Consider the following 41,350-nt stretch of genomic DNA (forward strand, 5'->3'; position numbering starts at 1 on the left):
CCCTCACCCCGGCCCTCTCCCCAGAGGGGCGAGGGGGCGGTGGGGCACCGCCAGCTCAAGACCCGACATAAAGTGCGAAGGGCTCCTTCCGGAGCCCTTCTTACATTTCATCGTCGCAGCCAGTGCCCTACTTCGCGATAATCATCGCCTCGAGCTTGGTCACATCCGTCGGCAGCTCCGTATCCCCTGCCGCGAGGCCGTTGACCGAGAGGATGTAGGCGACGAGGTCGGCGTAGGTTTCGTCGCCCAGTTCGCCCGGCCGCGAGGGCGGCATGCGGTCGTGGACGTGGGTGTAGAGCGCGGCGACGGTCTGGCCCACCCATTTGCCTTCGAAATAGGGGCCGGCCAGCGGCGGGCCGTAATTGGCGCTCACCAGGTCGGGGCCGTGGCAGGAGACGCAGTTGGCATCGTAAGCGGTCTTGCCGCGCGCCGCCTGCGCGGCGGTGAAGGTCGCCGGTTCGCCGGCCGCAGCAGTGGTGGCCGCCTCGGCAGCCGGAGCCGCCTCGGTAGTGGTCGCTGCCGCCGCGCCGTCACCCTCGCCGGTATAGGTGTAGACGAGGATGGCGCCGGGGTTCTTGAGCGTGGTGCCGGCGCCGCCGTCCATGGTGCCGACGAGGCCGCTGACGTCGGTGGCTACGTACATGGTCTTCATGTCGGGGCTCAGCGCCATGTCGCGCAGCCGGTTCTCGGATTGGAAATAGCGCTCGATCGGGCCGGCGGCGGTCTTGCCGTCGGGCCCAAGCGGCACGCGATAGATCGAGCCACGCTTCAGCGTGGTGACCAGCAGCGAGTTCTCCCAGCCCGGGATGCCTTCGCCGGCCTCCGGGAAGTAGGCCTGCATAGAGGACGTGGCGACGGTCGGCCAGCAGATGAAGTCGAGGCCGCCGCAGGCCGGGTCGGTGAAATTCCAGTCGCTGGGGACGGTGAAGAGCGTCGCCAGCGGGTCGTGCTGCTGGTCCGGCCAATCGGTTTCGTTCTCGACCGGCACCGAGGGGTCGATGGTGATGTCGGAGAAGGTCAGCTGCGCACAGGGCGTGGTGGCCAGATCCCAGCGGGCCATCTGGTAGGCCTTGTCGTCCTTGAAGCCGACGACATGCGGCCAGCCATAATTGTCGCCGCCGACCAGAACGTTGACCTCGTCGTCGGTCTTCGGCCCCTGCTCGGAGGCATAGAGCGTGCCGTCCGGGCCGAAGTCGATGCCCTGCATGTTGCGGTGGCCGTAGGTGAAGACGTGGCTTCTGATGCCGCTGATCTCCGGGTTGTCCTCGGGGATCGAGCCGTCGAGGTTCAGCCTGAGCGATTTGCCCTGATAGGCGATCCAGTTGTTGGCGGCGAGCTCATCGGCGGTCGGCAGGCGCTGCGCCTCGATCGGAATGCACCAATTGCCGAGCTGGCCCTTACCGCCATCGCCGATGGTGTAATAGAGCTTGCCGTCGGGGCCGAATTTCAGCCGGCCGGAATTGTGGTCGTTCTGGCCGGGCATGCCGGAGATGATCACCTGCGGATCGCTGAGCGTGCCGGTCGCTTTGTCGTAGGTCAGCCGGACGATCTTGGCGAACAGGAAGGCGTAAGGACTGAACTTGTCCTTGACCCATTCATGCTGCGGCAGGGATTTGTCGACATAGGTGTAGGCGGCGTAGACATAGTCGTTGCCGGTGCCCTGCAACAGGCCAGGATCGAGCGCCAGGCCGAGCAGGCCGTCCTGGCCGCCGGGAGCAGAGACCTCGCCAATGTCGATCGCCACCTGCTTGGTGCCGTCGGCCGGGTTGACGCGGGTGATCTTGCCGCCGACGCGCTCGGTAACCCACAGCCAGTCATCCGGACCCCAGGTGATCTCCCAAGGGCCCTCGAAGCCATTGGCGAGTTCCCTCATCTCGAACTGCTTGGTGCCTGTCACGGCCGTATCCGGCGCACCCTGGGCCAGGGCAGGGGCCGCGGCGCCCGCGATCAATGCGGCAAGGGCGAACGTTGCGATAAGCTTCATTGGCGTTGCTCCAGGGATGGACCGGCCGTCCAACCCGCGGCGGAGCGGGTTGGTTCCGGGTTTGGCAGTCTTAGCGAAAGCACCGTGTGGCGGGCGTTACCCGCCACGCGCATCACGGCTGGTCGTGCTTCCAGCCGAGGATGCGCTCGGCCTTTGACGAGTTGAAGAAGGCTTTGCGACCGCTGAGGTCGCCCTTGATCGGAATGCCGGGGAAGTATTTCGCGGCGGCCTCGAGGCTGGGCATGTCGAGGGTGGTGTCGGGGGCGACGATGTAGAACGCCTCGTGCCCCCTGAACTTGCCTTCGAGGCTCAACAGGCAGGCCCGCGCCGCGGCGTCGAAGCGCGTATAGGCGAAGAGGTGCTTTTTGGGCGAGGCCGAGTTGGGGGTGAAGTTGCGGGCCGCCAGCTCGCGCTCCGGCACCACCCAGTGGAAGCGCATCGAGGCGATGGAGATATCCTCCCAGCGGCGGGCGAAGGCGTCGGCCTGGGCTTCGCAGATCCATTTCGAGAGGCTGTAGGGCTCCTCGGAATAGTTGGCGTGCTCCTCGTCGATCGGCAGGTAGTCGTAATGCGGGTCGCGGCTGTAGGAGTGGCCGATGGCATTGACGCTCGAGGCCTGGCAGATGCGCATGATGCCGTTCTCGACGGCCGCCTGCAGCGCGTTGTAGCTGCCCACCACATTGTTGTTGTGCACGACATGATCGGGGTGCCGGCCCGGGGAGGGGATGGCGGCCATGTGGATCACCGCGTCGCAGCCGGCAAAGGCTGAAACGAGCTTCTCATACTCATCCATGTCGGCCTGGATGAAATGCAGGTCTTTGGTTTCTTCGGTCTCGGGCGCCGCGACGCGGTCGATGCAGACCAGGTCGTGGCCTTGCTTGCGCGCTTCGGTGATGATGGCGCGGCCGACGCCGCCGGACGAACCGGTGAGTGCGATCTTCATTTCGTTTTGTCTCAGCTCGAATAGACGGCTTCGTGGAGGCCGCGGATATAGCCGATGGCGTAGAGCCGGCCGAAGGCGGAATAGCCGGCGTTCTCGTTGCTGTCGCCCTCCACCGTCGGGACATGGTCGGGGCGCAGCACGCCGTCGAAATCGATGTCCTTGTAGGCGCGCATGGTGGCGAGCATGTCGGTCTTGCCGGCGTCGTGCCAGGTTTCGTGGAAATTGGTCGGCACGCCCTCGACATCGCGGAAGTGGACGAAGCTGATCTTCTTCTTGCCGAAGCCGCGGATCACCTTGGGCAGGTCGTCGGTCATCAGGGTGAAGTTGCCCTGGCAGAGCGTGATGGTGTTGTAGTCCGACGGCAGCATGTCGACGAGCCGCTGGAAGTTCGGCACCGTGCGCATGATGCGGGAGACGCCCTTGATCGGGGTGATCGGCGGATCATCGGGGTGCATCGAGAGTTTGACGCCGGCCTTCTCGGCCACCGGCAGCACGCGGCGGAGGAAATATTCCAGCGTCTCCCAGAGCTTTTCCTCCGAGATCGGCGGGTTCGAGGTGATGCTGTCGGGCACGTCGTTGACGTTGAAGGCGGTGACTACCGAGCCGCCGCGGCTGGGCAGCGCCATGTTGGTGCGCACCCAGTTGAAATCGGTCATCCACTCGTAGCACCAGACCGGGATGCCGAGCTTGCCCATATTGGTGATCAGCTCGCAGACCACATCGATCTCGGCGTCGCGGCCCTCTAGGCCACGCTTGGCGAGGTTCAGCGGCGGCCGGCTCTCGATGACGCGGATCTCGTAGCCACCCTTCTCGTACTCGTCCTTCATCCGCTGCAGCGCCGAGAGCGAGGACACCCGCTCATTCGCCTGCAAGCTGTCGAAGGGCAGGCCGGCCACGGCGAGATCGACGCCGCACTGCTTGGCGAGCTTCCAGACGGGGGAGTATTTCGGAGGGATGACCTCAGCGATTTCGAGCATGTCGACACGATCTCAAAAGTTGGTGCGGCAAATATCGGGCCGCGGTGGATGTAACTATGCCGGCCGCTGCGAACGGCCGGCGCTGTGGCTTTACAGCCCCCGCCTTGGCGGGGACGGGCCTTTGAAGGCGCTCCGGGGCGCCGATGCCTAGGCGTGGAACTCGGCTTGCGACTCCTTGGAGCGGACCGAGTGCTGGCCCCATTTCTGATCGAGGTTGGGCCACGGGATCGAGTCGACCAGGAGCCGGGTGTAGGCGTGTTGCGGGTTGCGGATCACTGTCTCGACGTCGCCCTTTTCCACCACGTCGCCGCGATAGAGCACCGTGATGGTGTCGGCAACGTGGTAGGCGGTGGTCAGGTCGTGGGTGATGTAGATGATGGTCACGCCATGGTCGCGGTGCAGGTTCTTCAGCGACTCGAGGATGTTGGCGCGCAACGAGGCGTCCACCATCGATACCGGCTCGTCGGCGATCAGCAGCTTGGGCTTGAGCAGCAGCGCACGGGCGACGTTGATGCGCTGGCGCTGGCCACCCGAGAGCTGATGCGGGAAGCGGCCGAGCACGTCCTCGGGGCGGAGGCCCACGGCGGTCAGCGCCTCGTCCATTTTGTTGCGCGCGTCCTTGCCGGATTTGGCCAGCTTGAACTGCTTGATCGGCACGGTCAGCAGGTGGTCGACGGTGTAGAACGGGTTGAACACCGCGAACGGATCCTGGAACACCGCCTGCACTTCACGGCGATAGGCCATGCGCTCGGCGCCACGGAGCGTCGTGATGTTCTTGCCGCGATAGAGGATCTCGCCTGTCGTGGGGGTGATGAAGCCCAGCACCAGCATGGCGAGGGTGGTCTTGCCCGAGCCGGACTCGCCGGCGACGGTCAGAATGGAGGGATCGTTTTCCGGCAGGATCAGGTTGAACTCTTTGAGCGCAACCTTGGCGTGCGCGGACAACAGCCCGCGCTGGTAGACCTTGGTGACGTTGCGGATTTCCAAGAGGTTGGACACGGGCTCAGCTCTCCTGGTCGTAGATATGGCAGGCAACGAGACGCCCGCCCGGAAGCACATTCACTTTGGGCTTTTCGGAGCGCGAGCGATCCGATGCCAGCGGGCAGCGCGGATGGAAGGCGCAGCCGGACGGCAAGCGGAGCAGCGAGGGGGCGAGCCCCGGGATGCCCTTGAACTGACCGCGGTTTTCGAGGGTGGGCAGGCTGGAAATCAGCGCCTGCGAGTAGGGGTGCTTGGGATCGGTGAACATCTCGCGCACCGTCGCCACCTCGACCAGCCGGCCGGCATACATCACCGCTACCCGGTCCATGGTCTGGGCCATCAGGCCCATATCATGGCCGATCAGGATGACGGCCGAGTTCAGCTCGTCCTGCACCTTGTCGATGGTTTCCATCACCTGGCGCTGGGTGACCACGTCGAGCGCACTGGTCGGCTCGTCCGCGATGATCACCTCGGGGCGCAGCAGGATGCCGATGGCGATACAGACGCGCTGCTTCATGCCGCCCGAGAGCTCGTGGGCGTACATGTGGAAGACGCCGGGATCGAGATCCACCGACTTCAGCGCCCAGACGCAGCGATCGTTGATCGCCTGGCGGCTCTCGCCCGACAGATGCGACTTGATGGCGTCGACCATCTGCTCGCCGATCCGGGTGACCGGGTTGAGCGAGTTCATGGCGCCCTGCGGGATATAGGCGATCTTGCTCAGCCGCGCCTTGCGCATGCCTTCGTCGTTGAGCGATTGCAGGTCGGTGCCGCCGACCCACACATGGCCGCCTTCGATCCGTCCGGGGGGCTTGATCATGCGCATCATGGCAAGGGCCAGGGTGGATTTGCCCGAGCCGGACTCGCCCACCATGCCCATCTTCATGCCGGCTTCGAGGGTGAAGCTGACGTTGTCGAGGGCGCGGGCGCGACCGAGGTCGGTGTAGTAGGTGACCACCAGGTCCTCAACCCGCAGGATGGGGCCCGCCGCCGCGGCCGCGTTGCGGCTCGAGGCGTTTTCCGTGGTTGCAAGGTTCATCGTCATTACTCCGTCTTGCGCACGCGCGGATTGGCCAGTTCGTCGAGGCCCATATTGATGAGGGCGAGCGAGGCGAGGATCAGGATCATCCCGATGGACGGGGCGATCGGCCACCACCACCAGCCGTTAAAGAAGGCGCCCTGCAACTGCGCCGCCCAGATGATGTTGCCGAGCAGCGGCTCGCGCAGCGGCCCGAGCCCGAGCACGGCGAGGTAGAACGAGGCGAACACCGCCGAGAACACCTGGCCGACGAAGGCCGCAGCGATGAACGGCAAGAGGTTGGGCAGGATCTCCTTGAAGATGATGGCGATATCGCCGACGCCAGAGAGCTTCGCCACCGAAACGAACTGTCGCTCCTTCATGGTCAGCACCTGGGCGCGGATCACCAGCGTTGGCCCCATCCAGGCCAGCATCACCACGATCAGCGCCATGGTGAAGATGGTGACGTCGCGCTTGTCGAGCGAACCGGCGACGACCACCTGGATCAGCAGCACCGGGATCGGCGTGAGGATTTGGCAGACGGTGCGGATGGTCGAGTCGATCCAACCGCCGAAATAGGCCGAGGTGAAGCCGAGCACGACGCCGATCAAAGTGCCCAGCCCGCCGGCGATGACGCCGATGACAGCGGTCTGCCACATGCCGACGACCATCGCCGCCAACAGGTTACGGCCGAAGAAGTCGGTACCGAAGGGGTATTTCAGGCTGGGCGGTTGCTTCGTCGCCACCGAAAGCGGATAGGCCTGCTTGGGGTTGATGGTGATCAGGCCGATGACGGTGAACAGCACCAGCGCAATCAGAATGACCACGCCGACGGCGAGACCCCGGTTGCGGTTGAGGTAGCGCAGGAACAGCGTGAGGCCGCTCGGCTGCTCCATCGAGGTGTCTGCGGTCGCCGGTGAGGTTGCGGTAACGGTCGTCAATTTTCCGGTTCCTACTGGTTGCGGACGCGGGGGTCGAGCAGCGGATAGATGAACTCGAGCACGGCCATCAGCACGGCGATGGCGATGGTGATGAACAGCACGATCCCGTAGATGACAGGGAAGTCATTGGACCGGATGGCGTTGTTGAGCACTTGCCCCAACCCCGGAAGGCCGAAGAGCTGCTCGACCACCAGCGCCGAGGTGACCAGGGTGCCCAACGCCAGCGCGAGACCGGTAACCTGCGGCAGCAGGGTGTTCCTGAGGTAGTAGTCGCGGAAGATGCGCCCACCGGTCAGGCCCTTGTGCTCGGCGAAGTTGACATAGTCCTCGCCCTGGATGGTGACGCCCATGCCGCGCATCGACAGCACCCAGCCGCCGACCGAGCCGAGGATCAGCGCCAGCGCGGGAAGCATCTGGTGGCGCAGCACGTCGAGGGCAAACTCCCAGGACCAGTTGGGGACGATGCCGATCGAATAGGGGCCGCCGAGCGGCAGGAGCTTCAGACGGAAGCCGATGAAGAACAGCAGCAGCACGCCCATGATGACGGGCGGCACGCCGGTCAGCAGCACGAAGGGGGTGGCAATACCGCGCAGCCAGCGCGGCGACTTGGGCCAGGCCGAGATGGCGCCCAGGAGGTTGCCGATGATGAAGCTGAGAATGGTGGTGAACAACAACAGGAAGAAGGTCCAGGGCAGGGCCTGGCTGATGATGTCGGTGACAGTCGCGGGATAGCGGTTCAGCGAATAGCCGAAATCCATCCGCACGATGTTGCCGAGATAGGTCCAGTACTGCTCGAGCAGCGGCTTATCGAGGCCGAACTGCTGGTTCATGTTGGCGATGAGTTTTTCGATATCGCCCGGAGCAAAACCGCCGGAGCGCGCCAGTTCGGCGAAGCGTTCGCGCAGCGCGTTGCGGGGGCTGAGGCGGGGGACGAAGAATACAATCGTGGATGCGGCCCAGATGACCAGAACCAGGAAGGACAGGCGCTTGGCAATCAGCTTGAAGTTCACTCGGGTCATCTCCGGCACGGTGAGTAGTGGAGGGATGCGCGCGGACGCGCACCCCGATAGCGGAACTTCAGCTTACTGCGCGCCGGACGGCTGCAGCGAGGTGATGACCAGGAGGCCAGTGTGGGCCCAGAACGCGCCGTTGGTGCCCATTGCGGGGTTCGCGGCGGTCGGCCAGTTCTTCCAGTAGTGCTGGTTGTAGGCGATGCGGTGCAGCCACTGGATGATCGGGATATCGATCTGGTCACGCCAGTAGATACCCAGAGCCTTGGCGGCGCCTTCCTGGAACTTCGGATCGTCCGACGAGAGCGGGGCGATCGAGTCGAGGATTTCGTCGTACTCGGGGTTCTTGTAGCGCGAGAACCGGTTGTTGCCGGCCGAGGTGCCGATGGCTTCGCTGTACTTGCCGTGGAAGAGGTTGAGAGCTTCGAACGGGTCGTAGAGCGAGGCGCCGTGGCCGAACATGTAGAGGCCGGCCTTGCCGTCCGCCATGTTCTGGTACGCATCGGGACCAAAGTTGATCGCGGCGTCGAAGCCGCCCTGGCGGAGCATTTCAACCAGGATCGGCACGATGTCGGAGTGGATGCCTTCGAAGCCCTGGATGGTGGCGTCGATGGTCTTGCCGTCCTTCTCCCACAGGCCGTCGCCGTTCAGCGTGAAGCCGGCCTCGCCCATCAGCTTGGCGCTCTCTTCAGTGTCGAACTTGCGCGGCTGGTATTGCTCCTCGAGCGCCTTGACGGCGGGCGAGTCGGCAAAGGCCTGCAGGTTCGGGTAGAGCGGGAACGGATAGATCGTCGCGATCGGAGCGCCTTCATACAGGATGTCGTTGATGACATCGCGGTTGATGACGAGGCTCATCGCGCGACGGACCTTGGGGTCGCTGTAGGGCTCGAGCTGGGTGTTCATCCACAGCGAGTTCGGCCACCAGTCGAGGTAACCAAACGGCGATTCCGAACCGGTATGCGTGGTGATTTCCGGGTTCTGGGCAAGGATGTTGCCGATAACCGAGGAACGCATGTCGAGGGCGGAGTCGAACTCGTTGTTCACGACGCGCTGGGCGACGGTGTCCATCGAGACGCCGGTGATGTTGGCGATGATGACGCGCTTGACCGCCGGCTCGGCGATACGGCCGGCCTTAACGGCCCACCAGTCGGGACGGTAGTCGAAGATCTTCTGGTTGCCGTTCCACGCCTTCAGGTCATAGGGACCGGAGTGCGGGATATCGATCGAGCCGGGTTCCATGTTCACGTCAGGCTTGGACGACAGGTAGTCGGCCGGGACGATCGGGATACCGGTATCGAACTTCTCGGTCAGCACTTCGAACTTGAAGCGCGGCGCCGGGGCCTTGAAGTTCACCTTCACGGTCAGGTCGTCGACGATATCGGTCGAGGCGACGAACTGGGTGAAGTGCGCGTTGTAGGGCAGCTTGGAATTGTTCAGCTGGCCATCGAAGGTGAACTTGACGTCCTTGGAGGTGACGGGAGTACCGTCGGACCACTTGGCGTCCTTGTTCAGCTTGATCTCAAGCGCAGTGAAGGTGTCGTCGGTGTATTCCATGCTGTCGGCCAGCCAAGGAACATACTCGCCCTTGAAGATGGCGAAGTACATCAACGGCTCCCACATGAAGGCGTTGCCTTCCTGGTGGGTGTAGCCGGGCAGGGCCCACGGGTTGGTGACGCCGATCGGCGAAGACAGCGCAACACCCCAGCCGAGAACGACGGTCTGGTTGCGCGGCACTTCGGGAAGCGGAGTCGCCGGAGCGATTTCCTTTGGTGCTGTGGCAGCAAGCGGGCTTTGCGCCAGCGCTGCCAGCGGCGATGCCATGACGCCAAGCGCCAGCAGTGCCGCTGTGATTGTTCTACGTTTGACCATGTGACAGAGTCTCCCTTGACTGTCGACGAAAGCTGAAGGTCGCCTTGAGGCGACAAATGTTTGAATTGTGGGTCCCATCGACCCGGTTAAGCCCCCACACCTCCCCAAGATAATCTTGTTATCCTGCGATCGCTCTCTGGGTGGTGAGGTTCGCCGGCCGGCGGATGGCGGGCACCAGCGGTGCCATCGATCCACGTTGCTGTGCGACAGGGCCCGAATGTTCGCCGATCTCCTTTCTCGGAAGATCGCGGGCCATACGAGCCTTCGCCATGGACGCCGAGCCGCGATGTCGCGGTTTTCGGCGCGTAGTCGCTCGTCGGCTGCCCGAGGTCAGGAAGCCGTTCCGCCACTCATCGCGTTACGCTGGTACTGCCCATCGGACAGTCAGATCTTGCCCTGCGGCATTGGCTTGGCGTCTCCCCCACCAGAGCCGGCAACTCCCTCCAGAGCGCCCGGCTATTTCTCCCAATATTCTCAAGCGTTAGACGCGCATGGGGGTTGAGTCAACAGCTGGAATGGTAGTTCAGACAGCCCCTGGCGCGGGAAATTCGCTCGACATCTCGAAGCGCTTTGAATGTGCGGGGTTTTTTGGATCGGCGCAAGCTGTGTATCAATCCGCAAAAATAATGTGCGATCGGCAACAACAGCGTGCATCGAGGTGGGAATCTCGTCGTTTGCTGATGGTGGGGGGTCAAACGATCGGCAAAACCGGTCAGGTGAAGCTGACGATGAGCCGCTGTTCGGTGCGTCCGGTGACCTGGCAAGGCCACTCGGCGCCGTCGGAGCGGATCTGCAGGTCGAACGTGTCGGGGATATCGAGGGTCGAGCTCAGCGCCAGTTCGGCGCCGTTCTCCCAGAGCGAGCGCACCGTGCAGTCGGTCACGGCGTGGCGGTTCATGAAGATGATGCGGCCGGCCTTCAGCACCCGGCGGCGCTCGGTCTGCATCACGGTGTTCGAGGGCTGCCACAAGGCACTGCGGTTGCGTCCGGCGCGCTTGGCGGCATAGAGCGCCTCGTCGGCCTTCTGCAGCAGGCTGTCGATATCGTCGCCGACCGGATCGAGGGTGGCGACGCCAAGGCTGACGCCCACGGCAATCGGCGGATGGCTGCCGGGGATCTTCAGCGTGCGGATGGCGGTGCGCAGCTTCTCGGCCGCCTCGTGGGCGCGGTGCTGGTCGGTGTGCGGCAGCAGCACGGCGAATTCTTCGCCGCCGAGCCGACCGAACAGGTCGGTACGGCGCAGCTGGCCGGTGACCAGTTGCGATACGGCCGACAGCACCTGGTCGCCGGCGGCGTGGCCATAGGTGTCGTTGACCGACTTGAAGTGGTCGAGATCGAAGGCGATGCAGCTCAGCGCGCTGCGATGCCGGCGGGCGAGGGCAACGAACTTGCCGGCTTCGTCCTTGAAGGCGCGGCGGCTCGAGACCCCGGTCAGCGCGTCGGTAGAAGCAAGACGCCGCAGCTCCAGCTCGTTCATGGCGACGTGCGCCAGTTCGGTCAGGATGGCCCTCTCGCGCGGTCCGAAATGGCGGGCGGCGGAATCGATGGCGCAGACCGAACCGATATGGAAGCCGTCGCTGGTGGTCAGCGGCGCCCCGGCATAAAAGCGCACATGCGGGTCGCCGGTGACATAAGGGTTGTCGCGGAAGCGGTCGTCGAGCCGCGCATCCGGCACGACGATCGGGGTGGGGTCGGCCAACAGGTAGCGGCAGAAGGCGCTCTGCAGCGGCACCTCATCGGTCGAGAAACCGTCGACCGCCTTGTACCACTGCCGGTGCGCATCCATCAGCGAGACGATGCCGACCTCGACGCCGAGGGTGAGCTTGATCAGCCGCGCGATGCGGTCGAAGGCTTCCTCGCGACCGGTATCGAGCACGTCGTAGCGATCGAGGGCCGCGAGCCGCTGGCGGTCCGCGGCGGGTTCGTATTCGTCGTTGAGAAGCGCCTGACCCATAGCGAACCCGTTGCCAGTGACATCGTTATCGAAGGGAGGCGGTTAAGCGTTTCCTAACCCTGGCCATGCGGCGTGATCACATTCTCAAACGAAGAGGGCGCCGGCTATACCGACGCCCCCGTTATGCGTACGTGCGGCGAAGGTCAGCCCTTGATGCCGGCCGACAGCATGATCGCTTCGGTGACCTTGCGCTGGAAGATCAGGTAGACGATGGCCACCGGCAGGCCGGCGAGGATGGCGCTGCCGAGGTCGCGCGCATATTTGACGCCGAAGGCATCGGTGACCTGGGTGATGCCAACCGTGACGTTCATCATCTTCTCGTCGGTGACGGCGAGGAAGGGCCAGAGGAACTGGTTCCAGGCGCCGATGAAGGTGATGATGGCCAGCGCAGTGGTGATGCCCCAGTTCATCGGCAGATAGAGCTTGAAGAACATCTGGAATTCGTTGGCGTTGTCGATCTTGGCCGCCTCGCGCAGCTCCTTGGGCACCGAGTCGAAGAACTGCTTGTAGATGATGACGGTCACCGGCCCATAGACCAGCTGCGGCAGGATCACCCCGAGCCAGGTGTTGAACAACTTGAACTGGCTGATCAGAACGAAGTGGTTCACGATCAGCGCCGGGATCGGGATCATGAAGCTGGCGAGAATGATCCACCAGAGGATGCGGCGGCCGGGGAATTTCAGCTGGCTGATGGCGTAGCCGGCGAGCGCCGACATCATCACCACCAGCACCGTCACCGACACCGCAGTCACCAGCGAGTTGATGTACCAGGTGCCGATCTTGGTGTTGAACAGCACGTGCGTATAGGCGTCGAGGGTGAAGCGCCTGGGCCACAGGTCAATGCCCGGCTGCACGATGTCGTTTTCGACCTTCAGCGTCGTGACCACCGCCCAGTAGAGCGGGAAGGCCCAGAAGATAGCGCCCAGCACGGTGATGACAGTGGCGATCAGCCCGACGATGTCGAGCGTCCTGATGATCCGCCGTTTGCGCGGGCTCATGCCCACGACTTCGCCGGCAGCCGGGGTGGTGGCGACGGAGCTCATTTTTCACCTCGGGCGCGGAGCATCTGGAACTGCAGCACGGAGAACACCACGATGATGAGGAACAGCACGACCGCGACGGTGGCGCCGTAGCCGCCATTGTTCTTCTGGAAGGCGCTGCGATAGATCAGCTGCACCAGCCCCATGGTGGCGTCCGAGCGGCCGCCATTGCCGAACAGGTAGACCTGATCGAAGATCTTGAACTGGGCGATCAGCTGGATGGTCAGCACCAGCACGGTCACCGGCCAGATCAGCGGCCAGGTGATGCGGGTGAACTGGCGCCACTTCGAGGTGCCGTCGAGCGCCGCCGCCTCGTAGATCTCGGGCGAGATGTTCCTGAGACCGGCGATGAACAACAGGATGTTGAAGCCGATGGTCCACCACACGGTGATGAAGGCGACCGTCGGCATGAACAGCGGCAGGGTGCGGAACACCGGCACGTTGTCGCCGGCCACCAGCGCGATCAGCGGCTGCAGCACGCCGAACTGGCTATCGAACATCCAGCCCCAGACGCGGAACACCACCGAGACCGGCAGGATGTAGGGAATGAAGAAGCAGGCAAGGATCAGCGACTGCATCCAGCCCTTGAGCCGGTTGACGCCGATGGCGATGGCGAGCGCCGTTAGGGTGGCCGGCACCACGGTGAGCACCACGAAATAGACGGTGTTCCAGAACGCCACGCCGAACAGCTTGTCCTTGAACAGCTTGGCGTAATTATCCAGGCCGATGAAGGTGCCCGGGCCGATCAGCGGCGCCTTGTGGAAGCTGAGCCAGATCATCTGCAGCGTCGGGTAGATGAACAGCACGGCATAGACGACGACAAAGGGCAGAACGAAGATCAGCGCCGCCAGCACCTCGTTGCGGTTGAAGCGTTTCTTGCGCGCCGGTAGCGGCACGTCGGTGGCGGTATCAGTGGCTGACATCGGTTCTGGCCTCCCCAGTCAAAACAAGATCCGGCCGGCGCCCGGGTGGGCGCCGGCCGGTTGGATTACTCCACCTGACCCTGCAGATCGTCGCGCATCTGTTCCATGGCGGACTGCGGATCGATTTCGCCGTTGACGGCGGGCATCAGGTAGTTGCCGGCAGCGTCGTAGACCGGGGAGGCAACGCCGGCGAGCACCGACGAGGGGTCGAACACCGCGGTATCGGCGAGGATCGAGTAGGTGGCGTTCGGCTGCTTGGTCTTGAACTCTTCGCTGTCGCGGACCGGCGAGTAGGCCGGGATGTGGCCGGCATCGGCCCAGGCGAGGGAGTTCTTGTTCATCCAGGCGATGACCTGGAGCACGGCGGCGCGCTTTTCGGGCGAGACTTCATTGCCGACGCGGTTCGGGATGGCAAAGGAGTGGGAGTCGGCCCAGGTTGCCGGGTGGTCGAAGAAGGTCGGCAGGGCAATGGCGCCCCATTCGAAGCCGAGTTCACCCTTGGCGGCGAGGTCGGTCATGGTCGGGACTTCCCACACGCCATTGATGTGCAGCGGCGCCTTGCCGCCGGTGAACAGCGCGATCGAGGCCGGGTACTCGGTGGCGGCCGGGGCCAGCCCATCCTTCACCCAGTCGGCAACCACGGTGGTCGCCTTGACGGCCTTGTCGAGGTTGTCGCCCGACAGGAAGTTGCCGTCGGCATCGAGGAACTGACCGTCCTGCTGGCCGAGCAGCGAGTAGAAAATGCGCCACTGGCTGTCGCCGGCGGCGGAGTGGATCGAGATGCCGTACTCGGAACCACCATCCTTCAGCTTCTGCAGTGCGGCCTTGAAGTTGTCGACGCCGTCGAGGCCGGTGGGCAGGCCGTTGTCGCCGATCAGACCGGCAGCGGCCAGCTTGTCCTTGTTGTAGTAGAGGACGACCGAGTGAATATCGAACGGCACGGCATACTGCTTGCCGTCGACCTGGGCGGCTTTCCAGTTGGACTCGGCGAAGTCAGCGCCCGAGAGACCGGCGGCGGTCAGCTCGTCGGTGGTGATCTCGCTGAGGGCGCCCGAGGAGACGCCGAGCGGCAGGCGCGACAGATGATAAGTCATCACGTCGGGGCCTTCGCCGATGGCGGCCGAGGTCTGGACCTTGGTGTAGAACGGGGTGCCCCACTCGAGCGTGGTAGCCTGGATTTCGATCTTGCCGGCGTTCTCGGCGTTGAACTTTTCGATCAGCGCCTTCATGCGGACGCCGTCGCCGCCGCCGAGGAAGTCCCACCAAGTCACGACTTCCTGGGCCTGCGCCACGGCCGGCATCAGCAGGGCCGTCGACAGCAGCGCCATCTTCAGAAACGATTTCATCATTGCATTTCCTCCCATCGGGTTAGCTCCATGCGCAGGCGTTGCGGATCGGTGCGGACCGTCCCTGTCCCGGGCCCTGCGCATTGAGCAGTGGGGTGGCCGTTCGGGACATTATTGCTGACCTATCTAGTGATATGGATCAGAAATTCGGATGCATAAGGGCGTATCTTCCCTATTGATGGATACGAGTTTCAGCCGGCGCTGTAGGCGACGTCCCTCACGTCAAACAGATGCGAAGAGGCGCCGTCGAAATCGAGCTTCACCTGGTCGCCGACATTGATGCGCGACTGGCCTTCGTCCTCGGCGATCACCACCGAATTGTCTGACAGACGCACATAGGCGAGGGTGCGCTCGCCCAGCCGCTCGACCACATCAGCCTTGCCGCTGACCGCGCCATTGGCCGACACCTTCACCGATTCCGGCCGGATGCCGAAGGTCACCTGGCCGTCACTGGGCAGGCGGGATGAGGCGATGCCGGTGAGGATTTCCGAGTTGTCGGGCAGCCGGACCACAGCCTTGCCGTCACGATCGGAGAGCTGCTGCACGGCCAAGAAGTTCATCGAGGGCGAACCGACGAAAGCGGCGACGAAGCGCGAGGCCGGCCGGGAGTAGATCTCCATCGGCGTGCCGATCTGCTCGATCTTGCGATTGTTCATCACCACGATCCGGTCGGCCAGCGTCATGGCCTCGATCTGGTCGTGCGTCACGAAGATCATGGTGGTCTTGAGGCGTTGATGCAGTTGAGCAAATTCGATGCGGGTGCGGGCGCGCAGGCCCGCGTCGAGGTTCGACAGCGGCTCGTCGAACAGGAACGCCTTGGGGTCGCGGACGATGGCGCGGCCGATGGCGACGCGCTGGCGCTGGCCGCCCGAGAGCTGCCCGGGCTTCCTATCGATCAGGTGTTCGAGCTCGAGGGTTTTGGCCGCGGCGGCGACGCGTTTCGCAATCTCCTGCTTGGGGGTGCGGATGTTCTGCAGCCCGAACGACATGTTCTCGCGCACCGTCATGTGCGGGTAGAGCGCGTAGTTCTGGAACACCATGGCGACGCCGCGCTCGGCGGGCGGCAGCTCGTCGACGCGCCTGTCGCCGATGTGGATTTCGCCGCCGTCGATGTCCTCGAGGCCCGCGATCATCCGCAGCAGCGTGGACTTGCCGCAACCCGATGGGCCGAGAAAGACCATGAACTCGCCGGAGCCGATGGTCATCGAAACGTTCTCGATGACCCGGACCTGACCGAAGTGCTTGCTGACGTTTACGAGCCTGATATCGGCCAAATCGCGTTCCTCCCGGGTCGTCCCCGGCCCGCGCGTCCCTTGGGGATCTCGCGGGCCGGTGCTGATGCTATTGCGGCTGACAATATTGTCAATCCTGTATCAAAAGAAAGCGGAAAATTCATCTTAAGTTTCAGATGGTTAGAGGAAACCGTCATCCGGTGATGACGCGTTTCCTGTGTTTCCTACCCGAAAAGCTGATTCAGTTTCCTTCAGTCTGTCTCCAGATTTGCCGTGGTGGTGACAAGGCCGTCGAACAGTGCCGCCGCGACCGGATCAACGCCCGGCGCGTCATTGGTCAGGCGGAAGGTGGTGACCACCAGGCCGCCTTTGCCGACGGTGCGGCGGGCGATAGTGGCGGCTGGCTTGTTGATCCAGCCGATGACCACACCGGCATCGATCAGCCCCTCATATTCCCAGGAGCGGAAGCCGGTCAGCACGTGGTGCGGCACGACGCGATCGAACGAGATATCAAGCAGCGGGCCGCCGGGCAGGGTGGCGAATGCCCCTGTCCGCTTGATCCAGGAGAAGTTGGCGATCCAGTCGCCGCGCCACAGCGTGCCATCACGCAGCACCAGCCCGATATTGGGGAGCTGGGTTTCCGAGCCGAGATGACGGGCCCGCTCCTTGCCTGCCGGCATGGTCGGCGGCTCGGCGCGGGGTGGGTCGGTGCGGAGGTTTCGGTGCGTCTCGACCGAACCGTCGGCCAGCACCAGGTAGCGGGCGCCGTGGCGCATCGCTTCGATGTCGGCGGCGCCGAGCGCATGGGTGAGCACCAGGTCGGCGGCAGCGGTATCGGTGGTCACCGTATAGCCGAGACCCTTGGCGAAGGCTGCGAGTTCGGGACTGGCGGCGGCGATCCTTGCCGGGCCGGCCGTGCGCTTCGAATAGACCGAGACCTGCATCTCGTTTTTGGCCAGCAGCTTGCCGCCGGCTTCGAGCTTCAGCGCAATGCTGGCGACGCGCGTGTCGCCGCCCAGCGTGATCGTGGTGGCGCCGAGGTCGGCGACCGCCAGACCTTCCGTCGCCGGCACGTCGAGCTTGCCGCTCGTGCCCTCGACCGACCAGGTGAGCGTCGCGCCAGCCGGAACCGCCTTGCCGCCGGTCGCTACCTTGAGGTTCAGCGCGAAGCTATCGCCCGAAGTGATGGCGTGATGGGCCAGCTGCGGCACGATCACCGTGTCGTTGTTGATCTCGGCGAAGCGATCGTGGAAGGCGCGCGGGTTGCGGTTGATGTCGAGCAGGCCATTGGCTTCCCAGTGCACGTCCGTCATCTCGGTGATGACGTAGCCCTGGATCGGTGCGTGGGCGCGCATCGACTCGATCTCGTATTTGAGATTGGCGAACTGGTACCACTGCACGTTGGTGATGAAGTCGCCGAAGCTCTCGAACACCTTGTCGAGGTGGTAGGTGGCGAAGCGGTTCTGGATACCGTGCGGATAGGCCGCGCCGTCGCCCCAGTTGCCGCCGGTCTCGGCCCACCAGGGCTCGGCGCCGGCAGGGGTCTTCACCTGGTCGGGATGGGGCAGGCCCCAGACGCCGAACTCGGACACCACCAGCGGCTCGTCGCCGCGACGCTCGCCATCGCCAAAGGGCGTCCAGGTCCAGTCGGCGGCCCCGGCGAACTCCTCGGTGAGCTTTTCCCACTCGGCGCGGCGTTCCGGCACTGAGCGGTAATAGTGGTAGTCGTTGATGTCGGTCTTGACGTGGAAGTTCGGGATACAGGCCGAGTTGTCGACGACAAGCCGGCGCGGGTCCTTCTGCTTCAGCCAGTCATAGGTGTCCTTGAGCCACTGGCGGTGATCGGCGTTCTCGATCAGCCGGGTGCCCCAATCCTCGTTGATGATGGTCCAGGCGATGATCGAGGGGTGGTTGCCATCCCTGGCGATGATGCCGGCCATGGTGTCGCGCATGCGTTGCGCGGCGGCGGCAGTGAAGTACTGGACATTGGGGATTTCGGTCCAGATCAGCACACCCAGCCGGTCGGCGACTTCGTAATAGCGCGGATCCGGCACCTTGATGTGGACGCGCAGCAGGTTGAGGCCAAGATGCTTGGCCTTCTGCAACTGGTCCTCGAGGAATTCCAGCGAGGGCGGGGTGCAGATGCCATCCGGGTAGTAATCCTGGTCGAGCGCGCCACGCAGGTAGAGAGGCTGGCCGTTGAGGAAGAACTTGCCGTCGCGGGTCTCGATCTTCCTGAACCCAAAGCTATGCGTGGTGGTGTCGACCACTTCGCCGCCGGCCATCAGTTCGAGCTTCAGGGAATGCAGGTTCGGCGTCTCGGTCGACCACAGGGCCGGGGCGTTGAGCTTCAAAGTGAGCGAAGCGCCGGTGGTCTCGGAGGAAACCCCACCCACCGTGGCGCGCACCGTGGCGCCGGCGCCGGCGGCCGAGCGGGTCAGCGTCAGCGCAATTTCGCCGCTGTCCGGGTTGGCGTCGATCGCCACATGGGCGACGTGCCGCTTATCGCGCGAGAGCAGCTTCACCGACTGCCAGATGCCGCCGAGCGGGCCATACCAGCTCTGCTTGCCGTGCGGGATTTCACCGAACGGATAGTCCGGATAGGCCTCGGCGTCGCCGCTGGGCAGGGTCACGTGCACTTCCAGCGCGCTCTCGGCCGGGGTGCCCGCGGGGATGACGAACTCGAAGGGCAGGTAGCCGCCTTCATGGGTGCCGAGCACGCGGCCATTGAGGCGGACTTCGGAGAAATAGTTCACCGCGCCGAAGCGGATGGCGATCTCGCGGCCCTGCCAGGCGGCCGGGATCGACAGCTGGCGGGCGTAGATGGCCTTGCCGGTGGCGTGACGGAGATCGGCGAATTCGGCCTGCCAGGGGCCGGGAACGGTAGCATTGCGCCAGTCGCCATGGCCATCGAGCCGGAAGCGCCAAGCGCCGTCGAGCGAGATCTCCTCGCGTGCGTTTGCGCCAGCCTTGGTGGCCGTAGTCTCGCCGATCATATAGTCCTCCCACCACGCTAATAATTATTAGCAGTTTCGCTATGGCTACCGGCTTTCTAGCGGTCTGGCAAGCGTTGCGGTTGCTAATGAGTTTAGCAAGCGAAGTTGCGCACACGGCTCGAAGCCTGATAATGCTGCGCTTTGAAGACGTTAAACGAACGCTTCGCAAAGACGTTAAGCGAACGCTTTAGACGTGTTGGGGGAAGTGGTGGCAAAGCGGCCGACCATGATCGAGATCGGTGAGCGTGCGGGGGTCTCGCAGGCCACGGTGTCGCTCGTCTTGAACCGGGTGCCGAATGCGCGTGTGGCTGAAGCGACGCGGGCCAGGGTGATCGAGGCGGCTGAGGCGCTGGGCTATCGCAAGGGGCCACAGCACCACGTGCCCGAGAACAAGACCCTGGTGATCGGCCTGCTCATCGACGAAGTCACCACCACGCCGTTCGCCACGCCGTTCATCGAGGGAGCGCGCGAGGAGGCGGCACTGCAGGATGTGGTGGTCGCGACCTTCTCGACCCGCTCCGATCCCAAGCTCGAGAGCCTGGCGCTCGACATGCTGCTCAGCAACCAGATCATCGGCGTGCTCTATGCCAGCCTCGTCACCCGGCCGGTCGAAGTGCCGGAGCGGCTGCGCGACGTGCCGACCGTGCTGCTCAACTGCTACGACAAGCAGCGCTACTACCCCTCGGTGGTGCCGGCCGACGTCACCGGCGGCTATGCCGCGACAGAGGCGCTGTTGAAGGCTGGGCACCGCCGCATCGCGCATCTCGCTGGCGAAAGCTGGATCCAGGCGGCCGACGACCGCGAGCGCGGCTATCGCCAGGCGCTCGCCTCATGGGACGTGCCGGTCGACGAGAACCTGATCATGCGCGGCGGCTGGACCATCCATGGCGGGCGCGACCTGACGGCGCGGCTGCTCGATATGCCCAACCCGCCCACCGGCATCTTCGCCTTCAACGACCGCATGGCGGTCGGCGCCTACGGGGCGTTGCAGGCGCGCGGGCTGCGGGTGCCGGACGATATGTCGGTGGTCGGCTTCGATGACGAAGACACCAGCATGTACATGAATCCGCCGCTCTCGACGGTGGTGCTGCCGCACGAGGAGATGGCGCGCTGGGCGGTCGGCACGCTGCTCGACGAACAACTCCCCGCCGCCTCGCCGCGGCGGATCAAGATCGAGTGTCCGCTGATCAGCCGCGGCTCTATCGGGCCGGTGCCGGTGCGGGCTGCGGCCGAGTAGCTTTCCGCAGCCGCTGCCAAGAGTACCAGCCCGCCGACAGCAGCACCAGCACGCCAACCGTCACCAGCGCCGCGGTCAGCGAGCTGCGCACGGGCTTCCCCATGAAATAGCGGGTGGCGAAGAAGCCGATATTGGAGAGCACCAGGAAGCTCAGCACGTGCCGCCCGGGCGTCAGCAGCACATTGGGTATGCTGACCCGCGCCGCGATGAAGCGGCAGAGCCAGAGATAGGCGATCAGGATCGCGGCCGGGCCGACGATCCACAGGATGGTCGGGGGGAAGCGGTTGGGAAACTGTCCGGTCTGGATCGTCACCCAGTAAAGGTAGCCGGTGATCGCCAGCGCTGGCACGAAGTGCCAGGCGCGCACCGGATGGCTGCCGTACCAGATGCCGAGGAGGAACCAGGGCAGGTAGGGGAGGAGCGGGAAATTGGCGAAGCCGGTATGGCTGACCAGGGTCGGCAGCAGCGGGACGATGGCGCCGGTGGTGTAGAAGGTCGTAGCGAGGCAGGCGAGCGTCGCGACGACCAGCAGCCACGGGTTGCGGCCGATGGCGAGCAACGCCGGGCGCGCCACCAGCGTCAGCAGCGACAGCATGAAGAAGGTGGCAAGGAACTCGCTCCAGCCGAACAGCCGCTGCATGGTGACGACGTCGAAGATCAGCTGCGGATCGAGCTTCTTGCGATCGACCAGCAAAGCGAAGGCGAAGGACGAGGCATAGACGGCCAGCAACAGCAGCAGCGAGGGCCGCAGCTGCCGCCAGAGGCTGCGCTTTCGCCCCTCCGGCTTGGGCAGGCCGAGACCGATGCCGAAGGCGAACAGGAAGCCCGGGAAGCTGACGAGGTTGGCATACTCGGCGAAGATCGCCGCCTCGGGCCTGGCCCGGAAGGTGATGAGCTGGACGACATGGGCGCCGACCATGCCGATGACCAAGAGGGTCTTGAGCAGGTCGAGGTCAGTGGCGCGGTTGGGGGTTTTCACGATCGATTCGGTTCCTTGGCAGGCATCAGCCGGTGGGCTTCAGGAGGGGCGCCCGATAGCCTGCCGGCGTTAGCGGTCCTATTACTCCGGCAATGCATCGAGCTCGGGCCAGCCATCAGCGGTCCATCGGAGGGGCGAGAACTGGAGTTTCGACACGCCGAGGTCGTCACCGTCGTAATAGTGGTAGGCGAGCATCTCGCCCTTTGAGGTGACGATGGCTTCCTGCCCGCCGGGACCGATGAAGCGGCCGGTCTTGCCCAGAAGCAGGGTGCCGCCGCCCGCGAGCATCGGCTTGCCGTCGCGATCGAGATAGGGACCGGTCACTGCGTCGGCGCGGCCGACGCGCATGTTGTAGGTGCTGTCGAGCTGCTTGCAGCACTGGTCGAACGACACGAACAGGTAGAACCGCCCCTCGTGCTCGAGAATGCTGGCCGCTTCGATGCCGGCGCCCTGGCGTGAGGCGAGGTCATGGGTCGGGGTATCCGGCGTGAGCAGCTTGCCAGAGGCCGGATCGAGCTCCCGCATTTTGATGCCGTCCCAGAACGAGCCGTAGGCAAGGAAGGCGCGGCCGTCGCTGAGGTCGATGCGCCAGGGGTCGATGGCGTTCCAGTTGTCCTTGCCGTTGGATTTGAGCACCAGGCCCTGATCCTCCCAGCCCTCGCCGGGTTTCTCGGGGTCGAGCGCGGCATTGGTCATCAGCCCGATGGCGCTGGTGTTGATGCCGAACGAGGACACCGAATAGTAGAGGTTCCAGGTCTCGCCGTGCCTGCTGACCGATGGCGCCCAGATGTTGAGCGACTGGTAGCCGAGTTCCTTCCGCTCCCATTTGGGGACGCCCTTGCCGATCGATCCGGCGTCGGTCCAGGCAATGCCATCCGGCGAGGTCTTGGCGCGAATGGCGCCGCGATAGAGCCCGCCCTCCTGTCCGGTCTGGAAGGCGACGAATTTGCCGTCGACCTCGATCACCGTGGGGTCATGGATCCTGATGTCGCCGGTCAGCGTCGGCTGCACATCGGCGGCCAGCGCCGGCGACACGAGGCCGCAGAGCAGCGTGGCCACCGCAAGGGATCGAAACATGGCACTCCTCCGACGCGATGAAAGGGGCGAAGGCATCCCAGAGATTGGCGGCGGGTGTCAACCGATCACGCGATCGGGAACACGTGGGTAACGCGATCTTAATTTCGTTCAGGAGAATAGACGAGAAACCGTCGGCCAATTGTGCCGGCAGATCGGCCCAGCGTTCTATCCGGGCCGCCCCTCTTGTGCAGAGGCGCCTTCATGTACCGCGTAAACAAGCCCATCGAATTCTCTGTTTCCCGTCGTAGTTTCGGTATCGGCGCTGCTGCGCTGATCGCTTCGTCGGCGTTCACGCCGGCCTTTGCCAGCGTCGGTGGCTTCGTCGACCAGACCTGGCAGCGGGCCAAGGCGCGCGGCGTGTCGAAGCGGGTGTTCGACATCGCGATGGGCGATTTCAAGCCGATCGGCTCGGTGCTCGAGCTCAGCAAGAAGCAGCCGGAATTCGTCTCCACCGCCGCCGACTATGTGGTGAAGCGGGTCAGCGACGCGCGCATCAGTACCGGTCACGAGATGCGCGGCGAATGGGCCAAGACGCTGAAGGCAGTGAGCGAGCGCTACGGCGTGCAGGGCGAGATCATCCTCGCCATCTGGGGCATCGAGACCAATTTCGGCGGGTTCCTGGGCGGCACCAACACGGTGCACGCGCTGGCGACGCTGGCCTATGGCGGCTATCGCACCGATTTCTTCGGCTCCGAGCTCATCACTTCGCTCGAGATCCTCGAGGGCGGGCATGTGCGCGCCAAGGACATGGTCGGCTCGTGGGCCGGCGCCATGGGCCTGCCGCAGTTCATGCCGTCGAGCTTCATGAAATACGCCGTCGACTTCAAGGGCGATGGCCACAAGGACATCTGGGGCTCGGTGCCCGATGCACAGGCCTCGATCGCCAACTACCTTAAGTCGTTCGGCTGGCGAGCAGGGGAAACCTGGGGTTACGAGGTAAAGCTCGCGCGCGACTTCAACTACCAGAACGTCTGGCAAGGCCTCACCGCGACCCTGGGCGACTGGCGCGGCGTCGGCGTTGTCCGCGCCAACGGCAAGCCGTTCCCGCGCGACAGCGATACCGCCCGGCTCTACATGCCGATGGGCGGCAACGGCCCGGTGTTCGCCGTGCTGCCGAATTTCGGGGTGATCAAGCGCTACAACAACTCCGACAGCTATGCGCTGGCCGTCGGCCACCTCGCGGACCGGATCCTCGGCGGCAAGGGTTTTTCGGTGGCCTGGCCGAAGGACACTGCGCTCAACGCCGATGGCCGGAAGCAGGTGCAGGCGAAGCTCTTGAAGAAGGGCTACGAGATCGGCAAGCCCGATGGCGAGATCGGGCCGAAGACGCGAGCCGCGGTGATCGACTGGCAGACACGCGCCGGGCTGCTGCCGGATGGGCATGTGTCGGGGAATCTGCTGAACGCGCTGAGCTGAGGCGGTTTTCGACTAGATGGCCGGTGCGGGCTGACCCCCACCCCTGTCCCCTCCCCGCAAGGGGGAGGGAGACCAAAACACTGATATCGAAGTTATCGTCTCCCTCCCCCTGTTTCAGGGGAGGGGCAGGGGTGGGGGTCAGCCCGCGCCGGCCTTTCAGTAAACCCCTCAAATCACCTCAAGATAATCCCGCCCCGGCAGCGCTTCGAACGGCGCCGTCGGCAGGGTCTGGTACCAGAACGCCACCGAGGCGATGTCGTCCTGCAGCGGCAGGTAGCGGCGGGTGTTGCGGTTCTCGGTGCGCCAGCCGAGCGCCTGGATGGTGACCTTCAGGTCGCTTTCGAAGCGGATGGGGTCGCTCAGGTGCCAGCGATACATGCCGAAGCGGGTCTGGCTGCGATAGGTGCCGTCGGGACGCAGCACCTGCGGCAGGCCGGCATAGGGGGTGGAGAACTCGCGATAGCGGCTGTCCATGGTGGCATCGACCACGCCGCCGTCGAAATTATAGGCGCCGCAGAAATAGTCCTCGGTGCCGGTGCCGCAGATGGTGGGGAACGCCTTGTCCCCATCCATGAAGAACTTGATCTCGCCTTCACCCCACCAGCCGGAATTGTTCACCCCCCAGGCCATGTAGGTGCCGACATAGTGGCCGCGCCCCTTGATGCCATCGAGGATGGTGTAATCGGTGCCGTAGGGCAGGGGGTTGGTGCGACGGAACTTGGCGTGGAAATAGGCCGCGTCTTCCGGCACCTCGGTCAGGGTGTAGTTGATCTGGTAGTAGATGATGCCGAAATCGTCGGGGTCGGTATTCTCGATCTCGATGCGCGCGGCCTTGCGGAACGGCATCTCCCAGTAGCAGTTGAAGGCGCGGCCGGGGTTGACGCAGACGGCGAGCGAGTTGATCTGGGCGAACTGGCCCCAGCCCATGCAGAAGAAATCGCCGAGCGGCGCCTCGACCGAGGGGTTCTCCTGATCGTCCCACCACATGCGGATGATGAGGCTCCGCCAGCGCAGGTTCGCCGTGGTCAGCCAGATCTGCTGGATGGCGCCCATGCCCTCGATATCGGCAAGGACGCGGGTTTCGCCCGGTTCGATCCGGATCGAGGGCGATACCTTCCAGCCCTGGCCATTGCCTTCGGGGCCGAGCCCCTTGGCGTGCACGGCGCCGGTGCCTTCGGTGGCCATGCCGCCCTTACCCTTCTCGCCGGTGAAATTCTCGGGCGAGATCGAGCGGGTCCTGGCCGGCGACAGCCGGTAGAGGTTCGAGAGGTTGACGCCAAGTCCGTTGAACGGCGTAGTCATTTTCATTGTCCCTGGAATGGATAGCGGAAATGCGGGATGCGCTCGGCAACCGGCGGTAGCGGATCGAACGGCTTGTGCGGCTCGGCCTGATACCAGAACGCCACCGACGAGATGTCGTCCGACCGGCCATTGGCGTGGCCGTGCTCGATGCTGACCTTGATGCGCTCCTTGAAGATCAAGGGGTCCTCGATGTGCCAGCGATAGAGCGTCACCGGCTCGGTCCAGTTCGGGCCGCCGGCGGCGATGATGCCGTGATAGGGCGCCGAGTACTCCTCGGTGGGGCACCAGGCGGTGTTGAAATAATCCTCGGTGCCGGTGCCATGCAGGGTCGGCGGCCACTGGTCGTTGGCGCCGGGGGCGCTTTCGGGACGCGGCTCGATCAGCGCGGCTTTCGGGCCGATGCGCGGATCGGGCTTGCGCACCGTGTCGGGCACCGAGAGGCCGGGGGCGCCGTCGATCCAGATCATGTCGTCGCCTTCGCCGTACCAATCCCAGGACCGCGACAGGCGCTGCGACTGCACCGAGAACAGCACGCCGACATAGTGGCCGTGGCCTTCGGCATCGAGGATCACGTAGTTGCGCTTGCCGTCGACATTCTCGCCGCCGAACAGATGCTGCTCGTTGGTCTTATTGGCCTCGCTGACTCCCGCCGGCCGATCCTGCCGATACTGGGCGTGGAAGCGCCCCATGCCGTCCTCGAGCCGATCATGCAGCTCGAGGTCGACATAGTAGTAGAACAGCAGGTCGACCTCGGACTCGTTGGTGATGGTCAACCGCATCGAGCTGCCGAACGGCATCGGGAAGTAGCTGTTGAAAGCCTTGCCGTCTTGCGGGCTCGCCTGCACCGGCAGCGAGGCGAAGTTCCGGGTTTTGGCATGGCCCATGCCGAAGAAATCGCCGATCGGGCTCTCGACGCTCGGTTCGGTCTCGCCGTCCCAATAGGCGCGCAGCACGATCTTTCTGAGGTAATGGTCGGCCGACGAGGCTAGGGTGGCCCAGATATGGGTGATGATGCCGGCGCCCTGGTGCTCGGCGATCACGACGGTCTTCCCCGGTTCGATATGCAGCCGGTCGTCGTTGCCGCCGGTGCGGTCATAGCTCGAAAAGCGCCGGCTCTGCGCCTCGCGCAGTTTTGCTAGTCCCCGTAGCGGCGAGAGGCCCGCATTGGTCATAGAAATCTCCTTGGGGGCTCGGGTCTATTTCAGGCCGCTGGTTTTTTGCATGGTCGGCCTACTTCAGGCCGCTGGTCTTGATGGAGTCCATGATCTGCTTCTGGAAGATCACGAACAGCACCAGCATCGGCACCGCGACGATGGTCGAGGCGGCCATGGTGTAGTTCCAGCTGGCGGCGTACTGGCTCTTGAAGTTGGCGATGGCCACCTGCACGACCCACAGGTTCTGGTCAGAGGCGACGGTGAGCGGCCAGAGGAACGAGTTCCAGTTGGCGAGGAAGAACAGGATCGCCAGCGCCGCGATGATCGGCCGGCTCAACGGCAGGATCACGCTGGTGTAGATGCGCCAGTAGCCGGCGCCGTCGATCACCGCGGCTTCTTCCAGCTCCTTGGGCAGCGACAGGTAGTATTGGCGGAGCAGGAAAATGCCGAAGGCGTTGAAGATCGCCGGGACGATCAGCCCGGCATAGGAGTTCAGCATGCCCATCGAGCGCACCAGGATGAACAGTGGCACGATGATCACCGGCAGCGACACGAGGAAAGTCGAGAACATGGCGAGGAACACTGCCTCGCGACCCGGGAACTTCAGCCGCGCCAAGGCGTAACCGGCCATGGTGTGGAAGAACAAAGCCACCACCGTCACCACGGCGGAGATGATGAAGGTGTTGATCAGGTAGCGCCAGAACGGCACCTCGGTCAGCACGTAGATGAAGTTGTCGAGCACGGGTTTCGATGGAATCAGGTTCGACTTGAACACCTCGGTCGGGCCCTTGAAGGCGATCGACAGCATGTAGAGCAGCGGGAAGATCGCCATCACGGCGAGCACTATTGTCACCAGCATCCAGACCAGTCGGACGACATTGGCCTGCGAACGGGAAAGGGTTGCGCTACTCATAATCGAACCGTCCGCCGCGGGTGAGGAAGAAGAAGAACACCGTGACCACCATCAGCAGCACCACGAGGAGCGTCGCCAGCGCCGCGGCATAGCCGAAGGCGGAGTACTGGAAAGCCTGCTGGTAGATGTAGCTGATCAGCAGCGCCGTCGAATTGGCCGGTCCGCCCTTGGTCATCACGTAGATCAGGTCGAAGGCCTGCGCGCCGGTGATGGCGGCGACGGCCGAGACCAGCAGTACGAAGAAGCTGGTGGGGCGCAGCAAGGGCAGGGTGATGAACCAGAAGCTCTGCGTGGCGCTCGCGCCATCGATGCGCGCCGCCTCGTAATACTCCTTGGGGATGTCCTGCAGGCCGCCCAAAAAGATCAGCATGTAAAAGCCCATCAGGAACCACACCGCGGCGAGCGTCACGGTGAACAGCGCCAGGTTCGGGTCGCCGAGGAAAGAGATGCCGCCGAGCCCGATCGAGGCGGCGAAGCGGGTGAGGACGCCGAGCTTGTCGACCACCATCAGCTGCCAGACCAAAGCCACGACGACGAGGCTGACCATCTGCGGCGCAAAGAACATCGAGCGCATCACGGTGTTGAACTTGCTGGTGCGCTGCACCAGCAGCGCCAGGCCCAGCCCGCTGACATAGAGCAGGGGCACCAGCATCAGGGTGAACTGCCCGGTGACGCGCAGCGACGACCAGAACAGCGGGTCACCCCACATCTTCAAGTAGTTGGCGAGCCCGACGAACTTGAAGCCGCCGAAGCCGTCGACCTCGAACACCGAGATGCCGAGCGCCAGGAGCATCGGCAGACCGATGAACAGCATCAGGCCGATGGCGTCGGGCGCGACGAACAGCACGCCGGCAATGGCCTCGCGCTGCCTCGTGGTGAGCCGGATGGCAGCGGGCTTGTCGCCCGCCGCCGTAGTTGTGATCTCAGTCACTGGTCACTCCGAACACAGGATCATGTGGCCGTCGCCTCCCTCCCCCCGCGGCGCTACCGCGTCCGCTAGGAGGGGAGGGATTGAGGGAGGCGGTGGTTCAGTGATCACCGATGGACCCCCACCCCCCACCCCTCCCCTCAAGGGGGAGGGGAGCGAAGCCGTCGTGGCTTCCCTTACAGGATCGGTGCGCCGCTATACGACGCGAGGAAGGCGTCGAGCTGCTGGCTGGCGGCGGTGGCCGTTGCCTGCGGGTCGGCGCCGCCGAGCTGGGTCTGCTGGATGGCGTCGGAGATGATCTTGTAGACCTCGGGCGGCACCCGCGGCTCGGCCCGGGTTCCCGGATGGATCTGGGTGCCGAAGATCCCCATATTGCCCTTGTTGAAGGCATCGCCACCGGCAGCCAGCGCCGAGTTGCGCGGCGGCATGTCGGATTTCGCCACAGTGCACCAATCGACCACGCGCTGCACCGAATCCGGCGCCATCGAAGCCAAAGCCCAGGCGATGAACTTCGCCGCGGCTTCCGGGTTCTTGCCCTTGGAATTGGCGACGAAGGCCCAGCCGCCACCGACGGTGACGTACTTGCCGCCAGTCGGCACCGGCAGCTTGAAGATGCCGTAGGGGACGTCGGGGGCGTTGTTGTCCATCGCCGAGATGCCCCAGATGCCGACATTCTGCATGGCGCAGTAGCCGGAGCCGAGGTTGGCGACGATATCGCCGCCGCCACCGCCGAGCATCTGACGCGGTGCGGCGCCGGAATTGACCGCATCCTGCCAGAGCTTCAGCGCCTGAACGGTTGCCGGCGAGTCGAAGGCGGACTTGCCTTCAGCCGACTGGAATTCGCCGCCGCCCTGCCACATGAAGGGGTACCAGGTGAAGTTCTGGTAGTAGCCCGGGTTGGTCTCGAACAGCACGCCATAGCGCTCGGCCGTGGTCAGCTTCTTGCCCACTTCGAGCAACTGGTCCCAGGTGGTGGGCACATCGTTCTCGTTGAGCCCGGCCTCCTCGAAGGCCTTGACCGAGTAGTAGAAGGCCATCGGCTCGACTTCCATCGGCACGCCGAAGATCTTGCCGTCGACCATGCGGTTGGCGATGACGCTTTCGGGGAAATCGGCGCGGGCCGCTTCCTCGATCGCCGGGGTCAGGTCCTGCAGCACGCCGCCATTGTAGTAGCGCAGGAAATCGCCGGGCGAGATGATGAAGATATCCGGGCCCTGGCCCGACGCGAACGAGGTCGCGAGCTTGGTGCCGCCGATATATTCGGAGCCCACCACATATTCGAGCGCGACCTGCTCGGATTGGGTGGCGTTCCAATCGGCCACCATCTTCACGAACCAGTCGACCTGCGGCTTCACATCGCCGCCGGGGGCATAGAACTGCCAGAAGCTGAGCGTGTTGTCCTGAGCGAACGCCTTGCCGGCGAACGGCAGGGCAAGGCCGGCAGCGCCCAGTGCGGCGCCGCCCTTGAGGATGGACCGGCGGGACCATCCCGACGGCATGTTGGACGTAAGAGTCATCTCACTCCTCCCTGGAGCTTTGGTGTTGTCGTCCGGGACGCGGCCACCTCCCCCGAAACGGCCGCGCTTGGTTATTCTTCGTCCGGCTAGGCCGACTCGAAGATGCGCAGCGCACAGGGGATGACCTCGGTGCGCGGCGGGCCGTCGAACTTGCCGTTGAGGCGGTCGAGCAGCATTTCAACGGCGCGCCGAGCCAGCGCACCTGGATTCTCGCCGGCTCGGGTGAGGTTGGGCCTCACATACTCGAGCTGCGGCAAGTCGCCGAAAATGGCGACGGCAATATCGTCGGGGACGCGGACGCCCTGATCGTGGAACTCGGCCAGCGCACCCATCGCCATCAGGTAGTTGCCGATGAACACGGCGCTCGGCTTGTCCTCGCCGCTCAGTTGCGCGATCCACTGCGCCGCCTCGCGACCGGAGGGCGGCAGGTAGGTGCCGGTGTAGCGCTGGGCCTTCTTGACCTTGACCTTGTGGTCCCTGAGGGCCTGTTCGAAACCATCGGCGCGGGCCATGGCGGACTCGAAATTCTCAGGCCCGGTGATCTGCACCACAGTCTTGTGCCCGCGTTCGGCGAAGTGCTTGCCGACCATGTAACCGCCGCCGTAATCGTCGACTTTGACGCTGTCGACGGCGTGGCTGGCGAGCTGGCCGATGAACACCGTCGGGGTGTCGAGCTTCAAGAGCTCCTCGTTGATGCCGTGCAGGGCGAAATCGCCGACCAGCAGGCCATCGACGCGCTTCTTGTTGAGCTGGCGCAGGTAATCGCGGCCATGCGTCTGCCAGTTTCCGCCCGGCACGTCGGTATTGTAGATCAGCGCGTCGAGCCCGGCCTCCTCGAGCGCCGCCTGCGCCGCCTTCACCATCTCGGTGTAGAACGGGTTGCCGATATCGGGGATCAGCATGGCGATCAGGTTGGTGCGCCCCGTCCGCAAACTCTTGGCCTGCGGATTGGGCGAATAGCCGAGCTCATCGATCGCCGCCTGCACCTTTTCGCGCAGCGGCTTCGACACCCGATTGGCGTGGTTGATCACATGCGAGACCGTGGTCCGCGACACGCCTGCCCGTTCGGCAACCTTTGAGATCGTGCTCATGGCGGCAACGGCTAGCACCAAACGAAAGACGCATGCAAATGGATTTGTGAATGCATTTGCAAATCCATTCACAGCTGTTACGTTCGCTCTCGCCAGAAGACGGGGACAACCCCGCGATGGGAGAAATACCTGAACGATCACAATGGTTTAATCAGCGCACTCTGAAGTCGGACGCCAGTTTTCGGCGGTTTTCCGGGTGCGGATGGCTTTTCAACAGCGGACGCGGTGAAAAACCCGCGATCCAGCGCCGGCGAAGCTTTGTCGAAACGCCGGACAGAGGAGGGACGAGATGAAGAAATTACTGGCGGCTCTGCTGCTCACGGCCGGGCTGGTATCGCCTGCGCTGGCCCAGTCCGATGAAGCGGGCAAGCTGCGGCTGATGACCTTTGGCGGCGAAGCGCAGCTCAAATCGACGCAGGACGCGGTGACCCGCTTCAACGCCAAATACCCCAATGTCGAGGTCGAAATCGGCGTCGATGCAGTGGGTGGCGGCTGGGGCGATTTCGTGTCTCGCGTCTTGCAGCAATACAATGCCGGCGAGCAGTATGATGTCTACCACACGGCGGTGGAGACGCTGCAGAGCTTTGCGGCGCGCGACCTGTTCATTCCGCTCGACGACTATATCGCGACCGGCGACTTCTCCGACTTCGACGCCAAGCTGTTCGACCTGACCAAGTACAAGGGGAAGACCTACTTCATCCCCTCGACCTGGAACAACATCATGACGAACTACAACCGGGCGCTGTTCGCTGAGGCCGGTATCGAAGCGCCCAGCAAGACCTGGACGTGGGACGAGTTCGCCGCCATCGCCGAAAAGCTGACCAAGCGCGACGCCAACGGCAATGTCACCCAGTTCGGCTACGAGGTGCCGGCCTTCTTCTTCGGGCTGATGCCGTGGTTCCTCTCCAACGGCACCTCGCCGGTGACCGCGGATTGGTCGGCCTCCAACATGAAGGACCCCAAGGTCGCCGAGACGCTGCAGTTCCTCTACGACCTGATCCACGTCAAGAAGGTGTCGCCGGTGCCGGGGCAGGAGGGCGTCGAGAACCAGTTCTTCGCCGGCCAGATCGCCATGATCTCGCGGGGTCACTGGATCGTGCAGAACGCCATCTCGTCAAAGCTCGACATGGATATCGCTGTGCAGCCGGGCAAGGTGAGCAACGACACCGTCATCGGCTTCGGCGCCTATGGCATTTCGTCCAAGGCGCAGAACCCGGAACTGGCCAAGGCGCTGGTCACGGAACTCCTGAGCTACGAGACGCAGGTGGCTGAAGGCGATCTGGGCGGCGCCGTGCCGGGCCGCAAGTCGGCGGCCGAGACCGAGAATTTCCTGAAGTTCCCGCCGTCGGCGCCGCTCTACTACGAGACGCTGCCGACCACCCATGCGGTGCCGTCGCCCGCCAATTTCCAGGAAGTCGACCAGATTTTCATGCGGTATTTCAACGCCATCATGACCGACGAAATGACCATTCCTGATGCCGTCGCCAAGGCGGACCAGGAACTGACCCGCTCGTTCGAGCGCATCAAGCGCGTCACCCAGTAGTCCTCCCCCGGACTGCCCGCGCCGAACCCTCGGGTCCGGCGCGGGCACTTTCACCTGAGCGCTCCAGTTTTCTCCGGCCCGAGATGGTTATGGCGAAGCGACGACTATCCGATCTCCGCAAGGCGCAGATGCAGGCGGGCTACATCTTCGTGTTGCCCTCGATCCTGCTCTACGCGGCGTTCGTGCTGGCGCCGGTGGCCATCACCATCATCCTCAGCTTCACCTATTACGACATCAGCTTCGGGGCCGACTGGGTGGGGTTCGAGAATTATGTGCGCTTCCTCACCGAGCCGCGCTCGCTCGAGATCTTCTGGAACACGCTGCGCTTCGCTTTCCTCGCGGTGAGCTTCAACGTCGCGGTCGGGCTGATCCTGGCGCTGGCGCTGAACCGGGCGATGCCGAAATTCCTGCTCTACTTCTTCCGCCTCGCCTTCTTTTTGCCGGTGATCATCTCGGCGGCGTTCGTCGCGGTGGTGTGGAGCTATTTCTACAGCGTCGATTTCGGCGTCATAAACTACTATCTCGGCCAGATCGGCCTGCCGCAGGTGCCGTGGCTGTCATCGTCGAAATTCGCGATGACCTCGATCGTCATCATGGATGTGTGGAAGAACACCGGTTTCTTCATGATCATCCTGATCGCGGCGCTGCAGGGCGTGCCGAGGCCAATCATGGATGCCGCCTCGATGGATGGCGCCTCCGCCTGGCGCCGCTTCGGCCGCATCACGCTGCCGTTCATCTCGCCGGTGCTGTTCTTCTGCATCGTCTTCGCCTCGATCGGCGCGCTGCAGGTGTTCGAGTCGATCATGATCCTGACCGGCGGCGGCCCCGGGGATTCCACCCGCTCGCTGTCGATCTACCTGGTCGACGAGGCGTTCGGCAGCTTCGAGCTCGGCTACGCCGCGGCGGTCAGCGTCATCATGATGATCCTCGTCCTCATCATCACCATCATCCAGATCATCGGCTCGCGCCGCTGGGTGCGGGAGTAGGCCATGCAAACCAGATCCATGCAGACGCGCCAAGCCAAGAAGTGGGTCGATCGCGCCATCATCGCGGTGCTGCTGCTGATGGGCATCCTGATGCTGATGCCGTTCTTCTGGCTGTTCTCGATGTCGTTCCGGCCGGCGCCGGAAGCCTACAAGATGCCGCCGAGCTTCTTTCCGCCCAGCTTTGATCTGAGCAACTACCAGACGGTGCTCGAGTCCTCGGTGCCGTTCCTCAAGATCTACTGGAACAGCCTTTACGTTGCGGTGCTGGTGACCATCGGCCAGCTCATCACCTGCACGCTCGCCGCCTTCGCTTATGCGCGGCTGAGGTTCCCCGGTCGCGACAGCCTGTTCTTCGTCATGCTGATCGGGCTGATGTTCCCGGCGCAGGTGACGATCCTGCCGATCTATCTCGGCTACGCCAAGCTCGGGCTGCTCAACAACCCGCTCGGCCTCGTGCTGATGGGCCTGACCTCGAGCTTCGGGGTGTTCATGCTGCGCCAGTTCCTGCGCTCGCAACCCAAGGAGCTCGAGGAAGCGGCGCTGATGGATGGCGCCGGCTACTTCAAGATCTTCTGGCGTATCTCGCTGCCGCAGCTGATGCCGGCGCTCGGCGCCCTCGCCATCATCACCTTCACCGGCGCCTGGAACTCCTATTTCCAGCCGCGGGCCCTGATCGAGTCGCAGGCGGCGATGACCCTGCCGATCGCGATGGACCTGCTCCGCGGCTACATGAGCCAGGGAAACCTGTCGGTGGTCATGGCCGCGATGAGCATGGCCATCCTCCCCGTCGTCCTCCTCTTCCTCGTCGCCCAGAAGATGGTGATCGAGGGCGTCACGTTCTCAGGCATCCGGGCCTGACCCATGGATTTTCAGATGACCAAGACCGATCCGCGTTTCATCTACGAAGGCGACCGTACCCGCCACATCGCTTTCCCGCTCGGCGGCATCGGCGCCGGCGGGCTGGCGCTGTCGGGCAGCGGGCGGCTGGTCGACTGGTCGATCCGCAACCGGCCGGGGCTGCAGAGTTTCAACGGCTATAGCCACTTCGCCATCAAGGCCGAGGCAGGGGGCGAACTGCTCGATGCCCGGGTGCTCAACGGCCCCTATGAGGGACTGCCCACCGGCTCGCCGACGACGCGGAAATTCTTCGACGGTTTCGGTTGGGGCGCCAACCGCAACACGCTGGCGGGCGTGCCGCATTTCGAGGCGACGACCTTTACCGGCACTTTCCCGGTGGCTGAGGTGGCGTTCCATGATGCGAGCTTTCCGGGGCAGGTGAAGCTCACCGCCTGGAGCCCGTTCATCCCGACCAACGAGCGCGATTCCTCGCTGCCGGCGGCGATGTTCGAGATCGAGGTGACCAATACCGGCCCGGTGCCGGTCGACTACACCATCGGCGGGACGCTGGGGAACCATGGCTGCCAGAACGGCCGGCACAGCTATGCCGAGGCAGGCGGGGTGAAATCACTGCTGCTGACTGCCGCCGATGAGCTGCCGGACTGGCAGACGGGCGACGTCTCGATCGCCACCGACGCCGGGGATGTCGACCACCTCGACTACCATTTCCGCGGCCAGTGGTTCGACGATCTCAACCTGTTCTGGCGCGAGTTCGCGAGGGCAGGCCGGCTGCCCGAGCGGCACTACGACAAGCCGCGGCTCAACCGCAACATGTTCGACCAGCCCGAACACGGCACGCTCGCCGCCCGGATCAGCGTGGCGCCGGGCGAGACGAAGACCGTGCGCTTCGCCATCGCCTGGCACTTTCCGGTCGGCCAGGTCTATTGGCGGCCGGGGCAGGTGAATGGCGAGACCGGAACCTGGCGCAACTATTATGCCAGCCAGTGGGCGAACTCCGGCGCGGTGCTCGCCGAAGCGTTCGCGCGCTGGGACGAGCTACGCGCCCCGACCTTCGCCTTCCGCGATACGCTGTTCGGCACCAGCCTGCCGGTCGACATCATCGATGCGGTGCAGGGCACCATGAGCATCCTCCGCACCGCCACGGTAATGCGGCTCGAAAACGGTGAGCTCTGGGCCTGGGAGGGCCAGTTCACCAATGAGGGCAGTTGCGAAGGCTCGTGCACCCACGTCTGGAACTACCAGCAGACGCTACCCTACCTGTTTCCCGGGCTCGAGCGCACGCTGCGCGAGACCGACTACACCTATAACCAGCTGCCCAATGGCGGGCTGACCTTCCGGCAGATCATCCCGCTCGGCTCGGCCTTTTTCCCGCTCAACCCCTGCGCCGACGGCCAGTTCGGCTCGATCATCAAGACCTTTCGCGATTGGAAGATCTCCGGCGATACGGAGTGGCTGAAGCGCTACTGGCCCAAGGTGAAGGCGGCGCTCGAATATGCCTGGTCGGCCGACAATCCGGACCAGTGGGATCCGGAACGCACCGGGATCCTGTGGGGGCGACAGCACCATACGCTCGACATGGAACTGTTCGGCCCGAACTCGTGGCTCTCGACCATGTATGTCGCGGCGCTGAAGGCCGGCGCCGAGATGGGGCGCGCTGCAGGCGATGCGGCATTTGCTGCCGAGCTCGAGCGGATGGGGCAGGCGGGGGCCGACTATCTCAACGCCGAGCTGTTCAACGGCGACTACTTCATCCAGAAGACCGACCTGGGCGACAAGGCGCTGATCGAAAAGTTCGATCACGCCAGCGGCAAGGTCGGGGTGATCGCCGACGGTTTCATGGAGACCTACTGGTCGGACGAGTACGGCCAGATGAAGTACCAGTTCAACGACGGCTGCGCGACCGACCAGATCCTCGGGCAGTGGCATGCCGACCTTGCCGGGCTCGGCAGCTTCCTCGACCCCGACAAGGTAAAGACGGCGCTCGCCTCGGCCTATCGCCACAACTATCGCGCTGACCTCAAGGGCCACTTCAACCCCTGCCGGGTCTATGCCTATGAGGACGAAGGCGGCGTGCTGATCGCCACCTGGCCCGACGGCACCACCAAGCCGGCGGTGCCGGCGCCGTACTCCGAGGAGGTGTGGACGGGGCTCGAATATATGCTCGCTTCACACCTGATCTTCCGCGGATTGACCGACGAGGGGCTCGCGATCGTCCGCACGGCGCGGGCCCGGCATGACGGGTATCGGCGTAACCCATGGAACGAGATCGAGTGTGGCAGCTATTACGCCCGCTCGATGTCGAGCTTCGCGCTGGTCAATGCCTGGTCGGGCCTCAGCTACGATCTCACCAAGGGCGAGATCGGCTTTGCGCCCAAGGACCAGGGCGACGGCAGCTGGTTCTGGTCGGTAGGCGAGGGCTGGGGCGTCGTCAGCCGCAGCGGCAACCGCGTCCGCCTCGAGGTCCGCTATGGCAGCCTCGATCTCGGTGCGCTCTCCTTTGCCGGCACCAGTGCCCGCATCGACCGCAAGCTCGGCGCCGGCGACGCCGCAGACCTGACAATCGGAGGCTGAGCATGGCGCAACTTGAGCTGAGACAGGTTCGGAAAAGCTTCCAGACGCTCGAAGTCATTCACGGCATCGATTTGACCGTCGAGGATGGCAGCTTCACCGTGTTCGTCGGACCCTCCGGCTGCGGCAAATCCACTTTGCTGCGGATGATCTCGGGGCTCGAGGAGACCTCGGGTGGAGAGATCTGGCTCGACGGCGTGCGCTGCGACCACCTGCTGCCCTCGGCGCGCGGCATGGCCATGGTGTTCCAGTCCTATGCGCTCTACCCGCATATGAGCGTCGAGGAGAACCTGCGCTTCGGGCTCGAGAACCAGAAGCTGCCCAAGCCCGAGATCGCCACCCGCGTCGACAAGGCGGCGGAGATCCTGCAGATCAAGCACCTGCTGAAGCGCCGGCCCAACCAGCTATCGGGCGGGCAGAGCCAGCGCGTCGCCATCGGCCGGGCCATCGTCAAGGAACCGAAGGTGTTCCTGTTCGATGAACCGCTGTCGAACCTCGACGCGGAACTGCGGGTGAAGATGCGGTCGGAAATTTCGGCGCTGCACCATCGGCTCGGCACCACCATGATCTACGTCACGCACGACCAGGTCGAGGCCATGACCATGGCCGACCGCATCGTGGTGCTGCGCGAGGGGGTGATCGAGCAGGCCGGCGCGCCGATCGAGCTCTATGCCCGGCCGCGCAACCAGTTCGTCGCCGGCTTCCTCGGCGCGCCGCAGATGAACTTCTTTGCCGGCAACGTCACCGAGGCGGGCGAACGGCTCGGCGTGGCGCTCAGCGCAGGCGGTCCCACACTCAACCTCGCCCGCCGTGAGGGCGCGGCGAAGCTGGGCGACGCGGTGACCATCGGCATCCGCCCCGAACACCTGATCCTCGCCGCCAACGGCCCGCTGGCGGTGCAACTGGTCTCGACCGAAGTGCTCGGCGCGGAGACGGTGCTGCACGGCAAGACCGCCGGCGGCGAGAGCGTCACCGCCACCATGCGCGGCATCCTCGCAACCAGCCGTGGCGACACGCTGCGCTTCGAGATTGCCGACGCCTTCACCCATGTGTTCGACGCCAATGGGCTGACCCTGCAGCCGACCCGCGCCTGGACCGACGACTACATGAAGAAGATCGCCTGATGCTTACCTCGAAAGGCCCCCTCACCCGGCTTCGTGGCACCGCTGCCGACAGACTGGTGCGCACAGAGTATCCCCACCCCTGTCCCCTCCCCGCAAGGGGGACGACAAGAGGTCGCCCCGAGGGGAGGGAGACGCTCTCACCAGCGCCAGTGTTTTGGTCTCCTCCCCCCTTGCGGGGGAGGGACAGGGTGGGGGGTATTCTTCCCGCACTGAGCTTGGCACTACTGCTCGCAGCCACCCCAGCCCTAGCCGCCGATTACAGCGTCACCTCCGAAAAGGTGAAGGCCCTGACCGGGCCCAATGCGCCGGCGCCGATGAAGGGCCCGGATATCTGCGGCACCGATCTCGGCACCATGGCCGAGATCGACGGCAAGATCGTCCTCGCCTTTGGCGATACCTTCGGCTGGAACGAGAATGCCTGCATCCGCTTCGGGCCGAACTGGCGCTCCAATGTCGTCGCCTTCACCTCCGATCTCGATGCTTCGGATGGCATCGTCATCGATGACTGGGTGACAGATACGGACGGCAAGGCGGTGGAGATCGCCAAGGGGGCGCACCAGGATGCGTTCAAGGGGGAGCAGACCAAGATCCCGACCGCCATGGTGACGGTCGGCGACACGCTGTACCTCCACTACATGTCGGTGAATGGCTTCTCCTCGATGGGCGGCGTCTGGCTCTGCAACTGGTCGCGCTTCATCTCGTCCACCGATGGCGGCAAGACCTGGAGCCCGGGGCCGGACGAATTCGGCAGCTTCAAATCGAGCTTCAACATGCTGGCGCTTTCGGCCCAGCCGGGCGCCGGCAACGAGGACGGCAAGTATGTCTATGCCGTGGGCACCCCATGTGGCCGCTTTGCCGGCGCGCGGGTGGCGCGCGTCGCCGCCGACAAGCTGCTCGACACCAAGGCCTGGGAGTATTTCGACGGCAGCGGCTGGGTCAGCGACCGCGCCCAGGCGGCCGAAGTGATCAGGCCGGGCGCCGGCGAGGGCTCGCTGGTGTGGAACCCAGGGATAAGACTCTGGATGTACACGACGCTCAACGAGCTCTCGGAGGCGATCGAGCTGCGCTTCGCCGAGCGGCCGGAAGGGCCGTGGTCGGCGCCGGAGGTGCTGGCGCGCGGCTCCGACTATGCCCAGGCCTACGGCGCCTACATGACGCCGTCGTGGATTTCCGAGGATGGGCTCAGCTTCTGGTTCGTGATGAGCCAGTTCGGGCCGTACAACACCTACGTGATGAAGGCGACGCTAACGCCGGATCAGTAAAACTACCGGACTCTGCGCAGTCCTGTTGGGTCAAGTCGTTAACTCCGGGCCGCGTAGCCTTGGCCCACCATTGTACCCAGGCTGATCCATGCAGAAGCGTGGCGGGCCGTCGCCCACCGACAAGAAGTCGAGCCTCAGACTTGTTGCCGTTGCGTGGCCCTTCATTGCCATCATTGTCACGCAGGCCATCCTCGCCACCTTCAGTTTGCAGATGGTGACCTCGCTGCGCTCCTATGTGACCGGCGAGAGCATGTGGTCGAAGGGCCAGCATGACGCGATCTACTTTCTCAGCCGCTACATCGATACCACCCAATCGAGCTACCTCGAGCGTCACCGGCAGGCGCTCAGCGCGCCGCTGGGCGACCATGAAGCCCGTCTTGCGCTCGAGGCCAACCCGCCGGACCTGGCGGCGGCGGCGGACGGGTTCCGGCGCGGCGGCAACCACCCGGACGACATTCCCGGGCTGATTTGGCTGTTCCAGAACTTCTCCTGGTTCAGCTACATGAGCGCCGCCATCGAGGACTGGCGCAACGCCGAGACGACGCTGTTCCAGATGGAAGACCTGGCCGACGAGATGGCACGGGCAGCGTTGGTGCAGCCCTGGCAGCGCCGCGAATGGGCGGAGCGGCTTGATGCCATCAACGACCAGGTGACGCCGCTGACTCATGCGTTCTCCAACTCGCTGGGGCAGGGGACGCGCTTTGTTCAGGCAGGCCTGCTCATTGCCAACCTCGCCATCGCGGCATTGTTCGTGGCGTTGACGCTGTGGCGGCTCAACAGCTTCCTCAGGCATCGGCGCAACATCGAGCACGAACTCTCTTGGCGGGCCTCGCACGATGCGCTGACCAAGCTGCCCAACCGCGCCAGTTTCGAGCGAGCAGTCGAACAGGCGATTGCCGACAGCTCGGCCACGGCGCTGCTGTTCGTCGATCTCGATCAGTTCAAGGTGGTCAACGATTCCGGCGGGCACGCGGCTGGCGACGAGCTGCTGTGCATGCTGGCCGAACGCCTGCCGGCGATCCTCGGGCCTGGCGTCATGCTGGCGCGCCTCGGCGGCGATGAGTTCGGCGTGCTGCTCAACACCGGCTCGGTCGACGAGGCGCTGATCACCGCGCATCAACTGCGCACCACGCTGAGCCAGATGCCGTTCGTGTGGAACGACCAGCATTTCACCGTCAGCGCCAGCGTCGGCTTCGTGCGGCTCGACCGCAGCGTCGGCAGCCTCGCCACAGCGCTGCGGGCTGCCGATATTGCCTGCTACATGGCCAAGGAGAAGGGCCGCAACCGCGTGCATGTCTACTCCCCCGACGACGCCGAGCAGGCCGAGATGGCTGGCAATATCGGCTGGGTGCGACGGCTGCAGCGGGCGCTCGACGAAGACAGTTTCGTGCTCTACGCGCAGGAGATCGTGCCGCTGGCCCGCGACGGCACGGGCGAGCATTGCGAGATCCTGGTCCGCCTCGCCGATCGCGGCGAACTGATCGGTCCCGGCCGCTTCATTCCGGCCGCCGAGCGCTTCGGGCTGATGCCGCTGCTCGATCGCTGGGTGGTGCGTCACGCCCTGGAGATCATCGCCACGCGCATTGCGCTCGAGCCCAAGCCGCATCGGCGCACCTATGCGATCAATATCAGCGCCCCGGCCATCGGCGACGAAACCTTCCTGCCGTTCCTGAAGCAGCAGTTCCAAACGACCGGGGTGCCGCCCGAACTGATCTGCTTCGAGATCACCGAGACCAGCGCCGTCGCCAATCTCGACCGCGCCGCAGCCTTCATCACCGCCCTCCGGGGCATCGGGTGCAAGTTCGCGCTCGACGATTTCGGCGCCGGCATGTCGTCGTTCCACTACCTCAAGCGCCTGCCGGTGGATTTCCTGAAGATCGATGGCGGCTACGTCAAAGGCATGCTGCACGATCGCACCGACAGGGCGGTGGTCGAAACCATCAACCACCTGGGCCATGTCAGCGGCATCAAGACGGTGGCCGAGTTCGTCGAAACGGCGGAGGTGCTCGCCGCGCTCGAGGCGATCGGGGTCGATTACGCGCAGGGGTATTTCATGGGGATCCCCGGGCCGTTCGTGGCTGAGGTGGCGACGGGGATGGAGCGGTTGTCGGCTTGAGTGGAGGTTGGCAGTAATCCTCCCCCGCGTGGCGGGGGAGGGGGACCAGCGAAGCTGGTGGAGGG

Annotated in this window: 31 protein-coding genes; 9 read left to right on the forward strand and 22 right to left on the reverse strand. The window is 64.4% G+C overall.

Features of this window, described 5'->3' with window-relative positions:
- Positions 1-127: 127 nt before the first annotated feature.
- The 14 genes from ASC89_RS17125 to ASC89_RS17190 all read right to left on the reverse strand — a co-directional run bounded on the left by ASC89_RS17125 (position 128) and on the right by ASC89_RS17190 (position 19,214).
- Positions 128-1,984, reverse strand: coding sequence for a glucose/sorbosone family PQQ-dependent dehydrogenase (locus tag ASC89_RS17125; protein ID WP_082533424.1), 1,857 nt, complete (start codon positions 1,982-1,984; stop codon positions 128-130).
- A 112-nt stretch (positions 1,985-2,096) separates the two neighbouring features.
- Complete coding sequence (locus ASC89_RS17130; RefSeq protein WP_055999911.1) at positions 2,097-2,927, reverse strand: NAD(P)-dependent oxidoreductase; 831 nt, start codon at positions 2,925-2,927, stop codon at positions 2,097-2,099.
- An 11-nt stretch (positions 2,928-2,938) separates the two neighbouring features.
- Positions 2,939-3,904, reverse strand: coding sequence for a mannonate dehydratase (locus ASC89_RS17135; RefSeq protein WP_055999914.1), 966 nt, complete (start codon positions 3,902-3,904; stop codon positions 2,939-2,941).
- Between the two features lie 147 nt (positions 3,905-4,051).
- A complete protein-coding gene (locus ASC89_RS17140; protein ID WP_055876928.1) occupies positions 4,052-4,903 on the reverse strand; it encodes an ABC transporter ATP-binding protein in 852 nt (283 codons plus the stop codon).
- Between the two features lie 4 nt (positions 4,904-4,907).
- Positions 4,908-5,924: an ABC transporter ATP-binding protein gene (locus ASC89_RS17145; protein WP_055877050.1), complete on the reverse strand. Its 1,017-nt coding sequence runs from the start codon at positions 5,922-5,924 to the stop codon at positions 4,908-4,910.
- Between the two features lie 5 nt (positions 5,925-5,929).
- Positions 5,930-6,844, reverse strand: coding sequence for an ABC transporter permease (locus ASC89_RS17150; protein WP_055876929.1), 915 nt, complete (start codon positions 6,842-6,844; stop codon positions 5,930-5,932).
- An 11-nt stretch (positions 6,845-6,855) separates the two neighbouring features.
- Positions 6,856-7,854, reverse strand: a complete 999-nt coding sequence (locus ASC89_RS17155) for an ABC transporter permease (RefSeq protein WP_244488484.1) — start codon at positions 7,852-7,854, stop codon at positions 6,856-6,858.
- A gap of 72 nt (positions 7,855-7,926) precedes the next feature.
- Complete coding sequence (locus tag ASC89_RS17160) at positions 7,927-9,723, reverse strand: ABC transporter substrate-binding protein (RefSeq protein WP_055876934.1); 1,797 nt, start codon at positions 9,721-9,723, stop codon at positions 7,927-7,929.
- Between the two features lie 712 nt (positions 9,724-10,435).
- On the reverse strand, positions 10,436-11,677 hold the full coding sequence (locus ASC89_RS17165) for a sensor domain-containing diguanylate cyclase (RefSeq protein WP_055876936.1): 1,242 nt from the start codon (positions 11,675-11,677) through the stop codon (positions 10,436-10,438).
- A gap of 143 nt (positions 11,678-11,820) precedes the next feature.
- A complete protein-coding gene (locus ASC89_RS17170) occupies positions 11,821-12,651 on the reverse strand; it encodes a carbohydrate ABC transporter permease (RefSeq protein WP_407065073.1) in 831 nt (276 codons plus the stop codon).
- Positions 12,652-12,716: 65 nt separating this feature from the next.
- Entirely contained in the window at positions 12,717-13,640 is a 924-nt protein-coding gene (locus tag ASC89_RS17175) for a carbohydrate ABC transporter permease (protein WP_055999918.1), read from the reverse strand.
- Positions 13,641-13,705: 65 nt separating this feature from the next.
- Positions 13,706-14,986, reverse strand: coding sequence for an extracellular solute-binding protein (locus tag ASC89_RS17180; RefSeq protein WP_056000052.1), 1,281 nt, complete (start codon positions 14,984-14,986; stop codon positions 13,706-13,708).
- Between the two features lie 191 nt (positions 14,987-15,177).
- Positions 15,178-16,260, reverse strand: coding sequence for an ABC transporter ATP-binding protein (locus ASC89_RS17185; RefSeq protein WP_055999921.1), 1,083 nt, complete (start codon positions 16,258-16,260; stop codon positions 15,178-15,180).
- 209 nt (positions 16,261-16,469) lie between these two features.
- On the reverse strand, positions 16,470-19,214 hold the full coding sequence (locus tag ASC89_RS17190; protein WP_055999924.1) for a glycoside hydrolase family 2 protein: 2,745 nt from the start codon (positions 19,212-19,214) through the stop codon (positions 16,470-16,472).
- 208 nt (positions 19,215-19,422) lie between these two features.
- Between ASC89_RS17190 and ASC89_RS17195 the strand changes: the two genes are divergently transcribed.
- Positions 19,423-20,451, forward strand: coding sequence for a LacI family DNA-binding transcriptional regulator (locus ASC89_RS17195; protein ID WP_156384659.1), 1,029 nt, complete (start codon positions 19,423-19,425; stop codon positions 20,449-20,451).
- Here ASC89_RS17195 and ASC89_RS17200 read toward each other — a convergent pair.
- Positions 20,414-21,430 (reverse strand): hypothetical protein, encoded by a 1,017-nt coding sequence (locus ASC89_RS17200; RefSeq protein WP_055999930.1) that lies wholly within the window; start codon positions 21,428-21,430, stop codon positions 20,414-20,416. The genes ASC89_RS17195 and ASC89_RS17200 overlap by 38 nt on opposite strands.
- 81 nt (positions 21,431-21,511) lie before the next feature.
- Entirely contained in the window at positions 21,512-22,507 is a 996-nt protein-coding gene (locus tag ASC89_RS17205) for an arabinan endo-1,5-alpha-L-arabinosidase (RefSeq protein ID WP_055999935.1), read from the reverse strand.
- Positions 22,508-22,708: 201 nt separating this feature from the next.
- Here ASC89_RS17205 and ASC89_RS17210 point away from each other — a divergent pair, with 201 nt between their 5' ends.
- Entirely contained in the window at positions 22,709-23,923 is a 1,215-nt protein-coding gene (locus tag ASC89_RS17210) for a lytic murein transglycosylase (RefSeq protein ID WP_055999938.1), read from the forward strand.
- Between the two features lie 168 nt (positions 23,924-24,091).
- Here ASC89_RS17210 and ASC89_RS17215 read toward each other — a convergent pair whose 3' ends face one another.
- The 6 genes from ASC89_RS17215 to ASC89_RS17240 all read right to left on the reverse strand — a co-directional run bounded on the left by ASC89_RS17215 (position 24,092) and on the right by ASC89_RS17240 (position 30,828).
- Positions 24,092-25,225 (reverse strand): glycoside hydrolase family 172 protein, encoded by a 1,134-nt coding sequence (locus tag ASC89_RS17215; RefSeq protein ID WP_055999941.1) that lies wholly within the window; start codon positions 25,223-25,225, stop codon positions 24,092-24,094.
- A gap of 2 nt (positions 25,226-25,227) precedes the next feature.
- Positions 25,228-26,397 (reverse strand): glycoside hydrolase family 172 protein, encoded by a 1,170-nt coding sequence (locus tag ASC89_RS17220; protein ID WP_055999944.1) that lies wholly within the window; start codon positions 26,395-26,397, stop codon positions 25,228-25,230.
- 58 nt (positions 26,398-26,455) lie between these two features.
- Positions 26,456-27,292, reverse strand: a complete 837-nt coding sequence (locus tag ASC89_RS17225; RefSeq protein ID WP_055999947.1) for a carbohydrate ABC transporter permease — start codon at positions 27,290-27,292, stop codon at positions 26,456-26,458.
- The gene (locus ASC89_RS17230) at positions 27,285-28,223 is read right to left on the reverse strand and encodes a carbohydrate ABC transporter permease (protein ID WP_055876965.1); all 939 of its coding nucleotides are present in this window, start codon (positions 28,221-28,223) and stop codon (positions 27,285-27,287) included. The genes ASC89_RS17225 and ASC89_RS17230 overlap by 8 nt, the downstream gene beginning before the upstream one ends.
- A gap of 173 nt (positions 28,224-28,396) precedes the next feature.
- A complete protein-coding gene (locus ASC89_RS17235) occupies positions 28,397-29,737 on the reverse strand; it encodes a sugar ABC transporter substrate-binding protein (RefSeq protein WP_055999949.1) in 1,341 nt (446 codons plus the stop codon).
- Between the two features lie 86 nt (positions 29,738-29,823).
- Positions 29,824-30,828: a LacI family DNA-binding transcriptional regulator gene (locus ASC89_RS17240; protein ID WP_055999952.1), complete on the reverse strand. Its 1,005-nt coding sequence runs from the start codon at positions 30,826-30,828 to the stop codon at positions 29,824-29,826.
- A 289-nt stretch (positions 30,829-31,117) separates the two neighbouring features.
- Here ASC89_RS17240 and ASC89_RS17245 point away from each other — a divergent pair, with 289 nt between their 5' ends.
- The 7 genes from ASC89_RS17245 to ASC89_RS17275 all read left to right on the forward strand — a co-directional run bounded on the left by ASC89_RS17245 (position 31,118) and on the right by ASC89_RS17275 (position 41,285).
- Positions 31,118-32,371 carry a sugar ABC transporter substrate-binding protein gene (locus tag ASC89_RS17245; RefSeq protein WP_055999955.1) on the forward strand — a complete coding sequence of 418 codons (1,254 nt, stop codon included), beginning with the start codon at positions 31,118-31,120 and terminating at the stop codon, positions 32,369-32,371.
- 89 nt (positions 32,372-32,460) lie between these two features.
- Positions 32,461-33,357 carry a carbohydrate ABC transporter permease gene (locus tag ASC89_RS17250; RefSeq protein WP_244488485.1) on the forward strand — a complete coding sequence of 299 codons (897 nt, stop codon included), beginning with the start codon at positions 32,461-32,463 and terminating at the stop codon, positions 33,355-33,357.
- Positions 33,358-33,360: 3 nt separating this feature from the next.
- Positions 33,361-34,215 (forward strand): carbohydrate ABC transporter permease, encoded by an 855-nt coding sequence (locus tag ASC89_RS17255; protein WP_244488486.1) that lies wholly within the window; start codon positions 33,361-33,363, stop codon positions 34,213-34,215.
- A 15-nt stretch (positions 34,216-34,230) separates the two neighbouring features.
- Positions 34,231-36,786 carry a GH116 family glycosyl-hydrolase gene (locus ASC89_RS17260; RefSeq protein WP_244488487.1) on the forward strand — a complete coding sequence of 852 codons (2,556 nt, stop codon included), beginning with the start codon at positions 34,231-34,233 and terminating at the stop codon, positions 36,784-36,786.
- A gap of 2 nt (positions 36,787-36,788) precedes the next feature.
- Positions 36,789-37,907 (forward strand): ABC transporter ATP-binding protein, encoded by a 1,119-nt coding sequence (locus ASC89_RS17265; protein ID WP_055999967.1) that lies wholly within the window; start codon positions 36,789-36,791, stop codon positions 37,905-37,907.
- A 215-nt stretch (positions 37,908-38,122) separates the two neighbouring features.
- Positions 38,123-39,169: a DUF4185 domain-containing protein gene (locus ASC89_RS17270; RefSeq protein WP_055999970.1), complete on the forward strand. Its 1,047-nt coding sequence runs from the start codon at positions 38,123-38,125 to the stop codon at positions 39,167-39,169.
- Positions 39,170-39,257: 88 nt separating this feature from the next.
- A complete protein-coding gene (locus tag ASC89_RS17275; protein WP_055999977.1) occupies positions 39,258-41,285 on the forward strand; it encodes a bifunctional diguanylate cyclase/phosphodiesterase in 2,028 nt (675 codons plus the stop codon).
- The last annotated feature ends 65 nt before the right edge of the window (positions 41,286-41,350 follow it).

It is taken from the genome of Devosia sp. Root413D1 (assembly GCF_001425235.1).
Taxonomy (GTDB): Bacteria; Pseudomonadota; Alphaproteobacteria; order Rhizobiales; family Devosiaceae; genus Devosia_A.

Coding starts and splice junctions, on each gene's coding strand:
- ASC89_RS17160 (WP_055876934.1), bottom strand. CDS start 9,723: ATGGTCAAACGTAGAACAATCACAGCGGCACTGCTGGCGCTTGGCGTC.
- ASC89_RS17225 (WP_055999947.1), bottom strand. CDS start 27,292: ATGAGTAGCGCAACCCTTTCCCGTTCGCAGGCCAATGTCGTCCGACTG.
- ASC89_RS17190 (WP_055999924.1), bottom strand. CDS start 19,214: ATGATCGGCGAGACTACGGCCACCAAGGCTGGCGCAAACGCACGCGAG.
- ASC89_RS17235 (WP_055999949.1), bottom strand. CDS start 29,737: ATGACTCTTACGTCCAACATGCCGTCGGGATGGTCCCGCCGGTCCATC.
- ASC89_RS17245 (WP_055999955.1), top strand. CDS start 31,118: ATGAAGAAATTACTGGCGGCTCTGCTGCTCACGGCCGGGCTGGTATCG.
- ASC89_RS17240 (WP_055999952.1), bottom strand. CDS start 30,828: ATGAGCACGATCTCAAAGGTTGCCGAACGGGCAGGCGTGTCGCGGACC.
- ASC89_RS17125 (WP_082533424.1), bottom strand. CDS start 1,984: ATGAAGCTTATCGCAACGTTCGCCCTTGCCGCATTGATCGCGGGCGCC.
- ASC89_RS17205 (WP_055999935.1), bottom strand. CDS start 22,507: ATGTTTCGATCCCTTGCGGTGGCCACGCTGCTCTGCGGCCTCGTGTCG.
- ASC89_RS17180 (WP_056000052.1), bottom strand. CDS start 14,986: ATGAAATCGTTTCTGAAGATGGCGCTGCTGTCGACGGCCCTGCTGATG.
- ASC89_RS17265 (WP_055999967.1), top strand. CDS start 36,789: ATGGCGCAACTTGAGCTGAGACAGGTTCGGAAAAGCTTCCAGACGCTC.
- ASC89_RS17130 (WP_055999911.1), bottom strand. CDS start 2,927: ATGAAGATCGCACTCACCGGTTCGTCCGGCGGCGTCGGCCGCGCCATC.
- ASC89_RS17210 (WP_055999938.1), top strand. CDS start 22,709: ATGTACCGCGTAAACAAGCCCATCGAATTCTCTGTTTCCCGTCGTAGT.
- ASC89_RS17250 (WP_244488485.1), top strand. CDS start 32,461: ATGGCGAAGCGACGACTATCCGATCTCCGCAAGGCGCAGATGCAGGCG.
- ASC89_RS17135 (WP_055999914.1), bottom strand. CDS start 3,904: ATGCTCGAAATCGCTGAGGTCATCCCTCCGAAATACTCCCCCGTCTGG.
- ASC89_RS17175 (WP_055999918.1), bottom strand. CDS start 13,640: ATGTCAGCCACTGATACCGCCACCGACGTGCCGCTACCGGCGCGCAAG.
- ASC89_RS17220 (WP_055999944.1), bottom strand. CDS start 26,397: ATGACCAATGCGGGCCTCTCGCCGCTACGGGGACTAGCAAAACTGCGC.
- ASC89_RS17260 (WP_244488487.1), top strand. CDS start 34,231: ATGACCAAGACCGATCCGCGTTTCATCTACGAAGGCGACCGTACCCGC.
- ASC89_RS17275 (WP_055999977.1), top strand. CDS start 39,258: ATGCAGAAGCGTGGCGGGCCGTCGCCCACCGACAAGAAGTCGAGCCTC.
- ASC89_RS17215 (WP_055999941.1), bottom strand. CDS start 25,225: ATGACTACGCCGTTCAACGGACTTGGCGTCAACCTCTCGAACCTCTAC.
- ASC89_RS17255 (WP_244488486.1), top strand. CDS start 33,361: ATGCAAACCAGATCCATGCAGACGCGCCAAGCCAAGAAGTGGGTCGAT.
- ASC89_RS17165 (WP_055876936.1), bottom strand. CDS start 11,677: ATGGGTCAGGCGCTTCTCAACGACGAATACGAACCCGCCGCGGACCGC.
- ASC89_RS17145 (WP_055877050.1), bottom strand. CDS start 5,924: ATGAACCTTGCAACCACGGAAAACGCCTCGAGCCGCAACGCGGCCGCG.